The organism is Aquidulcibacter sp., from assembly GCF_020253525.1.
Classification (GTDB): Bacteria; Pseudomonadota; Alphaproteobacteria; order Caulobacterales; family Aquidulcibacteraceae; genus Aquidulcibacter.
Genome location: NZ_JADCBK010000058.1, coordinates 1 through 43655, shown reverse-complemented (window position 1 = coordinate 43655; position 43655 = coordinate 1). Strand labels below are relative to the sequence as shown.

The 43655-nt window shown below is 54.3% G+C and carries 41 protein-coding genes and 1 pseudogene; 25 read left to right on the top strand and 17 right to left on the bottom strand.

Going from position 1 to position 43655, the window contains the following annotated elements:
• Both IOB61_RS07790 and IOB61_RS07785 read right to left on the bottom strand, forming a co-directional pair.
• A partial coding sequence (locus IOB61_RS07790; RefSeq protein ID WP_290814712.1) for an efflux RND transporter permease subunit occupies nt 1-2300 on the bottom strand: 2300 nt, incomplete at its 3' end.
• A complete protein-coding gene (locus IOB61_RS07785) occupies nt 2297-3607 on the bottom strand; it encodes an HlyD family efflux transporter periplasmic adaptor subunit (RefSeq protein ID WP_290814709.1) in 1311 nt (436 codons plus the stop codon). The genes IOB61_RS07790 and IOB61_RS07785, both read right to left, overlap by 4 nt.
• A gap of 180 nt (nt 3608-3787) precedes the next feature.
• On the opposite strand from IOB61_RS07785, the gene IOB61_RS07780 reads away from it, so the two are divergent.
• From IOB61_RS07780 to IOB61_RS07750, 7 genes are all read left to right on the top strand, one after another.
• A complete protein-coding gene (locus tag IOB61_RS07780; protein WP_290814706.1) occupies nt 3788-4459 on the top strand; it encodes a TetR/AcrR family transcriptional regulator in 672 nt (223 codons plus the stop codon).
• 37 nt (nt 4460-4496) lie between these two features.
• Nucleotides 4497-5429: a class A beta-lactamase gene (bla, locus tag IOB61_RS07775; protein WP_290814703.1), complete on the top strand. Its 933-nt coding sequence runs from the start codon at nt 4497-4499 to the stop codon at nt 5427-5429.
• Nucleotides 5430-5433: 4 nt separating this feature from the next.
• Nucleotides 5434-6084: a glutathione S-transferase gene (locus IOB61_RS07770; RefSeq protein ID WP_290814700.1), complete on the top strand. Its 651-nt coding sequence runs from the start codon at nt 5434-5436 to the stop codon at nt 6082-6084.
• 177 nt (nt 6085-6261) lie between these two features.
• Nucleotides 6262-7089, top strand: a complete 828-nt coding sequence (locus IOB61_RS07765) for a sulfite exporter TauE/SafE family protein (protein ID WP_290814697.1) — start codon at nt 6262-6264, stop codon at nt 7087-7089.
• Nucleotides 7090-7126: 37 nt separating this feature from the next.
• The gene (locus tag IOB61_RS07760) at nt 7127-8236 is read left to right on the top strand and encodes a histidinol-phosphate transaminase (protein WP_290814694.1); all 1110 of its coding nucleotides are present in this window, start codon (nt 7127-7129) and stop codon (nt 8234-8236) included.
• 308 nt (nt 8237-8544) lie between these two features.
• On the top strand, nt 8545-11286 hold the full coding sequence (locus IOB61_RS07755) for a TonB-dependent siderophore receptor (protein ID WP_290814691.1): 2742 nt from the start codon (nt 8545-8547) through the stop codon (nt 11284-11286).
• Between the two features lie 132 nt (nt 11287-11418).
• Complete coding sequence (locus IOB61_RS07750; protein WP_290814688.1) at nt 11419-12579, top strand: AAA family ATPase; 1161 nt, start codon at nt 11419-11421, stop codon at nt 12577-12579.
• Nucleotides 12580-12585: 6 nt separating this feature from the next.
• On the opposite strand, the gene IOB61_RS07745 is transcribed toward IOB61_RS07750, so the two are convergent.
• The 3 genes from IOB61_RS07745 to IOB61_RS07735 form a co-directional block, all read right to left on the bottom strand.
• Complete coding sequence (locus tag IOB61_RS07745; protein ID WP_290814685.1) at nt 12586-12945, bottom strand: hypothetical protein; 360 nt, start codon at nt 12943-12945, stop codon at nt 12586-12588.
• A 41-nt stretch (nt 12946-12986) separates the two neighbouring features.
• Nucleotides 12987-14015 (bottom strand): hypothetical protein, encoded by a 1029-nt coding sequence (locus IOB61_RS07740; protein ID WP_290814682.1) that lies wholly within the window; start codon nt 14013-14015, stop codon nt 12987-12989.
• A 107-nt stretch (nt 14016-14122) separates the two neighbouring features.
• Nucleotides 14123-14494, bottom strand: coding sequence for a helix-turn-helix domain-containing protein (locus IOB61_RS07735; protein WP_290814679.1), 372 nt, complete (start codon nt 14492-14494; stop codon nt 14123-14125).
• A gap of 90 nt (nt 14495-14584) precedes the next feature.
• Here IOB61_RS07735 and IOB61_RS07730 point away from each other — a divergent pair, with 90 nt between their 5' ends.
• Nucleotides 14585-15355 (top strand): nuclear transport factor 2 family protein, encoded by a 771-nt coding sequence (locus IOB61_RS07730; protein WP_290814676.1) that lies wholly within the window; start codon nt 14585-14587, stop codon nt 15353-15355.
• Between the two features lie 26 nt (nt 15356-15381).
• Here IOB61_RS07730 and IOB61_RS07725 read toward each other — a convergent pair whose 3' ends face one another.
• The 3 genes from IOB61_RS07725 to IOB61_RS07715 are packed head-to-tail and all read right to left on the bottom strand — an operon-like array spanning nt 15382 to nt 18307.
• Entirely contained in the window at nt 15382-16653 is a 1272-nt protein-coding gene (locus IOB61_RS07725; protein ID WP_290814673.1) for a GTP-binding protein, read from the bottom strand.
• Nucleotides 16653-17561 carry a sulfate adenylyltransferase subunit CysD gene (cysD, locus tag IOB61_RS07720; protein ID WP_290814670.1) on the bottom strand — a complete coding sequence of 303 codons (909 nt, stop codon included), beginning with the start codon at nt 17559-17561 and terminating at the stop codon, nt 16653-16655. Before cysD ends, IOB61_RS07725 begins: the two co-directional genes overlap by 1 nt.
• Nucleotides 17558-18307: a phosphoadenylyl-sulfate reductase gene (locus IOB61_RS07715; RefSeq protein WP_290814667.1), complete on the bottom strand. Its 750-nt coding sequence runs from the start codon at nt 18305-18307 to the stop codon at nt 17558-17560. Before IOB61_RS07715 ends, cysD begins: the two co-directional genes overlap by 4 nt.
• 237 nt (nt 18308-18544) lie before the next feature.
• Here IOB61_RS07715 and IOB61_RS07710 point away from each other — a divergent pair, with 237 nt between their 5' ends.
• The 3 genes from IOB61_RS07710 to cobA are packed head-to-tail and all read left to right on the top strand — an operon-like array spanning nt 18545 to nt 21626.
• Complete coding sequence (locus IOB61_RS07710) at nt 18545-20236, top strand: nitrite/sulfite reductase (protein WP_290814664.1); 1692 nt, start codon at nt 18545-18547, stop codon at nt 20234-20236.
• Nucleotides 20236-20853: a DUF934 domain-containing protein gene (locus IOB61_RS07705; RefSeq protein ID WP_290814661.1), complete on the top strand. Its 618-nt coding sequence runs from the start codon at nt 20236-20238 to the stop codon at nt 20851-20853. The genes IOB61_RS07710 and IOB61_RS07705 overlap by 1 nt, the downstream gene beginning before the upstream one ends.
• The gene (gene cobA / locus IOB61_RS07700; protein WP_290814658.1) at nt 20850-21626 is read left to right on the top strand and encodes a uroporphyrinogen-III C-methyltransferase; all 777 of its coding nucleotides are present in this window, start codon (nt 20850-20852) and stop codon (nt 21624-21626) included. The genes IOB61_RS07705 and cobA overlap by 4 nt, the downstream gene beginning before the upstream one ends.
• A 449-nt stretch (nt 21627-22075) precedes the next feature.
• Here the strand turns inward: cobA and IOB61_RS07695 are convergent, their stop codons facing one another.
• The gene (locus tag IOB61_RS07695) at nt 22076-22459 is read right to left on the bottom strand and encodes a glyoxalase (RefSeq protein WP_290814655.1); all 384 of its coding nucleotides are present in this window, start codon (nt 22457-22459) and stop codon (nt 22076-22078) included.
• On the bottom strand, nt 22459-22896 hold the full coding sequence (locus IOB61_RS07690) for an OmpA family protein (protein ID WP_290814652.1): 438 nt from the start codon (nt 22894-22896) through the stop codon (nt 22459-22461). Before IOB61_RS07690 ends, IOB61_RS07695 begins: the two co-directional genes overlap by 1 nt.
• 140 nt (nt 22897-23036) lie before the next feature.
• Between IOB61_RS07690 and IOB61_RS07685 the strand changes: the two genes are divergently transcribed.
• The 4 genes from IOB61_RS07685 to IOB61_RS07670 all read left to right on the top strand — a co-directional run bounded on the left by IOB61_RS07685 (nt 23037) and on the right by IOB61_RS07670 (nt 26151).
• Nucleotides 23037-23387, top strand: coding sequence for a PadR family transcriptional regulator (locus IOB61_RS07685; protein ID WP_290814649.1), 351 nt, complete (start codon nt 23037-23039; stop codon nt 23385-23387).
• On the top strand, nt 23377-24312 hold the full coding sequence (locus tag IOB61_RS07680; protein ID WP_290814646.1) for a hypothetical protein: 936 nt from the start codon (nt 23377-23379) through the stop codon (nt 24310-24312). Before IOB61_RS07685 ends, IOB61_RS07680 begins: the two co-directional genes overlap by 11 nt.
• 83 nt (nt 24313-24395) lie before the next feature.
• Nucleotides 24396-25931, top strand: a complete 1536-nt coding sequence (locus IOB61_RS07675) for a cryptochrome/photolyase family protein (protein ID WP_290814643.1) — start codon at nt 24396-24398, stop codon at nt 25929-25931.
• Entirely contained in the window at nt 25918-26151 is a 234-nt protein-coding gene (locus IOB61_RS07670) for a DUF2805 domain-containing protein (protein WP_290814641.1), read from the top strand. Before IOB61_RS07675 ends, IOB61_RS07670 begins: the two co-directional genes overlap by 14 nt.
• Here IOB61_RS07670 and IOB61_RS07665 read toward each other — a convergent pair.
• Nucleotides 26143-26610 (bottom strand): DNA starvation/stationary phase protection protein, encoded by a 468-nt coding sequence (locus tag IOB61_RS07665; RefSeq protein WP_290814638.1) that lies wholly within the window; start codon nt 26608-26610, stop codon nt 26143-26145. The genes IOB61_RS07670 and IOB61_RS07665 overlap by 9 nt on opposite strands.
• A 323-nt stretch (nt 26611-26933) precedes the next feature.
• Here IOB61_RS07665 and IOB61_RS07660 point away from each other — a divergent pair, with 323 nt between their 5' ends.
• The 4 genes and pseudogenes from IOB61_RS07660 to IOB61_RS07645 all read left to right on the top strand — a co-directional run bounded on the left by IOB61_RS07660 (nt 26934) and on the right by IOB61_RS07645 (nt 31485).
• Complete coding sequence (locus IOB61_RS07660; protein ID WP_290814635.1) at nt 26934-27380, top strand: TonB-dependent receptor plug domain-containing protein; 447 nt, start codon at nt 26934-26936, stop codon at nt 27378-27380.
• A 2-nt stretch (nt 27381-27382) separates the two neighbouring features.
• A complete protein-coding gene (locus IOB61_RS07655) occupies nt 27383-29389 on the top strand; it encodes a TonB-dependent receptor (RefSeq protein ID WP_290814632.1) in 2007 nt (668 codons plus the stop codon).
• A 234-nt stretch (nt 29390-29623) separates the two neighbouring features.
• Nucleotides 29624-30730: pseudogene (locus IOB61_RS07650) on the top strand (alginate export family protein); the annotation flags it as partial.
• A gap of 68 nt (nt 30731-30798) precedes the next feature.
• Nucleotides 30799-31485, top strand: coding sequence for an HAD family phosphatase (locus IOB61_RS07645; RefSeq protein WP_290814629.1), 687 nt, complete (start codon nt 30799-30801; stop codon nt 31483-31485).
• Between the two features lies 1 nt (nt 31486).
• Here IOB61_RS07645 and IOB61_RS07640 read toward each other — a convergent pair whose 3' ends face one another.
• From IOB61_RS07640 to IOB61_RS07630, 3 genes are all read right to left on the bottom strand, one after another.
• A complete protein-coding gene (locus tag IOB61_RS07640; protein ID WP_290814625.1) occupies nt 31487-31957 on the bottom strand; it encodes an ASCH domain-containing protein in 471 nt (156 codons plus the stop codon).
• A gap of 75 nt (nt 31958-32032) precedes the next feature.
• Complete coding sequence (locus IOB61_RS07635) at nt 32033-33331, bottom strand: sensor histidine kinase (RefSeq protein WP_290814622.1); 1299 nt, start codon at nt 33329-33331, stop codon at nt 32033-32035.
• A 62-nt stretch (nt 33332-33393) separates the two neighbouring features.
• Nucleotides 33394-34071, bottom strand: coding sequence for a response regulator transcription factor (locus IOB61_RS07630; protein WP_290814619.1), 678 nt, complete (start codon nt 34069-34071; stop codon nt 33394-33396).
• A gap of 118 nt (nt 34072-34189) precedes the next feature.
• Between IOB61_RS07630 and IOB61_RS07625 the strand changes: the two genes are divergently transcribed.
• The 4 genes from IOB61_RS07625 (at nt 34190) to IOB61_RS07610 (ending at nt 37626) form a co-directional block, all read left to right on the top strand.
• Complete coding sequence (locus IOB61_RS07625; protein ID WP_367272831.1) at nt 34190-35236, top strand: class I SAM-dependent methyltransferase; 1047 nt, start codon at nt 34190-34192, stop codon at nt 35234-35236.
• Between the two features lie 201 nt (nt 35237-35437).
• Entirely contained in the window at nt 35438-35638 is a 201-nt protein-coding gene (locus IOB61_RS07620; RefSeq protein WP_290814616.1) for a YdcH family protein, read from the top strand.
• Between the two features lie 178 nt (nt 35639-35816).
• Entirely contained in the window at nt 35817-36803 is a 987-nt protein-coding gene (locus tag IOB61_RS07615; RefSeq protein WP_290814613.1) for a diacylglycerol kinase family protein, read from the top strand.
• A gap of 31 nt (nt 36804-36834) precedes the next feature.
• Complete coding sequence (locus tag IOB61_RS07610) at nt 36835-37626, top strand: metallophosphoesterase (protein ID WP_290814610.1); 792 nt, start codon at nt 36835-36837, stop codon at nt 37624-37626.
• Here the strand turns inward: IOB61_RS07610 and IOB61_RS07605 are convergent.
• The 3 genes from IOB61_RS07605 to IOB61_RS07595 are packed head-to-tail and all read right to left on the bottom strand — an operon-like array spanning nt 37597 to nt 40399.
• Nucleotides 37597-38346, bottom strand: a complete 750-nt coding sequence (locus tag IOB61_RS07605) for a MaoC/PaaZ C-terminal domain-containing protein (protein ID WP_290814607.1) — start codon at nt 38344-38346, stop codon at nt 37597-37599. The two genes, IOB61_RS07610 and IOB61_RS07605, sit on opposite strands and share 30 nt — an antisense overlap.
• Nucleotides 38343-39836 (bottom strand): AMP-binding protein, encoded by a 1494-nt coding sequence (locus IOB61_RS07600; RefSeq protein WP_290814604.1) that lies wholly within the window; start codon nt 39834-39836, stop codon nt 38343-38345. Before IOB61_RS07600 ends, IOB61_RS07605 begins: the two co-directional genes overlap by 4 nt.
• Nucleotides 39833-40399, bottom strand: coding sequence for a TetR/AcrR family transcriptional regulator (locus IOB61_RS07595; RefSeq protein WP_290814601.1), 567 nt, complete (start codon nt 40397-40399; stop codon nt 39833-39835). The genes IOB61_RS07600 and IOB61_RS07595 overlap by 4 nt, the downstream gene beginning before the upstream one ends.
• A 175-nt stretch (nt 40400-40574) precedes the next feature.
• Here IOB61_RS07595 and IOB61_RS07590 point away from each other — a divergent pair, with 175 nt between their 5' ends.
• Nucleotides 40575-41462 carry an alpha/beta hydrolase gene (locus IOB61_RS07590; RefSeq protein WP_290814598.1) on the top strand — a complete coding sequence of 296 codons (888 nt, stop codon included), beginning with the start codon at nt 40575-40577 and terminating at the stop codon, nt 41460-41462.
• Between the two features lie 19 nt (nt 41463-41481).
• Nucleotides 41482-43655: TonB-dependent receptor (locus tag IOB61_RS07585; protein ID WP_290814594.1), on the top strand; the 2174-nt coding region annotated here is incomplete at its 3' end.

Genomic DNA, 43655 nt, shown 5'->3' with positions numbered 1-43655 from the left:
CGACCCGCGGTTGGCAATCGCACGACAACGGGGAAGTCTTCACCCCGATCATCTCGGAAGGTGCCGGCCGTTTCACCAGCCAAAGCCAATCGTGCGACCCGTTTCTCAAGGCCAGCTGGGATACCCAAAAGTGCGGCTTCTTGGCCGTCTATGCCTAAGTCCACATCCAAACGGTCGAGGCGTAGTGGATTGACCACGTCGCGCACGCCGGGCGTTGACTCCATCAACAGCATGACTGTGCGCGAAAGTTGTTGCAACTGGTCAATATCTTCACCAAACACCCGCACCGCAATTGGCGCTTCCACGGGCGGGCCATTGACGAAGACCTCCACGGTAAAGCGTGCGCCAGGATAGCCGGTCAAATCTTTGCGCAGCTTTTCAATCCATTGCTCGCTCTTTTTACCTTTCCAATGCTCCTTTTGAACAAAGATTTCGGCGTAATTGGTTGCGGTCTCGCGCTGGAAGATGTTGTAGAAGATCTGGGGATTGCCGCGCCCAAGGTTGGACATATACCAATCGACTTCGCCAGCTTTTTTGCGGGCTTCTAGGCGGCTCTCGGCAAAATTCATTGCCTTTTGGGTGACCGCAAGAGAGGTTCCCTCGGGTGTTTCAACCCGTACCAAGAATTGGGGAATCCCGGCAGGTGGAAACAGGCTCTGTCCGATCACGCCAATGATGGGCACGAACGTAAAGCAAATCGCAAAGATGATCGCCAGCGCCCGCCATGGCTTTGCCAAAGCCTGGTGCAGAATGGGCGTATAGAATTGGTGGATGCCCGTATTGATCCGCTGCAACAAGGGATTGCCCTCTGGATCCTCATGCTTGTTCAGCAAGCGGCTGGCCAGAAAGGGAATGACCGTCAGTGACACAAAGAGTGAGGCTGCAATCGTCAACAGAACAGTGACTGGCAGAGATTTGATGAACTGACCCGACCCTTCGGGTAAGAATAGAAGCGGCAAGAAGGCCAACATCAACGTGGCGGTACAGCCTAACACCGCAACCGCGATTTGCCCCGTCCCATTGATGGCTGCGGCAACCCGATCCTCGCCCTCGCGAATACGGCGCGCAATATTCTCGGTCACCACGATGGAATCGTCGACCAAAAGCCCCAAAGACAACACAAAGCCTGCGATCGACAATTGGTTTAAGGTGAAGCCAGCTGTCTGCAACCAGAAGACCCCGATCAATAGGGACATCGGGATAGACATCATCACCACAAAGCCAGCCCGAATGCCCAAAGGCAAAAGGGTGATCAAGACGAGGCCCAAAGCAATGCCAAAGTCGCGATAAAGTTTACCCAAGCGATGATTGACATTGACCGATTGGTCAAAGGCACGCTCCAACTTGATGCCAGCAGGAAGCCGCTTTTCGAACGCGTCCAACCGGCTATCCAGGCCATCGCGAACTCGTTGAACATCGACATTGTCGCGTTGCTTGACCGTGACAAACATCGCCCGCTTGCCATTGAGGAAGGTCAAATGGCTGGCTTCAGCTGTGTTCCAACTGACATCGGCCACATCGCGGACTCGCACCACGCGATTAGCACTGGCAAAAATCGGCACGTCCTTGATTTGCTCAAGGCTTTTATAGGCACCCTTGGTTTTGACGTTGAACCGACGTTCGCCTGCATGAATGGCCCCAATTGGGGTATCGACTCCCGCATTGCGCAGCGCGTCGGCAACTTGGGTGGGCGACAGCTGCATGGTAGCAAGCCTGCCCGCATCGATCGAGACACGTGCCTCTGATCGCGGCGCACCCCAATATTCGGCTTTGCGGACACCGGGCGATCGATCCAGCTCTTCGCGCAAATCATCTGCAATTCGCTCCATATCTTTCCAAGGAACGAGGTCAGAGACCAAGGCCACTTGCAAGATATTGGTTTCAGTCGTTCGCGCTCGCCGGGTTTCTAATCGAACGATGCCGCTGGGAAGTGTGTTGCGGATCGCATTAACTTCCCGAATGACTTCGTCATATTTGCGCTCTGGATTGGTGCTCCATTCAAATTCGGCAATGATGGTGGCCACACCGTCGGCGGCAAAGCTGCGCACTTCTTTCACATCGTCCAAGCCATCGACCACATCTTCGATTGGCTTAACCAGAAGCTCTTCTACATCTTTCGCATCCGCACCGGGAAGAACCACATTGGTGATAACGATGGGAATGGGAAAGTGAGGGTCTTCCGAACGTGGAATAGACTGGAAAGCGTTTAGGCCGAGAAGCGCTAACAGGGCAAAGGCCAACAGGGTGAATTGCCAGCGTTCTACGGTAAAGCGCGCTGGATTGAACTTAGAGGCAATCACGACTTTGCCTCAACGACCGAGACTTGCGCTTTGTCGCTGACATAAGCCCCGCCGGAAGTCACAATGCCAACGCCCGCCGGAATGCCCCGAACTAAGGCCTGATTGCCTTCCAAACGAATGAAATCGACGCTGACAAGACGCACGGTCTTTTGGTCGCCATTGAGAATGTAAAGGCTCGCTTTGCCATTGGTGACACCAATCAAGGATTCGGTTGGAACCAGAACTTCATTGCTGGCAGGCAAAGGTGTTGCACTTGTCTTGGCCTTGATGCGGGCTTCGGCAAAGAAACCGGTCTTCACCTCGCCCCCACCTTCAACAGCAATATCAATGTCAAACGCCCCCGTGCGGGGATCGGCGCGCTCAGCGACCCGGGTGACAACGCCTTTCAGGGTCCTGCTTAAAGCTGACACATAGACATCCGCAGAATCGCCAACCTGAATACGGGCGACATCCTTATCCGAAACCGGGGTGCGTAAGATCAGAGGTGAGTCTTCGTCTGCAACGGTCAAAATCGGTTGGCCAGGTGCGGTAATCTCGCCGGGCTCTGCAACGCGGGTCAGGACAATGCCGCGGACTGGGGCAATCAATCTGGCCCAGCGGCGGTCGAAGGCTGCAGCAGACACACCTGCTTCGGCGGCACGCGCCCGACCTGAGGCCGCTTGAACACCCGCTTGTGCAGCCCCGGCACTGGCTTGGGCTTGGGTGATGCCGGCATTGGCTGCGAGGGCACCTTGGCGGGCAGCAATTAAGCCTGCTTCTGCTGAGCGAACGGTGGCTTCTGCAACATCAAGCCGTGTTTTGCGCGCGTCCAAGCGTGCTTCAGAGACAAAGCCCTTTTGAACCAAAGTCGCGTCACGATCATAATCGCGCCGCGCATTGGCAAGGTCGGCCTGTGCCTGTGCCAAGGCCGCGGCAGCACGACTGGTATTGGCTTCGGCTTGTGCTTGGCCTGCCCGCGCAGAAGCGATGGAAGAAGTTGCGGCACGGGCTTGTTCAACGGCTTGGCCAATGCCGGCTGTGGCTTGCATCGCTTGGGCTTGCGCTTGGATGATTTGGGCTTCCACTTGCGTGGGGTCGATACTGGCGACCACAACGCCTCTTTCAATCAATTGGCCTTCGCGAAAATTGACTTCGCGCAAAACCCCGCCAATGCGGAAGGACAAATCTATTTCTTTTTCCCGCCGGAAGGAGCCTGTGGCCACGATCTCCGTTTGGGCGTTGACGCTTTGTGCGCGTTTGATTTCGACCAAAACTGGATCTGCTGCTTTTGATTTATCCGCCCCATTGCCACAAGCAGATAGAATCATTGCCACGCCTGCTAAGAGACTCAGGCGTAGTTTAAGGGAATGACCTCCCCGTTGGGGGAGGTCGTACTTCAGTTTTTTTTGTTTGGTCATTTTTCGCCGTACTGGGGAGGAGAATTTCAGTTGGACTAGTAACCTATCAGTGATAGGATGGCGTAAATCTCGAAGAGGTCAAGAGGGAAAGTGACAATCTACAGAAAAAAATCTGCCCAGCAGTCAACAAGCCCCTCGGCGGATGCACCGCGCGCCGCGATTGTGCACCGGTTGAAAGGGGCAGATCGGCGTGAGGATATTCTCAATCATGCCTCGCGTCTGTTTCTGACCTATGGCATTGCTGGGACCTCGACGCGCATGATCGCGAATGCCGTTGGCATTTCCCAGCCCAGTCTCTACGCCCATTTCGCTACCAAGGAAGCTTTGGCCAATGCTTTGTCGGCACGGGCCTTCTCAAGCTTGGAAAGCTTGATTGGTAGAATTCGCACTGCCGATATTCCCGCCCCAGCCCGCTTAGAAGCCATGATACGCGGCTATATTGGTTTCGCCCTAGATCAAGGGGCGGCCTATCGCATCGCCTTCATGCTGGAAGGCCCGATGCACGAAGTGGAAGCCTTCAACCCAGATATTCTGCCCGGGATGCAAGCATTCGCAAGTTTCAGGGATGAAGTCGCACTCTTGCAACAAGAAGGTCATCTCCGCGAAGGCTCGACCGATCACTTGGCACAAAGCCTCTGGGCAAGCATGCATGGTCTCTGTGCCCTTTTATTGGCGCGGCCCGATTTTCCGTGGGGGGATGTTGAGGCCATGATTGACTTCCATGTCGAAATCATTTTGGCAGCCTATCAGAACAAGGCGTAGTGGCGCTGCGCCATGTCATGCGCTTGAGGAGTGAGAGATGAGCCCAATCCCCCAAAGCGACCGACGTGCGTTCATGGGCTTTGCGCTAACCAGTGCGCTCGCATTTCCCAGTTTGTCTTCCTGCGCGGCACCAGCGGTCAAAGTAGCAGCCCGTCAAGCCCCGACCGCCGAACTCGCAGCCCTTGAGGCCAAGTCGCAAGGCAGGCTTGGTGTGGCTATTTTTGATACTTCCACTGGCGAACTTGTTGGTCATCGGCAGGATGCGCGCTTTGCCATGTGTTCGACCTTCAAATTGCCGCTTGCCGCAGAAGTCTTGCGCGATGTTGATGCTGGCACGCGCAAGTTTGATCAGTTTATCCCTTATTCAGCGGCCGATATGGTCGCCCACGCCCCAGTGACAGGCGCTAATTTAAGCGCGGGTGGTATGACGATTGGTGACTTGGCCAAAGCTGCACAAATCACCAGCGATAACCCCGCCGCCAATCTCATCATGCGCGAATTGGGTGGGCCAGAGGGTCTGACCCAGCGCTTTCGGGCAGCGGGCGACGCGGTTACGCGCTTGGACCGCTACGAGCCGATGATGAACCGCGTAGCTGCCGATGACCCCCGTGACACCACCTCGCCTGCGGCGATGGCGCGGCTCATCGCCCGCTATTTGACAACAGATTATCTGTCTCAAGGCTCGAAGGATTTATTGATTGGCTGGATGATTGAAACCCAGACGGGCCTAAAACGTATCCGCGCTGGCCTTCCAGCAGCGTGGAAGGCGGGCGACAAGACAGGAACCGCGATGAGTGAAGGGATGACCGACAAATATTATGATGTCGCGATCGTGTGGCCGCCTGGTCGCGCGCCCATCCTTATTGCGGCCTATTTCAATACCAATATCGGCTATGGCGAAACCCGCGATGAATTCCAGGCCGTGCTCGCAGAAGTTGGTCGCATCGCGTCGCGCTGGGCAATCGCATAAGGCCATGAAGCCCGTTTATCCTATCCTCTACAGCTTCCGCCGTTGCCCCTATGCCATGCGGGCGCGGCTGGCGCTGGCGGTTGCAGGCCTGCGCTATGAGGTCCGCGAAGTCTCCTTAAAGGCAAAGCCACCCCAGATGTTGGCTATTTCACCCAAAGGCACGGTTCCTGTCCTGCTCTTGCCTGACGGGCAGGTTCTCGAGGAAAGCCGTGATATTATGCTTTATGCTCTCGCACTTCAGGATCCAGAGCACTGGCTAGAAGGTTGGGGGCCAGAGCAAAAGGCGCTCGTAGATCGCAATGATGGGCCGTTTAAGGCCTTTTTGGATCAGTATAAGTACCCCCAGCGTTATCAAATACCCATGGAAATGGCGCGCGAGCAGGGCTTAGAAATTCTAATGGACTTGGAAGCTCGCCTTGCCAATTCTGCATTTTTGGTTCGAGAGTCTGCCACTTTGGTCGATATCTGCCTGTTTCCCTTTGTGCGCCAGTTTGCAGCTGTTGATCCAGTTTGGTTTCAACAAGTCCCCTTAGAACGGCTTCGAAACTGGCTTGCCTTCTTTAGTGATGGACCCCTATTCGCCCGCATCATGACGAAGTTTCCGGTTTGGGAATCGGGTCAGCCACCCATTTTCAATGACGACCCTGTCACCTAATCGCCTATGGATTGAGCAAAACTAAACAGCAACTGCGCAATCCAAATTCATTCAACACGCGAAATCACCAAAACTCACAAAATTTTGAGCTTGCCTGCTTATGCGCTCCCGATCGCGTGATAGCGCTATCTGGACATTGAATTTCCGATGCGACGTGGGGCAAGGCATTAGATGAATATGGGGGACTTAGCGGTTCAAATTCCCTTGGTCTTGGCGCTGATGGCGGCAGGACTAACGGCTGGGTTTGCCGCTGGCCTGTTTGGCATTGGTGGCGGCTTTGTGGTCGTACCGGCTTTGATCGCGGTTTATCATTATTTTGGCGTGGACCCGAGTGTGATTACCCATGTGGCTGTCGGGACGAGCCTTGCGACCATTATCGTAACTTCGTTGCGCTCCGTTCAAGCCCATGCCGCCAGAGGCGTGGTCGATTTTGAAATTCTCAAGAGCTGGGCCCCTTGGATCGTCTTGGGTGTTGCGGGTGGTTTGGTTCTGGCGGGCTCGGTCAAAGGCCAAGTGCTCGTCCTTGTCTTTGCCACCGGCGTCTTCATCATGGGCTTGCATTTTGTCTTCCCGATTCTTGAGCGCAAAGACCCAATCGCCCGCGACATGCCGACAGGTCCTTTGCGGGCAGGCTTGGCCACCTTCCTCGGTGGCTTCTCCGCGCTTTTGGGGATTGGAGGCGGCACCATCGCCATTCTGGTGATGACCTCTTACGGTCGCTCGATCCATCGCGCGGTGGCAACAGCTGCTGGACTTGGGGCGATTATCGCAATCCCCGGTGCCATCGGCTTTGCTATAATCGGTTGGGGGCATGCGTCCCTGCCCATGGGCTCCATTGGCTATATCAATATTCTAGGAGCTGTGGCCATTGCAGCTATGTCTTACTTCACCGCGCCCTTAGGCGTACGTGCCGCCCATGCGCTCAATGCTGTGATGCTTAAGCGCGCTTTTGGAATCTACCTTCTGGTCACATCAGCCATGATGCTGCATGAAGGTCTTAGTTAAGTCTCACCACGACAAGCAGGGAAAAGGAGTTACGGCGATGGATCTTTCAAGACGTTTGCTATTGGGGGCTGCCGCAGGCGGTGCGGCCTTAAGCCTTACAAAAACGGCATCGGCAGCCGAACCTACTGCCGCCCCATTGCTGGGTCCTGCACCGGGTTTTGCCCGCCTCGGCCTCAATGAGAATCCCTATGGGCCAGCACCCAGTGCGATCAAGGCCATGACGGAGGCCCTTTCAACGGGGGCCTATTATCCAGGTGGCGGCATCCAGCGCTTGATGGAGATGATTGCAGAACGTCACGGCGTTACACCCGACCATATCATTGTGTCCTCAGGGTCTGGCGAATTGCTGAACGCCATTGGTTTAGCTTATGGCATGAAGGGCACGTTGATCAGTACAAATCTGTTCTGGGATGCCTATTTCAAATTTGCTGAAGATAAGGGTGTCAAAACCGTTCGCGTGCCGCTTAAGCCGGACTATTCCCATGACTTCATCGCGATGGAAGCAGCCATTACGCCAGAGACCTCGCTGATCTCGGTCTGTAACCCGAATAATCCAACCGGCATTTTGGAAAAGGCTGCCGACATCCACGCCTTTGCCAAGGCCGCTTCAGCCAAGACAACCGTCTTGATCGACGAAGCCTATATTGAGCTTTCCGACCAACCGGTTTCAAACTCAGTTGTTGATCTCATTCGTGCAGGGCACAATATCGCCATCACCCGCACCTTCTCTAAGATTTACGGCATGGCAGGCATTCGCGTCGGCTATGTGATTTCAACCCCTGCCAATATCGCCAAAATCCGGCCCTATGTGATGGGCGGCATGAATAGTGTGGGCCTCGCAGGAGCGGTTGCATGCTATAGTGATGAGGCCTTCCTGACTTACTCCCGCAGCAAAATTGTGGAAGCCCGCGAAATGGTTATGGCTGCTGTGAAAAGCGCCGGCCTCACGGCCCTGCCCTCTTCCACCAATTTCGTTTGGGTCAATGTTGGGATGAATGCGAATATTGTGCGCGAGCGGATGGAAGCTAAGAAAATCCTGATCCGCGGCGTCTATGGCACCCACACCAATTGGAGCCGGGTCAGCATGGGTAAACTGCCGGACGTGGAGCGCTATTGTAAGGCTTTGCCTGAGGTCATTCGCGCTTAGAAGGCAGAGGTCAAAGACCCAGTTTGGGGTCTGGCTCTAGGTTTAAATCCAAGGCATGGGCATGCAGAATAATCCTGCATGCCCATTATTTTGTCTAGAAGATTATTCGATTAACTCATTGAATTAAGGCATAAAAATTAGGCGTTTTTGCACAAAAAAGATGATACTTTGGCCTATTTCAGCCTCACGCATAAAAATAATTCGAATCTGCTAGACTTGCATTTCGACCTGGCAAAGCATGAAGCCGGGGAAACAGCCATCGAGAGATTCAACACGATCCAGCGCGTGGATCGATGAGGGGATGAACGATGCTGAAATTAAAAAATGGGGCCAGTGGCCTTGCAGTGGCGGTTAGCCTTCTGGCTGTTGGGGTAACGCTTCCCGCGGTATCTCAGGCCCAAGAAGCGACCAGCGCAGATACAACAAAAGTGGGTGAGGTGGTCGTCGTCACCGGAACCAGAACGCGAGGGCGGACGGTTGCAGATTCAGCGGTGCCAGTCGATGTCTTGACCAGTGAGGCCATCACAGCTGTCGCCTTCACCGACACACAAGACGTGCTCAAAACCTTGGTGCCATCTTTTAACACGTTCCGACAGCCGATTTCGGATGGGGCGACCTTTATACGACCCGCGACCTTGCGGGGTCTGACCTCTGACAAAACCTTGGTCTTGGTCAATTCAAAGCGCCGTCACCGGGCCGCACTGGTGACGATTGGCGGCAGTGGTACGCAAGGGCCAGACGTTGCAACCATTCCAGCTTCGGCCCTCAAAACGGTCGAAGTCCTGCGCGATGGGGCAGCGGCGCAATATGGGTCCGATGCAATTGCTGGGGTATTGAATTTCATTCTGAAGGACAATGACTCAGGCGGCGAACTCAGTGCCTCTATGGGTCAATATACCGAAGGCGATGGCGAGGACATTACGATATCCGGCAATTTGGGATTAGCGCTTGGCGAGTCTGGCTTTGTCAGTATCAGTGTGGAAGCCAATTCTGCCCAAGGGACCAATCGTGGTGATCAATGGTCGCGTGCGCAAAGCCCGCAATATGATACCGCCACGGGTGTTGGCACTGGTTTTGACGTCGCGCTTTACCGCGCAACCTATCCGCAATTTGCCGGTCTATTTGGCCCAGGCACCCGCAATAACAGCAGCAATGTGCAGATCTGGGGCCAGCCTGAAAATGTCGCTTTCCGCTCGTTTGTGAATGCGGGCTATAAGGTCTCCGACAAGATCGACCTCTATGCGTTTGCAAACTATTCCAATTCAGAAGGCAGTGGCGACTTCAATTATCGCTTCCCTGACCCTGAGTTTGGTCAAACCCCCAATCCAAACGGCAGCCAAGGCACTTTGGGTCCGGCGATCCGTTTGCAGAACGGGACGACATGGACAGGGACCTCGCGCTTCCCGGCCGGCTATACGCCGCGCTTTTCCGGTAATGTCATTGACTATTCATTGACCGCGGGTGTTCGGGGCGAACTATCCCCCCGTTGGTCTTATGATGCTACTATTCGCTATGGCTATAACAAGATTTCCTACGGTCTTTCGGAGACGCAAAATCCTTCCTACGGTCCTGCGTCGCCCACCTCCTTCAGTCCCGGCGATTTGGTGGCGGATGAAACCGCTTTCAATCTAGACTTCTCTTATGAGTTGCCGGTTGCGATGTTTGCGTCCCCTTTGACCATTTCCTATGGCGCAGAATATCGCTCTGAAGGCTATGAATTGGTGGAGGGTAATAAGGAATCGTGGGCAGCGGGACCCTATGCAAAGCCTGACCCGTGGGGCTTTTGTAACTTAGCTCAACCGATCGCCACACGCACCCCCACAGCAGCCGGTCTTGCAGTTATCGCGGCAGGTTCCACCCTGAATTGCGCCAATGCAAGCGACCCTGTGTACCGCCTCTTGGGCGTCGGCTCTGACGGTTTCCCCGGCAATAACCCAGACTATTCGGGTGCCATCGACCGCGGCAGCTATGCCGTCTATGTCGACTTCGAGGCCGATGTGACGGACAAGCTGTTTGTCGGTGTTGCTGGCCGATTTGAAGATTATGAAGACTTTGGCTCTACCACTGACGGCAAGATCGCCGCGCGCTATGAATTGACCGATGACATCAATCTTCGCGCGTCGATTGGCACGGGCTTCCGCGCCCCGACACCGGGACAATTATCGACAGCCAATGTGTCGACCCGCTTCCCGGCCAGTGAGCCGGTTGCTTCGGGTCTCTTCCCGGCTACCAATCCGGTCTCGCTCTTCCTTGGGGCAAAGCCTTTGGAGCCGGAACGGTCGAAGAATTATTCCGCCGGGGTCACAGCGGCCTTGGGCGGCTTCAACCTTACCCTCGACTTCTATCAAATCGATATTGAAGGCCAATTCTATGCAACGCGCTCCATCACGGTGACGCCGACCATTCAAGCCGCCTTGATCGCAGCCAATGTGCCGGGGGCAAACACCATTGGGGCCGTGCAATTCTTCCAGAATGCATTTGATTCTGTGACGAAGGGCGTCGACTTTGTGGGGACCTATCGGGCAGACTTTGGCGATTATGGTACTACCAATTTCACCCTCAGCGCCAATTATAACACGTTTAAGGTTGGCGACATTCTGATTGGGTCACCATCTGCGCTACTCTTCTTGGAAGAAGATGTCTTTGACTTTGAAAATGGCGTGCCGGAATTCAAGTCAAACTTCACCGTCAATCACCGCGTCGGCAAATTCTCGGGCATGGTGCGGGCGAATTATTGGGGCTCTTACACCGCATCCAATTGTTTGACCGCACAACCGATCAGCATCTTCAAATGTCCAACCAGCACGGTCTATCCCGAGGGCTTGATCAAGCAGAAGCTCGGCAGCGAAGTCCTGATTGATATGGAAGTCTCTTATGACTTCCCAAAAGATGTCATTGTGACCGCCGGTGTTCGCAACATCACAAACGAATATCCAGATGAAGGGGCAGCGCGCTTGGGTGAAACCGGAAACGGTCGGGTCTATCGATCCGACTCCCTCATCGACTGGCAAGGTGCTTATTATTATCTGAAGATCAAAAAGACCTTTTAAGCCGGGTCGCCCATCCAAAGCTTGACTGGGCGGGTCCATGATCCGCCCAGTCTCATTACTCAATTCATGCATTGAGGCGCTAGGCGCTTTCGCTTAGGCTAGGGGCCAATTGAATTGAGTGGGCCCATTTTCATGATTTCGAAGCTGGCAATATCGGGGTATCGGTCGCTTCGTGAGTGCGTATTAGCTCTGAGCACGATCAATGTGGTGACAGGGCCAAACGGGGCAGGCAAGTCCAATGTTTATCGTGCGCTTCGCCTTTTAGGAGATGTCGCGCAAGGCCGGATTATCCAATCGCTTGCCCAAGAAGGCGGCCTCAACTCTACCTTATGGGCTGGCCCTGAGGCCTTTTCGTCGGCCATGAAGCGAGGTGATATGCCGGTTCAAGGAACGCGGCGGCAAGGTCCAGTGGCTTTGAAGCTTGGCTTTTCGGGTGAAGATTATGGTTATGCCATCGACTTAGGTCTACCAGCCCCATCAAGCTCTGCATTCGCGCGGGACCCGGCAATCAAGGCTGAAGCCCTGTGGCTTGGTGAAAACTTGGGGCGGTCTAACGCCATAGCTTTACGAAATGGTCCGGGCGTCCGCGTGCGCGATGCAGATGGCCAGTGGCAACAGGCCCATACCAGCTTGGCATCCTATGACTCTATGATGACCTATTGCAGCGATCCCCGCGATGGGCTGGAACTTTTGACCCTGCGAGAGCGCCTGCGCAGGTGGCGCTATTATGATCACTTGCGGACCGACCGCGATGCCCCTGCCCGCCAGCCGCAAATTGGCACCTATACACCAGTCTTAGCCAGTAATGGGGCAGACTTGGCCGCTGCGATTCAAACCATTCGCGAGATCGGCGATGGGGCCGCATTTGATGCCGCCATTGCCGATGCCTTTGATCGGGCAGAGGTTGAGATTGCGGCGAAAAACGATGGCTATTTTGACCTAGAGCTTCGCCAGTACGGGCTCTTGCGCGCGCTCAAGGTTGCAGAGCTATCGGATGGAACCCTGCGCTATTTGCTTTTGGTCGCAGCGCTTCTGTCGCCGGATCCGCCGTCTCTGATGGTGTTGAATGAGCCTGAGACAAGCCTGCATCCAGAGCTTTTGGCCCCCCTGGCGCGCTTAATCGTGACGGCTGCGCGGCGTACCCAATTGATTATCGTAACCCACGCGCCAACCCTTGTAGCAGCTTTGGCTGACGAGGCCGACGTCTCGATGTTTGAGCTCAGCAAGCATTTGGGTGAGACTGTGATTTCTGGTCCAGACAAGCCAAGCTGGAATTGGCCCAGCCGTTCTTAGGCCGATTTAGTCGGTTGCGATTCCGTGGGCGGCCAATGCTTGCTTCAAGTCCTGTGCAGAACCAAAGCAATAGCCGGGAATGCGATAGGGAGGTGCGCCAACACGGTCGAGCCAAACACTTGGTTGACCGCTTGAGAACTGGGTCGTTCGCAGGCGTGTGATTGTCGAGAGTGGAATTTCTTCCTGCCAATTGTCCTTAAAGAGCGTGAGCGATTGCGCGTTAAGCTTCAGCCCACTCCGGCTATTTTGAATGAGCATCAGCAGCGCCATCAATCCAGCTATCGCCGGCATCGCAAGAAAGTACCAAGGCGCGTCATAATAGAGCCCGCCACTGACCATGACGGCACCGAGCACGGCGGCAAACATGACGATTGGCCGACGCCCATTCTGTTCAAACTGATACTCCATTACCTCGACTCCGCCATCGCCTCGCTGCAGGCCTGCATGGTCATTGAATTGAGCTCGTCTTTGCCTTTCTCTGGGAAAGCCATTCGTGCGAGATCGAAGGCCTCTTGAGGCTTACCCATTTTGCAGGAAAGCTTCATAAAATATTCTCGGTTTCGACCGTTGGGGAAACGCTGATAGACATCGCGCATGGAGGCCTGCAAGGTTGGCCAATCGGCAACTTCTTTGATGATGTCGCAATTACAGACTTCGAGATTCCATAGGATGCGGACATAAAGGCCACTTCCGTCCGTCTTCTCTGATTTCTTGGCGGCGTAGCGCAAAAAGTGATCTACTTCCCCCCAACTCCCGCCCCATTTTGGCAAGTGGTAGAAGACACCATTGGTATAAGTCCGATGGTAACCCGGTTCCCGCTTGGTGGCTTCATCCATCAAATCCTTGAACTTATCCGCTGGCGCATTGAGGCCACGGTAGAGTGTGGTTTGCACCGCATAATATTCAGGATTGATGGATGCGATCTGCTTGTTAGTTTCAAGAAGTTCATAGGCCGCCTGCAGCTTGTCTTGAAATTTTGCCCAAGCCTCGGGCGTGACCGTATTGGCAAAGCCATCGCCGCGATAACACCAGCCTTCGTTCAACAGCATGGTCGCTTCGGCGATGATGGGGGCTGGATTAGTCGGCACAGCGGCCCTCCAGCGCGCAACAAAATCAGCATGAAGCGGGACACAGCCCTCCGCTGCCGTTAAGCCTTCAAGCACGAAACTTTCCACTTCCGCGTGGAACAGCCCCAAATACCAATAACCACTCGCTGTCCGTGAGCGACTGGTCCGGTAAGTCTCTTCAAGGGTTGTAAGAGAGTTGAAGTCATTGGCGGCGATCAGGTTCTTTACTTCACTGAAAACCTTGTTGCGCGCCGCAATCTCATCGCCAGCGCTTGAGATCTCTTGGACAGGTTGAGACGCATTTGCCTGAGAAGTGCAATTTGAAACGACGGACAAGCCCGCCAGAATGAAGAGAGTTCGAATAATCAAGTGGCGCCCCCGCCATTTAGAGTAGAGGCCCACATTTAAGTGAAATTGCTTTCAAGATGTTTTCGGGATTTGTTCAAATGCGGGGTAATTGGATGGAAAGTGTGCCGTCAAGCCCGCCCATCATACTTCCGCCGGGCGGCTTGGACCGCATCATAATGGTCGGCCGCCCAGGTCACCAATGGAATAAAGCGGGCAACCATATCCGACCCCATTGGTGTGAGTTGATAATGCACTTCGACGGGCGGGCCAGCGACAACCTCGCGTGTTACATACCCATCACGTTCAAGGGCGCGGAGGTTTTCAGTCAAGACACGTTGGGTGATGTCGCCAATCACGCGCTTGATGGCAGAAAAGCGCCGGGGCCCATCCTCAAGGGATAAGAGGATCAGCGAGCTCCACTTGCCTGTGACGGTGCCAAGGATACTGCGAACGGGGCACAGGCCGCTTTCTTCTTCTGTGGTGACGGTTATGGGAAGCATACTTAGTACCTTTTTAGTGCGTAATTGACACTTGGTATTAGAATAGTACTGCAAGGCATCCAAATTGGAAACCACCCTATGGAGATTTGTATGACCCCTCGCGAGATTGTTTTATGCGCTGTCCAGGCGATTTTCGCCGACTTTGACCCAGCCAAAGCTGAGGCCTTGCTGGCACCCGATTATATTCAGCATAATGTCGGCGTGCCGACCGGGGCTGCCCCGATCATCGGCTTTATCCCTGCCCTTAAGGAAAGCGGCATAAAGTGTACTATTCACCGCGTTATTGCGGAGGGGGATTTGGTTGTGCTCCACGTAACGTATGAAAATGCGCAAGCCTTTGGCGGCGATACCTTAGTCGCATTTGATGTCTTCCGCGTGGAAAATGGCAAAGTCGCCGAGCATTGGGACAATCTGCAACCTCGCGTCACCCAGACCGCGTCAGGACATGGCATGACCGATGGTGCAACAGAAATTTGCGATTTGGACAAGACAATCAGCAACAAGGCGCTGATCCAAGGCTTTGTCCGCGAGGTCTTGCAAGGCCATGCGCCGGAGCGCGTGACGGACTATATTTCCCTAACCACCTACACCCAGCACAATCCGTTAGTCGCAGACGGTCTAGCCGGTTTGGGGGCAGCGATGCAGGCCTTTGCCGATGCAGGGCAAGCCATGACCTATGCCCGCACGCCTCTCGTGGTGGCGGAAGGCAATTTCGTGTTCACCGCTTCAGAAGGCAAACTTGGCGATGTGCCGACGGCCTTCTTTGATCTGTTCCGTATTGAGGATGGCAAGATTGTCGAGCACTGGGACACGCTCTCGACGATTCCCGACGAGATGCCCCATGCAAATGGTAAGTTCTAGCCAGTCACCAAGGACTTGGGGTGGCTTTAGGCCACCCCACGTATCATACCGGCTGCGGCGGTTTGATTGGTGTCTGGGTCGATCAAGATAAAAGCCCCCGTCTTGGGATTATCTTGAAATAGATCGGCCAAGATCGGTGTTTGGGTTTGAAGTTGAACCAAGGCAATGTCATTCAGTTTCAGAGCTTGATCGCCCCGCACTTCAGAAAGGTCCCGCATATCGCGAATATGCAATACGTTTTCGATGCGTGACAGGATGCTCGAAGTGCCCTGTTGAACAATATAGCGGCGGCGTGGATCCCAAACCTGGTCGTCCAACCAGCACAGGTCCGCGGTTACGCGTTTGGCATAATTGGCTTCGCCCCGGGTGAGCAGGTCACCGCGGGCGGCATCGACTTCATCCTCGGTATAGAGCGTCACGGATTGCCCAGCTTCTGCGCGGTCCAAGCTCTGATCATAGGTCTCAATGCGGACGATTTTGGTCGGACGGCGATGCGGCCCAACAAAGACCTCGTCTCCAATGGCTATCTGCCCTGAGGCAATGCGACCCGCATAGCCGCGTTGCGCCTCAATCGTGTGACCGTCGACGCGGACTACACGTTGGATGGAAAAGCGGAACGGAAGCTCGCTCAAATCTGTCCCCTCACCTTGGCTTTGGAGAATGTCTAAAAGCGAGGACCCGTCATACCAGCTTGCAGCAGGGCTTTTCGAAACCACATTATCGCCCGAACGTGCATTGATCGGCACGATGGCAGCATTGGTAATGCCGAGGCTGCGGCTTAAGCGCTTCAGACTCTCCTCGACTTCAAGGAACACCTTTTGAGACCAATTGACGAGGTCCATCTTATTGACGGCAAACACCACCTTTAGGCCCAAGAGATGGGCAATCGTCGCATGGCGGCGAGTTTGAACTTTAAGCGCACCCTGATGTAATCGCGATGCATCCACCAAGACAATGGCCACATCGGCATTGCTCGCCCCCGTCACCATATTGCGGGTATATTGCTCATGTCCCGGCGCATCAATAACAATGAAGGATGTTTGGGGCGTAGCAAAATAACGGTAAGCAACATCAATCGTGATGCCCTGCTCGCGCTCACTCTCAAGACCATCGGTAACAAAGGACAAGTCAAGGTCACCCTCCTCAGCGCGGCTGAAGCGGGCATTTGATAGGGCATCGACTTGATCGCTCATCAAAGCTTGAGAATCGTGCAGGATGCGTCCGATTAAAGTCGATTTTCCGTCATCAACGCTGCCTGCTGTAACTACGCGAACGAGCTTGGTTTGAGCCTGGGTCATCAGAAATAGCCCTCGCGCTTGCGCCGTTCCATAGCGGCTTCATTCACCTTATCGTCCATGCGGGTAGCCCCACGCTCTGACAAAGTACTCAGTCGGGTTTCAGCGATGATGGCAGAAACATCCGCAGCATTGCTTTCAATCGGGCATGTGCAGGTCATGTCCCCAACAGTGCGGAAGCGGACAAGACGGTTCTCAACCAGCTGACCCTCGGCTGCAGGTGTCACTGGCGTGACTGGTCGCCAATAATCGCCATCGCGCACGACAGGTCTAACATGGGCGAAGTAAAGGCTGGGAAGAGCAATCTTCTCGCGCTCTATATAGGTCCAGATATCCAATTCCGTCCAATTGGATAGCGGGAAAACACGGAAGTTCTCCCCCGTTTGCAAGCGGCCATTATAAAGATCCCAGAGTTCAGGCCGTTGCGATTTAGGGTTCCAAGCCCCAAAGGCATCCCGGTGACTGAACACACGTTCTTTAGCCCGCGCTTTGTCCTCGTCGCGTCGGGCACCGCCGAGCAAAAGGTCAAAGCCATGGGTCTCAATCGCTTCCAACAAGGTAACAGCTTGCGCTGCATTGCGACTGGCCGTGGGCGAAGCCAAGCGCACAGTGCCGCGTTGGATCGACTCTTCAACATGGGCCACGACCAAACGTTCGCCCAATCTCGCGGCGGTTTCGTCGCGGAATTGGGTGACGCCTTCAAAATTATGACCGGTGTCGACATGCAGGAGCGGGAATGGCAGCTTTTCTGGCCGGAAAGCCTTCAGCGCCAGATGCAACAAGACGGCACTATCCTTACCGCCCGAGAACAGAAGTGCAGGATTACGACTTTGCGCCGCGGCCTCGCGCAGAATGTAAATGGCTTCTGACTCGAGGCGGTCAAGGTGGAGGAGACGGCTAAAAAAGGTCATGCGATTGTTTCCTTATTGTGATTATTCTGGTGCAGGCCGCATTCTTTGGAGTCGGCATTTTCCCACCACCAACGCCCGTCACGGGCATGCTCACCGGGCCGAATGGCACGCGTGCACGGGTCACAGCCAATCGAAACGTAACCGCGGGCATGGAGTGGATTGAGAGGGACTTGAAACTGCTGAGCATAGGCCAGCACATCTGTCCAAGCCCAGGCGGCGAGCGGATTATATTTGACCAGATCGTGCGCTATATCTTCCTCGCGCTCTTCCAACTGTATGCGGGTCAGAGATTGTTCGCGTCTTTGGCCCGTGATCCACGCATCATAGCCACTCAAGGCGCGGCCCAAGGGTTCAAGCTTGCGCACGCCACAGCAGGCCTTGCGGGCTTCCAAGCTCTCATAAAAGCCGTTGAGACCATAGGTGGCGACAAAATCAGCCAGTGCATCCACTTCGGGTTCAAATTGATGCACGGTCACGCCGTAGCGCGCCTCGGTCCGCGCGATCATGGCGACCGTATCTGGATGGAGCCTGCCGGTTTGCAAGGTGAAAATGTCAATGTTTAGGCCCAATCTGGCGATCACATCGGTTAAGACCATGTCTTCTGCCGAGAGCGAGCTCGCCAGTGCCGCCCTGCCTGGAGCGCCAATTGCCCTTAGGCTTGCTTCCAACTGAACCACGAGTGTCGCGAGCCGTTTGGGGTCGGCTTTGGGTGTTACCAGTTTTTCTGACTGATCGAGGAGGATCATGGTGCACAACTTTTTTATGCCCCGGCAGGAAGCCATGGCTCGTCAAGCCGATTTAGGCAGCCCTTGCGCGTTTAACGACCGATTGAAGCTGCACGCTGCCATTAGCAAACCTATTAAAACTCGTCGAAAGCCCTTCTATTCCGGCATCTATCAGGTCTTCTAATAGACACCTTAAGCGGATTGGCATTGTTCGCGCGCGGGAGAGCCGGGATATAGGCCCCAGATAAAGGGCCCCGAATGTATATTTATAATGCCATAGACCAGAGCATCGTGGATGCGCGGGTCAAGCAATTCGCCGATCAGACGGAACGCTATTTGAGCGGCCGGATTTCGGAGGATGAGTTTAAGCCACTGCGACTACAAAACGGCGTCTATGTTGAGCGTCACTCGCCCTTATTACGGGTTGCGATCCCCTATGGCCTGCTTTCGTCGCGACAATTGCGCATGTTGGCCCAGATTGGCCGTACCTATGATCGGGGCTTTGGCCATTTCACCACGCGGCAGAACATCCAATTCAACTGGGTGAAGCTGGAAGAAGTGCATAAAATTCTGGCCGATCTCGCAAGTGTGCAAATGCACGCAATCCAAACAAGCGGCAGCTGCATCCGGAATGTGACGACGGATCACTTGGCAGGCGTTGCCCATGACGAGCGGGTAGATCCTCGTCCCTTGGCAGAACTGATGCGTCAATGGTCAACCCTCAATCCTGAATTTGCTTTCCTGCCGCGCAAATTCAAAGTCGCTTTCAATGGCGCCGTTGAAGACCGGGCCGCAAGCGAAGTCCACGATCTTGCTTTCGATGTATATCGCGATGAAGCAGGCGAAGTGCGCTTGACCGTGAAGGTTGGTGGTGGCCAAGGCCGGACGCCGCGGGTCGCCCCCGTGATCAAGACCTGCCTGCATTGGCGCGACATGCTGTCTTATACTGAGGCAGTCCTGCGAACCTATAATCGTTGGGGCCGGCGCGACAATATCTATAAGGCCCGCATCAAAATTCTGGTTGATGCCCTCGGCCCTGAACGCTTTGGCGAAGAAGTGGAGCAGGAGTTCGCCCATCTCCAAGGCGGTCCGGCGACTTTGGCGGCCTCAGAACTCGATCGTATGACCGCCTTCTTTGGTGCGCCACCGTATCAAAGTGCTTCTTCTGGCGATCAAGATGAGGCCCGCCACCGTTTGGCTGATCCACGCTTTAACGCGTGGGTGAAACGCAATGTCGCCAAACACAAGCGCGAAAACTATGGCGCTGTAACCATCAGTTTAAAGCCGCTGGGCGTGGCACCAGGCGATGCGACGAGCGACCAGATGGACGCGATTGCTGATCTGGCTGACCGTTTTTCCTTCGGGCAGATCCGGGTTTCCCATCACCAGAATTTGGTCTTGGCCGATGTGGCGCGCTCCGATCTTTGGGCGCTTTATCAAGCGCTCGAGGCCCTTGGCCTGTCAGAGCCAAATGTTGGCTTGGCAACCGATATCATTTGCTGCCCAGGCGGCGATTATTGTGCTTTGGCCAATGCCAAGTCGATCCCGGTCGCAGCGGCTGTGCAAGAAACCCTCGCAGCCAAAGCACAAGATATTGGCACGCTGGCCATCAAGATGTCGGGCTGTATCAATGCCTGTGGCCATCACCATGTCGGCCATATCGGCATTCTGGGCGTCGATAAAAAGGACGAGGAATGGTACCAAATCCTGATCGGCGGCCGCACCGATACCAAAACCGCGCTTGGCCAAATTGTGGGAAAAGCTATCCCGCGCGAAGCTGTTGCGCCGACCATCGAACGCCTCACCGACTTTTACCTCAAAAACCGAAACAACGGTGAAATATTCATCGATGCCGTTGAGCGCTTAGGCAAGGTAGCCTTCCAAGAGGCCGCTTTCCAAAGCGACACCGTCCAAACTTCCCCCTCCCCCCAAATTCAGGAAGCAAACTGATGAGCACTTTGTTGAAACTCTTCTCGCCCAGCGACATTCGGACGCTTCCTTTGCCAGAAGGCGCTTTCCGCCCCGCCCCCGCCCCAAATCCGTTACCGAATATGGACGTGATCAATCAAGGCCAGGGCGATGTGCGCAGCCTTATTCGACCAAACGTCAAACAGCCTGAAGCCCCCAGCGTCTCGGCGTGGGAGCATGGCACTTTGTTGACTCTGCCTGAATGGTTGGCGCGCGATGGTGCAACTTCTGACGCACCCGGCGGCATCGTCCTGATGCCAACCGATGACCCATTGGCTTTGGCCGGTCACTTGGATGGTTTGGCCGTAATCGCGGTTGAGTTTGCCAAGTTCAACGATGGGCGCGGCTATTCAATCGCTACCTTGCTGCGCTCACGCTTGGGCTTCAAAGGTGAAATTCGGGCTGTCGGCGATGTCTTGATTGACCAGCTGTTTGCCATGGCCCGCTGCGGCATCGATAGTTTTGCGTTGCGCGGTGACCAAGATGTCGCAGCCGCTAAACGTGCCTTTGAATCCTTCCCCGCCGTCTATCAGTGGGCAGCCGACGAGCGCGACTTTGTGTTGGCAAACAATGCTAATCTGGAAAGAGCGGCTGCGTGACCGGTCACGTCTATCTGGTTGGGGCAGGCCCCGGTGCGGCAGACCTGCTAACCGTGCGGGCGCTTCGCTTGATCGAACGCGCTGAGGTCATCCTCTATGATGCCCTGGTGACAGACGAGATTTTGGCCCTCGCCCCGCACGCTAAAAAAGTGCCGGTCGGCAAGCGCGGCGGTCGCGTCTCGATGGATCAGGCCTTGATCAATCGTTTGTTGGTCGCAACGGCCACAAAGCACAAGTTGGTCGTTCGCCTCAAAGGTGGAGACCCCATGCTATTTGGGCGCGCCCATGAGGAGATTGAGGCCTGCGTGCAAGCGGGTATCCCTGTCTCGGTCGTGCCGGGGATTAGTGCGGCCTTTGGTGCGGCTTCGGCCCTATCCACCTCGCTTACCCAACGCGGCCTCTCCCGCTCGGTGACCTTTGTGACCCCAACCGTGGCCCGTGGCAGCCAAGCCTCACCTGCGTGGGCAAAGGCGGTTGCGGCTGCGGATACGTCTGTCATCTATATGGGCCGTGGTGATGCGGCCTGGATCCGCGACAGCCTCCTCGATCTAGGCATGCCCGCCACCCTGCCCGTCATATTGGCCGAAGACGTCTCGCGGCCCTCCAACTTCACGGTCAAAGGACCTCTATCAGACCTGCCAGACCTCGCTATTAAAGTGGGCTCTGGGCCCGTGCTGATGATGATTGGGGAGGTGTTTGCAGGAGCAGAGGTGGATGTTGAGGTTCCTGTCTCAGTCCAAGTTGTCGGAAAATTTGCATCATCGGTCGGCTAGAATTGCTTTTTGAAGCAATAGCTTCAGAAACCATTCAGACAATAAACTAGTCATCCTCGCCTAGCGCGTCACCTCAGCCTGAATTTGATGTGTCCGACTATCGCGCAATGTCATTGCCGGCAAGATAGGCCATTACGACAATGGCTACAGCACAAGTAAATGCCCACAAAAAGAAGGTGTCTCTGGGTTTTTGGAGGTGTCCGTCAATCTTTTTCATTTTGTGAACTTTTGGAATAGAATTGACATCGCTGTGAGCTCTTGTTGGTGTCATAGATGGGAATAGGGTCAAGGGCTTGTAGCTTGCAAGGTCAACCAGACCGTTCTTGCCCTGACCGAGGGCCGCAGCAATGAAGCCACTTACGCGCAGTTTCTGAGGGATTTCACAAAGTGTCTTGAGGCATGTTCCAGAGCACCTGTTTGTTTGCGCTCACTTGGTGCGGTTCGCGGGTCTAAACCTTGCCAACCAAACTTGACGGCCAGCCGATGCGAACCAGCAGGCCGTCGGGTGCGCCGACGGCGAATTCATACATGCCCCATTCGCGGTGACGTAAAATACCGCCCGGCCGGATGATTAAATCGTCAACAAGGGCGGCAATGGCATCAACATGCGGTGTGCGGATGAAGACACCGAAGGGGTTATGATCAACGGGCACGCTCCAAGGTCCCTCGCCGGCTTGGGTGACATGGACTTCACAGTCCCAGCCGGTCAGGATGATGTAATTCGGGTCACCGCCCGCCCGCTGGAACCCCAGGCGCTCCCAGAATGCGGATGTGGCAACCAAATCATTGGTTGGCACAATGGCGAACGCACCAACAGACTCCTGTTTGGACATCAAGGACGCGTAAAGATTAGGACGCCACCAATTGGGCCTTTTGGGGCTTGGTCAACCATTGGGCCTTGAGCTGTTGCGGTAATGCGTTTTTCTGCAACTCCGCGACTGACCAGAATTTGGCGCACAATCGCAGCACGCTCCTCGCGATTTTCGAGACTGGACGGAGGCCCATCATCGCCAGAAAGGGAGACCAGAACAATGCGCCGTCTGGGACATTGCGCCAATTGGTCTTGCACCCGCACAACCACTTGCGCGGCCAAGGGGCCAAGCGTGCTTTCGCCATGCGGGAAATAGATCCGCGTGGCTTCCCCGGCGCAGATATCATCGCCGAGCACGATTGCATCTGACTTTGGCGGAGCAGTCGCACAGCCAGAGACGAGCAAGGCGAGGACAGCCATACCTAGACCAAGCTTCAATCCCGTTCTCGCGTTGCTCATATTCGCCCCCATTCGACCGCCCCCGGTCATTACATTTAGCAAGTTATGATAAGCGGGCGATCTTGTCGAGAACGAACGCTTATAGAAGGAGCTGTTACTCCGGCTAGACATACTGTGTGACACACAGTATTAGGTTCTACATGGTAGTAGAAGATGCCTTTCCCAAATTTGAGGGTGACCTCCGGCGCGGCGCGATCGTGTTGGCGGCAATGTCCCAGTTAGCAACGGCTCAATATGGTTATTCCTTGCGCCAGCGCCTCGCCGAATACGGCATGGAGGTTGAGGAAGGAACACTGTATCCCCTGCTGCGTCGCCTCGAAAACCAAGGGCTCCTATCCAGCGAGTGGCGGATCGAGGATGGTCCGCCCCGTCGCTATTACATGCTGAGTGACGAAGGACGCAGGCTCTACCCCCAATTGGTGATTTCATGGCGAAGCCTGTCTGCCGTGATGGAAAATCTATTCAAGGAAGGACACCCCCATGACGCCTGACGAACTGATCCAGCGCTATGCACAAGCGGTCGCCTCACGGCTACCGCATGCGATCCGCGCTGATGTGCACGCCGAACTCTATGCCTTGTTGCACGAGGACATCCAAGCGATAACTGGTGACACTATCCCTAGTCTTCAGCAAGTTGAAGAACGGATCATCGCCTTTGGGCCGCCGCAAGAAGTTGCCCTGCGCTATCATCGGCCTACCCCCATCATCGAAGCAGTTGATGCACCCCTCTTCTCGAAGCTTGCCCTTGGCTTAGTTCTCGGTTTGAGTGTCTTGGCGATCAGCATTGGGCTATCCTCGCCAACTACGACAAGCACAGTGTTACAGGATAGCCTGAAGGATGCGATCTTCATTGTGTTAGGCGTTTTGCTATCGTGGTTCTGGGCCCTCGGCGCGCTGCGCCGCGCGCAACCAAAACTCTTCACTTGGAAGCCGGCAAACCTTCCTCCTGTGCGTGATCCAGACCTTGTTTCGCGACCGACTGCGACCTTTGGATTGCTCGCCGGATTAGTGGGTCTTATGATCTTAATGAACCCAATTTCTTTCTTTGATCTGCTCTTAGGTGGTCAAAGCCCAGCAATGCTCGCCCAAGCTTTCTCTTATGATATCCATTTCCTATCCGATCGGGCCCCGTTCTTGTGGGGTGCACTCGCACTAGCGCTCCTCACCTATGCTTTTGCGATACTTGAAGGCCGCTGGCGACCAGTGACCCGGAAACTCGCGCTTGGCCTGTCAGTTGCCATTGCTGTGATTAGCCTATGGTCGGTGTTGGCTGGGCCTATGTTTTCAGCAACACCGACAGACTCATCCATGAAATTCTGGGTTTCATTGATTGCGGGGGTTACGTGCGCTGATGTTTGGCTGAAATGGCGCAATCAAGCACTGAAACCACATCTAGCCCTGTCGAAGCAGCGTTAGACGTCGATAACGACCATGACATTCCTGACTGGATTTCAGCTTCCTATGCCCTAGTTCTCATCCATCTACCCATTGGATGCTTCATGAAAACCTTGCGCTTTATCTTGGGCGATCAGCTTTCGCCGAAAGTTTCTGCCCTGCGTGGGGCTGACGCGGCTACTGACATCATTTTGATGGTCGAAGCCCAAGCCGAAGCGGTTTCAGTTCGCCATCACAAGAAGAAGATTGCCTTCATTCTAGCTTCCATGCGCGCTTTTTCTGAGACGCTTCGTGGTCAAGGTTTCACCGTCGACTATGTGCGCATAGATGACCCTGAAAATACGGGCAGTTTCGATGGCGAACTCAGGCGTGCCATCACCCGTCACGACCCCAAAGCGCTTGCAATGACCCGGGCTTCGGAATGGCGCGTTTTGGAGATGCAGCGACACTGGGCTGAAAGCCTCGATTTGCAGGTGATGCTCCGTGAGGATGACCGTTTCCTATGTGACGAGGCGCAATTCCGTGCTTGGGCAGCCGGCCGCAAGAGCTTTGTGATGGAGTATTTCTATCGCGACATGCGTCGTCGAACAGGACTTCTGATGGAAGGGGATCAACCTGTTGGCGGCAAATGGAACTTTGACCATGAGAACCGCAAGCCGGCAAAACCTGATCTTTTCATGCTGCCGCCGCGCCGCGTTTCACCCTCATCCATAACGCAAGAGGTGATTGAGCTCGTATCGAACCGTTTTGCCGACCACTTTGGCGACCTAGAGCCATTTTGGTTTGCGACGACTGCGGCAGAGGCAGAGCTTGCGCGTGATCACTTTTTGGCCAACCACCTGCCCCGCTTTGGCGAAACCCAAGATGCGATGCTCGAGGGCCAAGCTTTCCTCAATCATGCGGTGCTGTCGCTCTATCTCAATGTGGGCCTTCTGGAACCTTTGGATTTATGCCGTCGGGCAGAAGTGGAATATCAAGCCGGGCGTGCACCTTTGTCCGCTGTTGAAGGATTTATCCGGCAAATCATTGGCTGGCGCGAATATGTGCGCGGCATTTATTGGCTTCATGCGCCCGACTATTCGGGCTTCAATCACCTTGACGCTAAACGCCCCCTACCCGCATTTTATTGGACAGGGCAAACCAAAATGGCCTGTATGGCTGCGGCTATTGGTCAAACTAAGCGCGAAGCCTATGCCCACCATATTCAGCGCCTTATGGTCACAGGAAATTTTGCCTTACTTGCCGGGCTCAATCCTCATGAGGTGCATGAGTGGTATCTGAGTGTCTATGCAGATGCGTTTGAGTGGGTGGAAGTTCCCAATACGATTGGAATGGCTCTTTATGCCGATGGCGGCATCATGGCCTCCAAACCCTATGCGGCCAGTGGCGCCTATATTCATAAGATGAGCGATTACTGTCAGCGCTGCGCCTATGATCCCGCAGTAAAGTCCGGGCCACGGGCCTGCCCTTTCAATCCGCTCTATTGGGATTTCATCGGACGCAATGAAGACAAACTGGGCGGAAATCCCCGTATGGGTCCTGTCTATGCCACGTGGCGGAAAATGGGACCGTCTCGACGCGATGAGATCAAGGCTGATTCACAGCATATCTTGGAGGCATTAGACCATGGCGGCGTGTGATCGGCTCGACGCGGCAGCGATCAGCGAAGTCATCGCGATGGCCTTGAGCGATCATGTAAGCTTTGATCACATCCGTAGTCTCTACGGTCTCAGCCCCGATCAAGTAAAAGCCCTGATGCGAGCAAATCTGCGCCCCGGTAGCTATCGGGCATGGCGCAAACGGGTGCGGGAATTCTCTGATCGCCGTGCCCACTATAAATCTGAAAAAACCTTAGCTTAAATGGGCACGCAACATCCAAGCCGCCTTCTCACCCGCAGCACAGCGCTCAGTCATCAGGTCAGCTGTCGCATCATCATTATGTTCGGCTGCAAGTTTGAGGGCTCTACGTGCCGATCGAACCACAGCCTCTTGGCCTTCCAATAAAGCTTTCAAGATGGCGTCTTCACTGGCGCTGACATCGTTGGCGGTCGGGATGGTGGTGCGTGCTGCCATTTGGCCATGGGTAGGCGCAAAGACACCTAAAGCGCGGATGCGCTCCGCAATCTCATCCAGTGCAGTCCAAAGCTCATTGTATTGGTCAGAGAATAATTGGTGAAGTGGACCAAAGCGGGGGCCTTGTACATTCCAGTGATAGAGATGGGTCTTCTGATATAGGCTATACGAGTCAGCCAAAACCTGCGCCAGCGCATCTGCAATTTTGGTGCGGGCCTCAGCGTCAATACCGGTATCAGGTTCCATGATGTTTCCCTTTAAATCAAACGTATTACGACAAATATAGGGCTGCGTGGGGTCAGAAAGAAGGGTAAGGCCAGCGTTTTCGCAGAGAAGACTGGGCATTTTTATGACATGGTCACAAAACGGCTTAGTTTGCCTAAACGATCTCGCAAATGACATTAATATCTGTTTTTATTGATTTAATCTGGATTAGTACAAGATTTCTTATCGGATGGTTCAGGTGATCTGGTTGGTTGCGGTCCTGTCCATCGCTAGGTCAGACGCGTGATGAAGGGCACGCACCGCTTAATGTGCAGCTTCCCGTTTCTATGATGAGGAATAAGACTATGCGCTTTGGCGTTTCAACCATCTCTGTATTGGCCTTGGCTTGGGGTTTAGCCACTGTAACGCCCGCCGCAGCTGAGACGGCCCCGAGTAGCTCCATTTTAGAAGATGGTCTTGCTGTACCGGGGGCAAGTGACGAACTCGCGCCTGAAACTGAAACGGTCATCGTGACGGCCAGACGCCGCAATGAAGCCGCCCAGGATATTCCGATCGCAGTCTCTGTCGTCGGCGGACGTCAACTGGATCAAACAGGCAGCTTCAATGTGGGCCGCCTAACTCAGTTGGCACCGACACTTACCTTCTATTCTTCCAATCCGCGCAACAGTGCTGCCAACATTCGCGGCTTAGGTGCGCCCTTTGGTTTGACCAATGACGGGATTGAGCAAGGGGTCGGCATCTATATGACGTCTATTACTCGCGTGCGGCGTCATCGACCTTTGACTTTCTAGACGTGCGCCAGATTGAGGTGCTACGTGGCCCGCAGGGCACGCTCTATGGCAAGAACACCACAGCAGGTGCGATTAACATTACCACCCGTGCGCCAACCTTTGAGTTCGAAGGTCGATCCGAAGTCACGATTGGCAGCCTCGGCTTTAAGCAAGCAAAAGCTGCACTATCTGGACCCATCACCGACAAACTTGCTGGGCGTTTGGCTCTTTCGTCGACCAGCCGCCGTGGCACCATTTATAATGTGAAGACGACCAATTATATCAATGAGCAGGACAATCTAGGCGTCCGGGCTCAACTCCTGTTCCGGCCGAATGAAAAGCTCGATGTTACCTTTGCGGCCGACTATAACACCCAAGAACCAGAATGCTGTGGCACCGTGTTCGTCCGAACCGGCCTGACACAACGCCCACTAAATCGCCAATATGCCGCTCTGGCTGCTGCACAAAATTATACGGTCGTCAGCAGAAATCCTTTCGACCGTTTGACCGACATTGATGCTAGCTTGAATGCGGGCAATATCACTGGCGGCGCTTCTATTCGCTTGGTCTGGGATCGTGGACCCGGCAAGGTGACTGCGGTCACCGCCTGGCGCTTCTGGGATTGGAAGCCTGAAAATGATCGAGACTTTACGGGACTTCCCATTGTCACGAACTCACAAAACCCATCGCAACAGGATCAATACACACAAGAGCTGCGGTATAATCAAAGTGGTGAGAAACTGGACTTCGTCGTAGGCGTTTTTGCCTATTATCAAAAGATCGACACGCAAGGGCTTGAGCGGCACGGGCCCGCCTCAAGCCGTTGGAATATCGCACCGTCTAATGCTTTATCCCTCGATCCAACTGTACTGGATGGCCTGACCGCGATCAATATTCAGGGCCTCACCAACACGAGTGTCGCTTTGTTTGGGCAGGCAAGCTGGAAGCTATCAGACAAGCTAACCATCCAACCCGGCATTCGGGTCAATTATGATGAAAAGGAAGGGCTGTATGACCGCACGGTGTTCGATGGGACCGGACAGCCTGTTTTGCTTGGTCAAACCGGTGCGCGTCGTGCGGCACAACTGGCTATCTTTGCTCCACAATTCTACAAGCCAAAGTTTGATGATTGGAACTTTTCTTATGATCTAACGGCAAGCTACAAGCTACAGCCAGACATATTGGCGTATGCAACCTATGCCAAGACTTTCAAGTCAGGCGGGATCAACCAAAATGGTGTTCCATCTGACGCGGCTGGCCAACCTTTATTGGGCGCACAAACAATCCGCCCTGAGTCAGTCAATCATTATGAGGCTGGGCTCAAGTCGAAACTGTTGGACAACAAAGTCACCTTCAATCTCTCGCTGTTCAGAACCGACATTGAAGATTATCAGGCCCAAGTCACCAATGGCCAATTTGGCGTGTTGCGCGGCTATTTGGCGAATACCGAAGAAGTGCGAACTCAAGGGGCAGAGGTAGATTTCGCCGCTCAACCGACAGATCATCTCTCGCTCTACACCAATGTGGCTTATACCGATGCAACCTATCGGAAATTCCGGGATGCGCCATGCCCACCAGAACTTTCCGGGGGTGCAGCCCTCGCCGCAGGTCAAACACCCGGAGCTCCCGGTGTACCTGGTTCGATTAGTCCCAATAATTGCGACATCTCGGGCCAAGTCTTGCCCGGTGTCTCCAAATGGGCGGTTTCTTACGGGGGTGAATATGCCGTACCAGCCAACCTCTTCAGAAAGGATGGGGATGTCTATGTTGGCATTGACGGCAATTATCGATCGAAATTCTCCTCAAATCCCTCGCCATCAGCCTATACGTGGATTGAGGGCTATAGCCTGACCAATCTGCGGATTGGCTTTAGGACGCCCCAAGGCCTTGACCTATTTGTTTGGGCCCGCAATCTGTTTGATGAGGATTATTTCGAGCTTCTTAATGTCCCAGGTGGCAATACAGGTCTTGTAACCGGTATCCCCGGCGATCCACGTATTTGGGGTGCGACATTTAAGGCAGAGTTCTAGGCTATGCGGGGGCTTATGCTTCTAGCCCTTGCGACATCGGTAGTTGCGGATGTCGCAAAAGCACGAGACCAGACTTGGACGCTTTCTGGGTCGCTGCGCGCTCGCCTTGAAACTGTCGATGGCCACGCGCGAGTTGGGGTGAATTCAAGTGACACCATCTGGTCTAGCCGCCTCCGCTTAGAAGCGAACCGTCCTCTTGGAGCGGGTTGGTCGGGCTAGGCCGAGCTTTATGACAGCCGCACTTGGGGTGGGGATAGTGGGTCACCATTGAGTGCCAATGATGTGAATACGCTTGAATTGGTCCAGGCCAATGTAAAGCGGCGCTGGGCCGAGCCTTTTGGCAAATCGAGTTTTGCCAATCTGCAACTGGGCCGAATGACGCTCAATCTTGGCTCCCGCAGATTGATTGCCGCTGATGATTATCGCAACACGACCAATGACTATACCGGAGCGCGGATAGATTTGCATTGGGGCTCTGGTGTCGACCTTGTCGCCCTTGCGGTTGTCCCTCAAATCCGGCTGCCGGAGGCGAAGGCCGATGTTCTGGATAATCGCGGTGAAGCCGACTTAGAAACCTCTGCGCAGCGTCTCTATGGCACCATCATGACTGTGCCCTATGGACAACAAGGTCTGGCAAGCCAATGGACTTTGATACGCTTTGAGGAAGAAGATCGGCCAAGCCGACCGACACGCAATCGCGAGTTGACGACCTTTGGCATCCGCCTGTTTCGAGAACCCAAACCGGGTCAGTTTGACCATGATTTTGAAGTCTATTCTCAAAATGGACAAAATCGCGCGTCCCTATTGCCGAACGCGCCATTGCGCAATGTGAACGCTGCCTATGTTCGCGCCGAGTGGGGTTATCAATGGAAGACTGCTTGGAGGCCACGTCTGTCAGTTGAATATGATTGGGCGAGTGGGGATCGGCTAGGTGCGACCGATACGCGCTTTGATACGCTCTATGGAATGCGACGCGCTGAGATTTCTCCGGCAGGTATTCTGGCAGCAATTGGTCGCTCCAATCTATCGTCACCCGGAATAAGGCTTGAATTGGAGCCCTCGCGAAATGTGGATGCTCTCATCGTCTGGCGAGGGCTTTGGCTTGCGGAAAAAACCGACAGTTTTGCTTCGACCGGTGTGCTGGATCGGTCCGGTCGATCGGGCGATTACGCGGGCCAGCAATTGGATTCTCGGCTACGCGTGTGGCTGCAACCGAAGAAGCTGAGGCTGGAAATCAATGCCGTGCTCCTCGCAAAGGGCAGGTTCTTAAAGTCCGCACCTAATGCGCCAGCCTCGCAAAACACAAGCTATCTCGGTATTGATTTGATCCGTAGCTTCTAGCTATCTTTTCTTCCTAGGGCGAATAGGGCAAACACCATGCGATTTCAGTCACACCATGAGGTGAGCCCATGCTTGACCAATCAAGCGCCCCCAAAATCATGCCAAAGCTTATAATATTTGATTGTGACGGCGTACTGGTGGACTCAGAATCGATTGCCAATGAAGTCGGAGCGGAATGGATTACAGGCCTCGGATGGCCGATGGATGCGATTGAAGCGCGCGCCCGCTTCTTGGGACTATCCGACACAGCCATGTATACATTGATCGAACACAGAATTGGCCGCGCAATCACTTCGGATGAAATTTGTCAAAACCATGCCCGGCTAAAAGCGCGATTTGCTTCCGAGCTTCAGGCTGTACCGGGCGTTGAAGATGTCGTTAGAGCCCTTGCGGCGCGCGGCATTCCAATGGCGGTTGCCTCAAGTGGTGAGCGGGATAAGATCTTGACCAATCTTGCCCAAGTAGGGTTACGCCACTTCTTTGGTGATCAAATCAGCTCGGCTACCGAAGTCGCCTCAGCTAAACCTGCACCCGATGTTTATCTACTTGCCGCGCGTCAGGCAGGCTTTGCGCCGAGCGATTGCGTGGCGATCGAAGATAGCCCTAACGGGGTGAAGGCAGCTGTTCGGGCGGGGATGCAGGTGATTGGCTTTGCGCGAGAGACGCCGGCATCCGACTTGGCTGCTGCTGGTGCGCATGTGGTATTTGAAACCATGGCTGAAATTTGCCTTCATTTAGATGAAAGCCTCAAGTAAGCTAGGCCACAGACAGTTTTGCCAGTAGCTCTGCCGCTTCAGCTTCATCAAGCGCGACCATTTCGGGGCTCTTGGCAGCAAGGTCTAAATCCAAAACCTCCAACAATCGAAACTTCTCCCACCATAAGATCATGTCGGGGGCAAAGCTCCCTTCTTTCTCAAAGAAGGCCTGGTGAACGGCTTGCCAATAGGCCAGGCTACGGTCGCCCTCCCCTTCTTCATATGCAAAATCAGCATCAATCTCATCGAAGCGACATTGGCCGACTGATAGGGTCTCAATGATAGCTACTGGTCGGCCAATAGCTGTCACAACCCAGTGCATGCCGGGAGATGTTGGATTTTCATCAAGGCCATTCCAAACAGTCGCACGCTTTCGCCCAGCAATGATCAAGCCTGCAAGACGTTCTTCCAAATGACTGGAACCGAAGCAGGTTGTGGGCAGGTTCATCCACCGATCAAGCTGCTGAGTCATGCAGCGACACGTCCTTCCTAGTTCTACCTTCCAATTAACAGATAAAATTCAAGCTGCATTCATCCCAGCTGGCCTCTAACCTAAATTTGTTTGAGGCAATTCAAGGGTAACTCGCAATCCGCCCAACAATCCGTCGGACAAGTCGAGACTGCCGCCATAAGCTAGAACAATCTCTTGAGCGATACTCAGTCCCAAACCAGTGCCGCTCAAAGCGGCATCAAACTTCTGACCACGAGACAGAGCCAGTCGCCTTTGGTGTGGTTCTATTCCCGGCCCGTCGTCCTCGATCAGGATACGTAATGATGCATGATCGGAAACCGTTGCGATCAAGATGCGCGATTGCGCCCATTTACGCGCATTGTCGAGCAAAGACCCAACTAACTCCGTCAAGTCACTTTGATCTAGTCTTACTTTATGCTCCGGCGCCACTTGAACATCCCAGGTCAAGTTTTCCCTCCCACTTGTACGCCCGAGCGCTAAAGTGATCTGATGAATGACTGGAGCAAGGGGAATTTCAACGAGTCGGCCAAGATTAGGGCCATGAATATTGGCCAATGCTAAATCACGAGTTGCACGATGCTCCAAGCCGGTCACGATGTCTCTGATCGTAGCGGCGGCACCAGTTTGGCCGGCAGCATCGATCTCGTCTGCCCGTGCCAATAGCACAGCCATCGGTGTTCGCAGACTATGGGCTAGGTCTGCTGCTCGCTGGCGGGCTTCTCTTACTTGGCGTTCGCCAGCATCCAGAAGCGCGTCGAAATCGCGCGCAAACGTGTCTAGCTCTTTTGGCACCATGTTTGTGAGACGTTCTTTTCGACCAGCCCGCACCAGCGCCAAAGCTCTCGATGCCTGCCTCAAAGGTCCCATCAGCATTCCGCCTTGAATGAAGGTGACGATAAGCAAGCTTAAACCCAAAATAAAAAAGACAGGCGACGTATCAAGCATCATGGCATCGACCTGGCTTTTCAGAAGGCTGCGATCAATTGCGACGGCAAAGCGCCAACTATGCTTTCCCTCAACCCCCTCTGGAATCCTTCGTTCAAGTAAGAGAAGGTCTACTCCTTCTGGTCCCTTCACGACATGGCGATGAACCGTGTTGAGCGGCAAAACGTCGTCGGGGAGTGCTAAGGTAAAAGTTACTAAAGACCCAGACCGCACAATCGTTTTTGTCTTGTCATCGACAATCTGCCAGTAGACGCCTGAAAGGGGTTCCTCAAATCTTGGATCTGGTAAGACCTTGGGAACCAAAATCACCGCGCCGTTTTCAAGCTTCAAACCCCGGGTCATAAAGCGAAGATCAGCTTCCAGCTCTGCAACCGTAGTTTGCTGAACATGGTTTTGGAAAGCCGCGCGAAAGCCAAGTGCTGCGATCAACGGCAGAATGATCGCGCTTGCAATACCGATTGCCCATAGGCCAAACCTTAGGGAGTTAACCATCACCCAGTTTCCAAATCACGTTGAAGCGCCCACACATAACCATAGCCACGACGGGTTATAATGCGTTTGGGTCCAATCTTCCGTCTAAGGCGCATAACTGCAGCCTCAATGGCGTTTTCCCGCCGCAACTCTTGATCGCCATAGACGTCCTCACAAAGACGTGCCTGTGAAACTGTTTCGCCGGGCGCTCGGATCAAGGAAGTAAGAATTCGGAACTCCAACGGCGTCAGATCGATAGGGCCCGACCGATCCGAAACGCTGCGAGCGCGTAGGTCGATAGTCAGATCGCCATCGCGTACCAAATTATCTGCCTTCCCTACCCCACGACGCAAGACGGCATGAATACGAGCAATCACTTCATCAACAACAAACGGCTTCACAATATAATCATCGGCTCCGGCATTTAGGGCATCAACTCGCTCGGTCCAACTGCCGCGCGCCGAAGCGATCAATACGGGCAGAGTTACGCCATCTGCTCGCCAGCGCTTTAGGACGGATAGGCCATCAAGCTTTGGTAAGTTCATATCCAAAATAGCCAGAATAAAGGGCTCAGTATCGCCTTGCGCCCAGCCATCCTCACCGTCGGCGACTAGTGTTGGTATAAACCCGGCGCGATCTAGGGCTCGAACAAGCATTGAACCGATCTGTGGCTCGTCTTCGATAATTAAAACGCGCATTCAGCCTCCGAATATTTGGCCTAGCCGAAGCTTGCTGACAATTCCCTGACAAAGTCGATCAGATATTTGGGGATACGAGCCCGCTATCGAGTGTTTCCTACCTCGTGCGGAGACAATCATGAAATTGGGAGATAAAGTTACGGCCGACCCTTGCATGGTTTGCAGCAAAACTGAGCGAACCGTTGTTGGTACTATGGGGCGAGGATACAAACCCCTTACGACAGTTATGTGCGACGGGTGCGGACTCGTTAGTCACAACCCTCTTCCGACAGCTGCGGAACTCGACGCCTTTTATGCGTCAGACTACCGGAAGAATTACAAGGGGATATTGAAGCCCAAGCCCAAACATTCCTTGCGTGCGCAGCGGAGCGCTGCCTCAAGAGCTGTGCGGCTCAAGAACTTGATCCAACCTGGAAGCCGAGTCTTGGATGTTGGCGCATCTTCCGGTGAATTCGTCTATATGATGGGTAAACTTGGGTACAGCGCCACAGGCATTGAACCCAATGACGGCTATCGGCAATTCGGAACTGTAACTTATGGAATCGAAGTTACCAACCAAAGACTGGAACCCGAATCTTTTGGTGCAGGCATTTTTGACCTGATTACGTTAAATCATGTATTCGAACATCTGGCCGACCCATTAGGAGCTTTAGCTTGCTTTAGGCGCTGGTTGGCACCGGGTGGCCTGTTGTTCATCGAGGTGCCCAACATCGAAGGCGTTCAGAAACAGCGTGGCAACCTATTCCATTTCGCGCACGTCTGGAACTTTACGCCAGCAACGTTAACGGCCACCCTATCTCGAGCCGGATTTGAACCGATAAACAGCCAGCGGTGCAATGGTACATCTTTAGTGTTTCGGGAAAGTTCTGGGCTTGCTTCCGCGGCAACCCAAATTGACCCACGTCACGCAAGCCAGTTGCGTCATCAACTCTTGGCAGACCAATCCCCTATGTCCTATCTCAAATCAGGCGCGCCTGTGCGGCGAAGATGGCAGCGGCTCTTAAGAAACATCGATGAAATTACGACGACTTGGAGGTTCAGCAATCTGCAAGCGATGGCAAATGCCACCTTGAGCGCCGCACTCCAAGTCCAGCGCGGTCCACAAGGCCACGCCACGCTCCAAGTCCCGCACACGTCTCATCAACAAACTCTCACAAGCCGGTGAAGTCACAACTTTGTCGGTTGCGCCTAGCGGGCAGTGCCCCCATGTTTTCACTGTGTGGACCGGGCCCCTCTGGCAACCCGATTGCGGGTTGCGATGTCGGCCACACCGGAGTCCTTAGTTAGGCGCGGTGTCAGGGTCCCAATTCCTTCGCCCTTCTGCGTCCTCAGGGCTCTGCCGTGCATAAGCATAGAGGAGCATGACATGAAATTAGGACGTATCGAAGCCCTTAAGAGCCACCATTCCCGGCTCGAAAGTGAGTTGGCGGCCTTAGCCAAGCGGCCCTTCCCGGAGCCTGAATTAATAACCCGGCTTAAGCGGCAAAAGCTGTTGGTTAAGGATCAGCTGGTCGCGGCAGGCGTCGCCGCACCTCGCCCGGAACGGGCGATCGCTCACGGCCTTTAGGGCCGATCGAAATCGGTAGGCAATCCGCCCCAAGCTGCCTACCGCGGGTGAACCTAGGCAAGAACAGCCCCAACTGTTCACCCTGCCGGCCCTTGCGTGCAGACCGTCCCCCCTCTGTCACGCAAGGGTCGCCTTCTCCTCTTCTTCAACTCGTCCATTTGCCCCATTGAGCCCATTAATGACCGATCTCCTCGAAACGAGGCCGAACAGTGCAAGATTGAACGAGGTCATTTCTCGAGAGCCAACGGCCGGCAATGTATTTGATTTTGCCCCCAAAAAAGCCGCACCGGCTCTTGCAATTCTTGTCAACGTATCTGCCGGAGCATATCGCTTCTTTGGTCTTTTGCGCCTGAGAAGGGCGTTGAAGACAGCGGGTCTACAAGACCAAGTGCCCTTGATCCGATGCTTTGGACATGAACTTCAAGACAAGGCCTTGGGCTTGGCACGTAGCGGCGTCCTATCCATCGGGGTATTTGGTGGTGATGGATCGGCGCGCACAGTCGCGCTTGCTCTACGGGGCCTCGACGTGCCAACATTACCCCTGCCTGGCGGCACATTGAACCGCTTATGTTTTCGCGTCCATGGTCATGCCAATTTGACCAAAATCCTTCGCGATTTTGCACGAGCAAAGCCGGTCTGGTTAACAGGCGGCCTAGCCAATGAACATACGTTTTTGGTAGCATCTGGGTTTGGTCCGTGGATGGCCTTCCAAGACATGAGAGAGACAATCCGGTCCCACGGTGTTTTGAAGGGACTTAGTGCGCTTCGATCACTAAGGCGGGATTTGTTTGCCGGGAAACTGACAAGTCAAGAGTCTGGGCAAAGCAGAGATGTGGTGATCGCTGCTCCCACCTTTGTCGATGCTGCTTTTGGCCTAGGAGAAAATCCCGACGAGTTTAACCAGCCAGGCTTGGAAGTTGCGGAGGCCCGCCTGCAGGGGATCGGCTCCACCTTATGGCTCGCAGCCCATGTGTTGGCGCGCCGGTGGCGCCGTCTAGACTATGCACAAGCCCATATTGTGACTGAAAAGACAATTGAGTTTGACGGGGAAGAAATCGTCGGTCTTGTTGATGGCGAAAGGCGTAGTTTTGGTCACTGTGTCCACCTGCGAGCCGTCCAACGAGCTGCACTCGTCCTCTCTACAAGGACAGCTTTTGAGTGTTAAAGGGTAAGCGCTTTGGGACGTGAAACGCTCGATGACTACCCTCGTCCATATCAGTGATATTCATTTTGGCGATGCAAGTCCGGATAAACTAAGGGCGGCAAGTGTGGCCATCTCAGAGATTGGGCCGGCCTGTGTCATCGTTACGGGTGACGTGACACAAGAAGGCAAGCGTGACGAATTTGCGCTAGCTGCAGCCTGGTTCGAAACGATCAAAGCCCCAATCATCGGCTGCCCAGGCAATCATGATACGCCGATGTTTAACCTTGCGCTGCGTCTCTTAGACCCTTTCAGCCGATTTGATCGACTGGGCCTTCTATCTAGTTGGCAATCTGGGGACGCCTCTGTGCATATTGAAGCCGCCAATAGTGCGAGGGGCCTGCAATGGCGAATGGATTGGTCGCAAGGCGATTACGCTCAAGCTAACGTGATCGAGGCGTTAGGCCGATTGAGTCGATCGCGCGCACGCCATAAAATTTTGGCCTTGCACCATCCCCCTGAAACCCCAAGGGGTGCCGGTGTAACGAGCGAGCCTAGAGGTGTTGATGTCTTCGCCCGACATCTCACCGAGACCAAGCCCGACGTGCTTTTATGTGGGCATCTTCACGCAGCATTTGATGTTACTGGGCCTTTGATGTGCGGCCTACGCGTGATGACCGTCCCTTCTTTAGCTTCCTCTCGCGAACGCGGCTTTGGATCAGGATTTGGCGTGCTGCGTCTGGGATCAAACGATCCGATAATCACACGCACAATATGGCGTTATCAAGAAGGCTCGTTCCACGAAGTCACCGAACCGTCAAAAGGCACCGTTGACGTCGCGGGCTGAAACCAGCGCGCGACCTTGCGCCAAGACATCCCCTTGCAGATTTCGAACTTGAGTCTGCAGATCAACCAAAGCCTTCTCAGGACGCAGACGCGTTATCGCCACTTCAGCGCGCAGCTTTTCACCGGGCTTCACGCTGCCAAGCCAGCATGTCTCCTGTTTGAGATAATTGGTCCCCTGCCCTGGTAGCTCCATCCCAAGCAAGGTTGAAATTTGACCCAGCATAAAGGCTTGCCCAGCCAATAGTTCTGCAACGTCTGCCCCTAAAGGGCTTTCCCCTGCGCGAGCCTGTAAGTCTTTCAGCGCTTCAAACGCTTCTTTTGAAGGGTGTGTTTCACTGAAACGCACCATGCCAACCTTTAGCGGCAGATTAGGCTCATGTATTATCAATGAGGCTTCCACGGACGGAACATGCGCATTAATCAAAAGTCGGCAGACAACCACACCATCTTGCCGCCGACTAAGCTGCCATGCTTCACCATCAAAGCCGACTTCTAGTGCTTCACCCGCAAAGGCAGGGGCTGGAAACATGGCAGAGGTTGATCTTGGCGCATCCGTTATCCCAGCAGCCCGAACCAGCCAAGCCGTTAACATCGCACCATGCGCGACAGTCCGTCCAAATCCACTGGTCGCCGCAAACGCTGGATCGACATGAATAGGATTTGCATCGCCCGATAGTTTTGCAAACAGGTTTAGGTCGGCTTGATTAGGCGTCAAAATCATGGACGGTGGATCAAATGCTTTTGAATTTTGCCCGCTGGGGTGCGGGGAAACTCGTGAACGAAAGTAACATATTTCGGCACTTTGAAAGCTGCCAACTGGGCCCGACACCAAGCTTGAATGTCTGAAACTTCAGGCGCGTCATAAGTGGAACGCAAGAGAATGAAGGCATGACCAACTTCGCCCCAACGCGCATCTGCAACTCCTAGAACCGCAGCTTCGAGTATGGCAGGATGACGTGCGAGCACATTTTCGACTTCGGCTGGATAAACATTCTCCGCCCCTGAAATATACATCTCCTTTAGGCGACCCACGATATAGAAGCAGCCGTCTTCATCTTGACGAGCGAGGTCGCCAGTTTTGAGCCAACCATCCGGCGTTATAGCTGAAGCAGTCGCCTCGGCATTACCCCAGTAGCCTGGTGTGATCCCCGGGCCACTTAACCACAATTCTCCCGTCTCCCCGATCGCGACATCGTTGCCTTCTGCGCCAACAAGGCGCGCTTCACATAGAATCTGGGGCTTGCCAACTGAGCCGATCTTTTGAGTCGCGGTTTCGGGGTCTGCGAGAAACACCGTGGGGCCAGTCTCGGTCATGCCCATGCCATTGGCGACCTTGGCACCGCGGTGGGCAAATTCGTGCACTAATGTATCGGCGAGGGGCGCGCCACCACACCCCCAATGGCGCACCCTATCGAGTTTCACTTGTGTAAATTCTGGATGGAGGCTCAATGCCTGATAAATGGCCGGCACCCCAAAGAAGGTGGTGATACGGCCTTCCGCCAAGAGGTTCATAACCGGGTCTGCCTCAAAACCCGGCAGGATTAGGACATGCCCACCCGCAAACAAGGTCGGCAACGTATGCAGATTGATGCCAGCTGTATGGAACAGAGGCAAAAAGTTCAGGGTGACATCGCTGCTCTGCAGATCGATGGCCTGACCAAGATTGACGGCATTTACATGCGCCATGCCATAGGTCTGGATCACCGCCTTTGGCTGACCGGTAGTTCCAGAGGTGTAGAGCAAATACCAGATATCATCAAAGGGCCAGTGGCGGCGTGCTTGAGACGGATTGGCCTTCTGGAGTAATTCTTCATAGTCGTCGTCGAAGTCGATCAGCTTTGCGCCCGAGTTAACTGCCAAAGCACCCGCGACCTCCGCATCTTCGGTCCCACAAAACATCAGCACAGGTGAGGCTGCAGCCACCAACGGGGCAAGCTCTGGCAAAGGCGCGCGCCAGTTGAGCGGGGTGACGATCGCGCCTGTATTGGCTGCTGCAAATAAAACTTCAAAAAAGGCGATGCGATTTCGGCAAAGTATGGCGACACGGGCACCCTCGGCAGCACCATGCGCCTTTAACACTGTGGCCAGTCGTAGAACCCGCTCCTGCATGGCGCTGTAAGTTTGGGTTTGGCCACCAACTAATTCCGTCATGGCAGGCCGGTTTGGCGTTAGAGCTGCCCGCCGCGCCAACAGATTGGTCATATATTTCATGGCTTTGGGCCCAAAGAGAGACCGCGTTCAATCATATCCAGCGCTGCGTCGACCACGGGCTCAAGGTCGGCAGTCTCGTCCCAAATCGCATAACGCATCCCCAAGAACACAGACAGACCGATCAGAGACCATGCACGAATATCCGCATCCCCTGGCCTAATTTCTCCTCGGTCAACGGCTGCTTGCAGGTTCCGCCGATACCCTTCTGCAAATGTATCGTAATAAGCGCGGTAGCTATCTTCGGCGACAAATTGGGATTCCATCACAATCTTATATAGGTTGCGATGGGAGCGGGCGAACTCGAAAAAGGCTCGCATACCGATCCGCTCAGCGCTCAACCGATCTGCAGCCTGCTCCACTTGACGCGCAATGTGGGCCCGCGTCTCGTGGCCCATATGTGTGACGAGGGCGCGGAAAACCGCCTCTTTCGATTCGAAATAAACATAGAAAGTGCCAAGGCCAACACCTGCGCGGCGCGTAATCTCGACAATTGAACCATCGTGATAGCCGCGTTCACCGAATTCAGCTTCCGCGGCCTCCAATAGTTTTGCCTTTGTCGCCAAGCCCTTCCGGGTCTTTGGCGTTTTTGGGCCGGTCTCAGAGTTCTGCGATCTCAAAATTGAATGTTGATTCATATTTCAACTTATGCCACGAGTTAGAGAAAGAACAAGTCCCGATTTGATCTGGACAGACGCTGTGAGTCTATCACTAGCTGAGGGGAGGCACGAGCCATTGGAGATGCAATCCGTCTTCGACCAAGCATGGGCGGCCTTTAATGGCAACCATGATGCTTTGCCGCTTGGGGGCGAAACCATCTCGGTTCATCGAGCAGGTAGTGGACGTCCATTGCTGTGCATTCATGGCTGGGCCATGGGGGGATTATCTTTTGCGCCACAACTCGCACTGATTGATCACGGCTTTGAAATAATTGCGCCTGACTTGCCAGGCTTTGGCGATAGCGCGGTGTCGAGGGCCGCGCCAACCATCGAATCTATGGCGGACTTAGTTCAAGATTTGATCCTCGCATTGGATTTAGCCGATGTGACATTGATTGGCTGGTCTATGGGGGCAAGTGTTGCTTGGCATGCGGCGGCAGTAAATCCATCTAGGCTTAGGGCGCTGGTCAGTATCGACATGTCACCGCGTGTCGCGCCGGAGGATGGCTGGTCATTTCCCTTATCCAGCGGCATGACGCGGCAAAGCATTGAGTTGGCCGTGCAAGCCATGCGCAATGATTGGTCTGGCTATTGTGATTTGTTTCTTGATCGGATTTTAGCCGAGCCGAATGAAGAGGTTCGCATGGCGCTTGCCGCCCTTGCGGCGCAAGCCGACCCTGACTCTGCCTCAAGTGCCTGGCTCTCTCTGATGCAGTTTGATGCGCGTGCGGATCTCGCCAAAACTCACATACCAGCTCTCGCCATCCAAGGTGGGCGCAGCGCGCTGTATCCTCAAACAGTCGGTAACGAGATCGCCCGTCTGATGCCAAACGGTCGGGCCATCGTGCTGGATCGAGTTGGCCATGCACCTCATCTTGAAGATCCTGATGCGTTTAATGCCACCCTTCTGGACTTCCTAAACCAGCCACCCTCAGCCCTTGAACTTTGCCACTCCCTTTCTGCCCCATAAAAACCCGGAGGAACTGACCATGAAAAAAACAGCCATCAAGACCTTTACAAGCTTGCTCCTCAGCGCCAGCGCGTTGACCAGTGTTGGTTTTATCAGCCCGGCCCTTGCGCAAACCACCACAGCTACACCCAGCGATGAAGCCGCCGAGGTTGTTGTTGTTACCGCGCGCCGTCGCGATGAAGCGCTGCAAGACGTTCCCATCTCTGTGACATCTTTGAGCGCAGCATCTTTGGAAGCAACGGGTGCTCCAGACATCACAGTGCTGCAGCAGACGGCTCCGAATGCCACTGTTCAAGTCGCCCGTGGTTCAAACTCAACCTTGATTGCCTTCATTCGCGGCGTTGGCCAGCAAGACCCCTTGTGGGGCTTCGAGCCCGGCGTAGGTCTCTATGTTGATGATGTTTACATTGCTCGCCCGCAAGGTGCCGTTCTTGACATCTTTGACATCAATCGCATCGAAGTTTTGCGCGGTCCTCAGGGCACGCTTTATGGACGCAACACGATCGGCGGTGCGATCAAATATGTGACCCGCAAACTTTCCGCGAAGCCTGCTTTGAGCACACGTCTGAATATGGGCAGCTACGGTCAGATTGATGCGATCGTCAGCGCCTCAACGCCTGTGTCCGACACCTTCCGCGTTGGCGGCGCTTTAGCGCGCTATCAGCGTGACGGCTTTGGCAAAAACATCACGACCGGCGCTGAGCACTATAACAAGGATGTTTTTGCCGGCCGTGTGAGCGCGGAGTGGGAACCGAGCGAGGACCTCTTTTTCCGCTTTGCCTATGACAAGGTCACAGATGATTCAAACGCCAAGCATGGTCACCGGGAAGCTGCTGGGGCAGGTCTAACAGCCGGTGCCGCGATCCTTCCAAATGTCTATGACACCGACGCCGGCATTGGGAGCGCCAATAAGGTCGAGAATTCCGGTTGGTCTTTGACGGGCGAATGGAAAATCAATGACCGCTTCACCGTCAAGTCAATCTCTGCAAGCCGCGAAGGCGCAAGCCAAAGTCTGATTGACTTTGATACCAATCAGGCGAAAGCGCTCGATGTGCCTGCTCGCTATGATGACAAGCAATTCAGCCAAGAATTGCAATTGCTTGTTTCGGGCGAGAGATTGAATGGCGTGTTTGGCCTCTATTATTTGGACGCAGAAGCCTCCGGTGCCTTTGATACCATTGTTGGCATCGCCAGCCTGACCATTGCAACATCGGGCAAGGTCAAGACCGAAAGCTATGCGGCTTATGGGGACTTCTCCTTTGATATTACTGACGCGCTGTCGATCTCTGTTGGTGGGCGTTACACCGAAGATTCTCGCACTGGCCAAGTTTATCGGCAGAATTTCACTGGGCTTGGTTCCCCGCTCTTTGGCAATAATTCTGCCATCGCGGGGCTTTTACGGTCCAATTACACCAACTCGAGGGACTTCAACGATTTCAGCCCACGTGTGAGTGTCTCTTATGAATTTAGCGACGCCCTTACCGCTTATGCTGCCTATTCAGAAGGCTTTAAATCGGGCGGCTTTGATATGCGCGGTGATGCAATCCTGACGCCCAAAACGGTTGAAGGCTATAAGCCTGAATATGTGAACTCCTACGAAGTGGGGCTCAAGGGTAGCCTGTTTGAAGGACGGGCTAATTTTGCTGCTGCCCTCTTCCGTGCCGAATATGAAGGCCAACAGATCACCCGCCAAGAACCCACGGTTGCAGCCGGTATTGCCAGCTTTGTTGACAATGCTGGTTCGTCCACCATTCAAGGCTTTGAGCTGGAAGGTGGGGCACGCTTCACAGACAATCTGTCGATGACATTTGGCCTTGGCTATACCGATGCTAAGTTCAATGAGTTCCGAAGCTTCACTTTGGTAAGTGGGGTCCTGACACCCATCAACTTGGCTCCAACAGCCGTATTCCAAAATACCCCAGAGTGGAATGGCAATGTCGCGTTCAATTACAAGCGTGACTTGGGAACGATGGGGTCTTTGGATGCGACCTTATCGGCTTCCTACCGCAGCGAATACAGCATGTTTGAATTCGTCAATCCTCTGTTGGACCAATTGGACCCTGTCACCTTGGTTGATGCAGGCATCGGCTGGAATAGCGAGGATGGTGTGTTCCGTCTGGCGCTAACCGGCCGCAACCTGACCGATGAGCGTTATAAAGTAGGTGGCTATTCTTTTGCTGGGGCTACTTTCGG

Bases quoted from the DNA above. Each gene is read 5' to 3' on its own strand.
- IOB61_RS07785 (WP_290814709.1), bottom strand. From the start codon at position 3,607: ATGATTCTATCTGCTTGTGGCAATGGGGCGGATAAATCAAAAGCAGCA.
- bla (WP_290814703.1), top strand. From the start codon at position 4,497: ATGAGCCCAATCCCCCAAAGCGACCGACGTGCGTTCATGGGCTTTGCG.
- IOB61_RS07770 (WP_290814700.1), top strand. From the start codon at position 5,434: ATGAAGCCCGTTTATCCTATCCTCTACAGCTTCCGCCGTTGCCCCTAT.
- IOB61_RS07765 (WP_290814697.1), top strand. From the start codon at position 6,262: ATGGGGGACTTAGCGGTTCAAATTCCCTTGGTCTTGGCGCTGATGGCG.
- IOB61_RS07760 (WP_290814694.1), top strand. From the start codon at position 7,127: ATGGATCTTTCAAGACGTTTGCTATTGGGGGCTGCCGCAGGCGGTGCG.
- IOB61_RS07755 (WP_290814691.1), top strand. From the start codon at position 8,545: ATGCTGAAATTAAAAAATGGGGCCAGTGGCCTTGCAGTGGCGGTTAGC.
- IOB61_RS07750 (WP_290814688.1), top strand. From the start codon at position 11,419: ATGATTTCGAAGCTGGCAATATCGGGGTATCGGTCGCTTCGTGAGTGC.
- IOB61_RS07745 (WP_290814685.1), bottom strand. From the start codon at position 12,945: ATGTTTGCCGCCGTGCTCGGTGCCGTCATGGTCAGTGGCGGGCTCTAT.
- IOB61_RS07735 (WP_290814679.1), bottom strand. From the start codon at position 14,494: ATGCTTCCCATAACCGTCACCACAGAAGAAGAAAGCGGCCTGTGCCCC.
- IOB61_RS07730 (WP_290814676.1), top strand. From the start codon at position 14,585: ATGACCCCTCGCGAGATTGTTTTATGCGCTGTCCAGGCGATTTTCGCC.
- IOB61_RS07725 (WP_290814673.1), bottom strand. From the start codon at position 16,653: ATGACCCAGGCTCAAACCAAGCTCGTTCGCGTAGTTACAGCAGGCAGC.
- cysD (WP_290814670.1), bottom strand. From the start codon at position 17,561: ATGACCTTTTTTAGCCGTCTCCTCCACCTTGACCGCCTCGAGTCAGAA.
- IOB61_RS07715 (WP_290814667.1), bottom strand. From the start codon at position 18,307: ATGATCCTCCTCGATCAGTCAGAAAAACTGGTAACACCCAAAGCCGAC.
- IOB61_RS07710 (WP_290814664.1), top strand. From the start codon at position 18,545: ATGTATATTTATAATGCCATAGACCAGAGCATCGTGGATGCGCGGGTC.
- IOB61_RS07705 (WP_290814661.1), top strand. From the start codon at position 20,236: ATGAGCACTTTGTTGAAACTCTTCTCGCCCAGCGACATTCGGACGCTT.
- IOB61_RS07695 (WP_290814655.1), bottom strand. From the start codon at position 22,459: ATGTCCAAACAGGAGTCTGTTGGTGCGTTCGCCATTGTGCCAACCAAT.
- IOB61_RS07690 (WP_290814652.1), bottom strand. From the start codon at position 22,896: ATGAGCAACGCGAGAACGGGATTGAAGCTTGGTCTAGGTATGGCTGTC.
- IOB61_RS07685 (WP_290814649.1), top strand. From the start codon at position 23,037: ATGGTAGTAGAAGATGCCTTTCCCAAATTTGAGGGTGACCTCCGGCGC.
- IOB61_RS07680 (WP_290814646.1), top strand. From the start codon at position 23,377: ATGACGCCTGACGAACTGATCCAGCGCTATGCACAAGCGGTCGCCTCA.
- IOB61_RS07675 (WP_290814643.1), top strand. From the start codon at position 24,396: ATGAAAACCTTGCGCTTTATCTTGGGCGATCAGCTTTCGCCGAAAGTT.
- IOB61_RS07670 (WP_290814641.1), top strand. From the start codon at position 25,918: ATGGCGGCGTGTGATCGGCTCGACGCGGCAGCGATCAGCGAAGTCATC.
- IOB61_RS07665 (WP_290814638.1), bottom strand. From the start codon at position 26,610: ATGGAACCTGATACCGGTATTGACGCTGAGGCCCGCACCAAAATTGCA.
- IOB61_RS07660 (WP_290814635.1), top strand. From the start codon at position 26,934: ATGCGCTTTGGCGTTTCAACCATCTCTGTATTGGCCTTGGCTTGGGGT.
- IOB61_RS07645 (WP_290814629.1), top strand. From the start codon at position 30,799: ATGCTTGACCAATCAAGCGCCCCCAAAATCATGCCAAAGCTTATAATA.
- IOB61_RS07640 (WP_290814625.1), bottom strand. From the start codon at position 31,957: ATGACTCAGCAGCTTGATCGGTGGATGAACCTGCCCACAACCTGCTTC.
- IOB61_RS07630 (WP_290814619.1), bottom strand. From the start codon at position 34,071: ATGCGCGTTTTAATTATCGAAGACGAGCCACAGATCGGTTCAATGCTT.
- IOB61_RS07625 (WP_367272831.1), top strand. From the start codon at position 34,190: ATGAAATTGGGAGATAAAGTTACGGCCGACCCTTGCATGGTTTGCAGC.
- IOB61_RS07620 (WP_290814616.1), top strand. From the start codon at position 35,438: ATGAAATTAGGACGTATCGAAGCCCTTAAGAGCCACCATTCCCGGCTC.
- IOB61_RS07615 (WP_290814613.1), top strand. From the start codon at position 35,817: ATGACCGATCTCCTCGAAACGAGGCCGAACAGTGCAAGATTGAACGAG.
- IOB61_RS07610 (WP_290814610.1), top strand. From the start codon at position 36,835: ATGACTACCCTCGTCCATATCAGTGATATTCATTTTGGCGATGCAAGT.
- IOB61_RS07605 (WP_290814607.1), bottom strand. From the start codon at position 38,346: ATGATTTTGACGCCTAATCAAGCCGACCTAAACCTGTTTGCAAAACTA.
- IOB61_RS07600 (WP_290814604.1), bottom strand. From the start codon at position 39,836: ATGAAATATATGACCAATCTGTTGGCGCGGCGGGCAGCTCTAACGCCA.
- IOB61_RS07590 (WP_290814598.1), top strand. From the start codon at position 40,575: ATGCAATCCGTCTTCGACCAAGCATGGGCGGCCTTTAATGGCAACCAT.